The 57,671-nt window shown below is 56.8% G+C and carries 49 protein-coding genes and 1 tRNA gene (2 of these 50 cut by a window edge); 33 read left to right on the top strand and 17 right to left on the bottom strand.

What is annotated here, in order from left to right:
• Positions 1-2,039, bottom strand: the 5' portion of a protein-coding gene (mrcB, locus tag K8I84_RS16750; protein WP_223795916.1) for a penicillin-binding protein 1B. Its footprint begins 283 nt before the window's first position; only the first 2,039 of its 2,322 coding nucleotides appear in the window; the start codon lies at positions 2,037-2,039; the stop codon falls past the left edge of the window.
• Positions 2,040-2,162: 123 nt separating this feature from the next.
• Between mrcB and K8I84_RS16745 the strand changes: the two genes are divergently transcribed.
• Together K8I84_RS16745 and K8I84_RS16740 are read left to right on the top strand one after the other, a co-directional pair.
• Entirely contained in the window at positions 2,163-3,740 is a 1,578-nt protein-coding gene (locus K8I84_RS16745; protein WP_223795915.1) for an AAA family ATPase, read from the top strand.
• A 39-nt stretch (positions 3,741-3,779) separates the two neighbouring features.
• Positions 3,780-4,154 (top strand): Rieske (2Fe-2S) protein, encoded by a 375-nt coding sequence (locus K8I84_RS16740; RefSeq protein ID WP_223795914.1) that lies wholly within the window; start codon positions 3,780-3,782, stop codon positions 4,152-4,154.
• On the opposite strand, the gene sfsA is transcribed toward K8I84_RS16740, so the two are convergent.
• Complete coding sequence (sfsA, locus tag K8I84_RS16735) at positions 4,138-4,869, bottom strand: DNA/RNA nuclease SfsA (protein ID WP_223795913.1); 732 nt, start codon at positions 4,867-4,869, stop codon at positions 4,138-4,140. The genes K8I84_RS16740 and sfsA overlap by 17 nt on opposite strands.
• A gap of 180 nt (positions 4,870-5,049) precedes the next feature.
• Here sfsA and dksA point away from each other — a divergent pair, with 180 nt between their 5' ends.
• The 10 genes from dksA (at position 5,050) to pgi (ending at position 17,050) form a co-directional block, all read left to right on the top strand.
• Positions 5,050-5,490 (top strand): RNA polymerase-binding protein DksA, encoded by a 441-nt coding sequence (dksA, locus tag K8I84_RS16730; protein WP_223795912.1) that lies wholly within the window; start codon positions 5,050-5,052, stop codon positions 5,488-5,490.
• Positions 5,491-5,547: 57 nt separating this feature from the next.
• The gene (gene gluQRS, locus K8I84_RS16725) at positions 5,548-6,420 is read left to right on the top strand and encodes a tRNA glutamyl-Q(34) synthetase GluQRS (RefSeq protein WP_223795911.1); all 873 of its coding nucleotides are present in this window, start codon (positions 5,548-5,550) and stop codon (positions 6,418-6,420) included.
• Positions 6,421-6,468: 48 nt separating this feature from the next.
• The gene (locus K8I84_RS16720; RefSeq protein WP_223795910.1) at positions 6,469-6,645 is read left to right on the top strand and encodes a hypothetical protein; all 177 of its coding nucleotides are present in this window, start codon (positions 6,469-6,471) and stop codon (positions 6,643-6,645) included.
• Complete coding sequence (locus K8I84_RS16715) at positions 6,635-9,589, top strand: ATP-binding protein (protein ID WP_223795909.1); 2,955 nt, start codon at positions 6,635-6,637, stop codon at positions 9,587-9,589. Before K8I84_RS16720 ends, K8I84_RS16715 begins: the two co-directional genes overlap by 11 nt.
• A gap of 17 nt (positions 9,590-9,606) precedes the next feature.
• Positions 9,607-11,004 (top strand): sigma-54-dependent transcriptional regulator, encoded by a 1,398-nt coding sequence (locus tag K8I84_RS16710; RefSeq protein WP_223795908.1) that lies wholly within the window; start codon positions 9,607-9,609, stop codon positions 11,002-11,004.
• Positions 11,005-11,696: 692 nt separating this feature from the next.
• Entirely contained in the window at positions 11,697-13,070 is a 1,374-nt protein-coding gene (pcnB, locus tag K8I84_RS16705) for a polynucleotide adenylyltransferase PcnB (protein ID WP_223795907.1), read from the top strand.
• Positions 13,067-13,579 carry a 2-amino-4-hydroxy-6-hydroxymethyldihydropteridine diphosphokinase gene (gene folK / locus K8I84_RS16700; protein ID WP_223795906.1) on the top strand — a complete coding sequence of 171 codons (513 nt, stop codon included), beginning with the start codon at positions 13,067-13,069 and terminating at the stop codon, positions 13,577-13,579. The genes pcnB and folK (K8I84_RS16700) overlap by 4 nt, the downstream gene beginning before the upstream one ends.
• Before the next feature lie 146 nt (positions 13,580-13,725).
• A complete protein-coding gene (panB, locus tag K8I84_RS16695) occupies positions 13,726-14,520 on the top strand; it encodes a 3-methyl-2-oxobutanoate hydroxymethyltransferase (RefSeq protein ID WP_223795905.1) in 795 nt (264 codons plus the stop codon).
• Entirely contained in the window at positions 14,517-15,389 is an 873-nt protein-coding gene (gene panC, locus K8I84_RS16690; protein WP_223795904.1) for a pantoate--beta-alanine ligase, read from the top strand. The genes panB and panC overlap by 4 nt, the downstream gene beginning before the upstream one ends.
• Positions 15,389-17,050, top strand: coding sequence for a glucose-6-phosphate isomerase (gene pgi, locus K8I84_RS16685; protein ID WP_223795903.1), 1,662 nt, complete (start codon positions 15,389-15,391; stop codon positions 17,048-17,050). Before panC ends, pgi begins: the two co-directional genes overlap by 1 nt.
• Here the strand turns inward: pgi and folK (K8I84_RS16680) are convergent.
• Both folK (K8I84_RS16680) and folB read right to left on the bottom strand, forming a co-directional pair.
• On the bottom strand, positions 17,033-17,557 hold the full coding sequence (gene folK / locus K8I84_RS16680; RefSeq protein WP_223795902.1) for a 2-amino-4-hydroxy-6-hydroxymethyldihydropteridine diphosphokinase: 525 nt from the start codon (positions 17,555-17,557) through the stop codon (positions 17,033-17,035). The genes pgi and folK (K8I84_RS16680) overlap by 18 nt on opposite strands.
• Positions 17,557-17,913 (bottom strand): dihydroneopterin aldolase, encoded by a 357-nt coding sequence (gene folB / locus K8I84_RS16675; protein ID WP_223795901.1) that lies wholly within the window; start codon positions 17,911-17,913, stop codon positions 17,557-17,559. The genes folK (K8I84_RS16680) and folB overlap by 1 nt, the downstream gene beginning before the upstream one ends.
• A gap of 133 nt (positions 17,914-18,046) precedes the next feature.
• On the opposite strand from folB, the gene plsY reads away from it, so the two are divergent.
• Positions 18,047-18,640 (top strand): glycerol-3-phosphate 1-O-acyltransferase PlsY, encoded by a 594-nt coding sequence (plsY, locus tag K8I84_RS16670; RefSeq protein ID WP_223795900.1) that lies wholly within the window; start codon positions 18,047-18,049, stop codon positions 18,638-18,640.
• A 13-nt stretch (positions 18,641-18,653) separates the two neighbouring features.
• On the opposite strand, the gene tsaD is transcribed toward plsY, so the two are convergent.
• Positions 18,654-19,712 carry a tRNA (adenosine(37)-N6)-threonylcarbamoyltransferase complex transferase subunit TsaD gene (tsaD, locus tag K8I84_RS16665; protein ID WP_223795899.1) on the bottom strand — a complete coding sequence of 353 codons (1,059 nt, stop codon included), beginning with the start codon at positions 19,710-19,712 and terminating at the stop codon, positions 18,654-18,656.
• Positions 19,713-19,952: 240 nt separating this feature from the next.
• Here tsaD and rpsU point away from each other — a divergent pair, with 240 nt between their 5' ends.
• The 10 genes from rpsU to K8I84_RS16615 all read left to right on the top strand — a co-directional run bounded on the left by rpsU (position 19,953) and on the right by K8I84_RS16615 (position 30,696).
• Complete coding sequence (gene rpsU / locus K8I84_RS16660) at positions 19,953-20,168, top strand: 30S ribosomal protein S21 (RefSeq protein WP_223795898.1); 216 nt, start codon at positions 19,953-19,955, stop codon at positions 20,166-20,168.
• Positions 20,169-20,319: 151 nt separating this feature from the next.
• On the top strand, positions 20,320-22,044 hold the full coding sequence (gene dnaG, locus K8I84_RS16655) for a DNA primase (RefSeq protein ID WP_223795897.1): 1,725 nt from the start codon (positions 20,320-20,322) through the stop codon (positions 22,042-22,044).
• Between the two features lie 122 nt (positions 22,045-22,166).
• Entirely contained in the window at positions 22,167-24,017 is a 1,851-nt protein-coding gene (gene rpoD / locus K8I84_RS16650) for an RNA polymerase sigma factor RpoD (protein ID WP_223795896.1), read from the top strand.
• A gap of 95 nt (positions 24,018-24,112) precedes the next feature.
• Positions 24,113-24,189, top strand: a tRNA-Ile gene (locus K8I84_RS16645).
• A gap of 199 nt (positions 24,190-24,388) precedes the next feature.
• Positions 24,389-25,603, top strand: coding sequence for a tyrosine-type recombinase/integrase (locus K8I84_RS16640; protein WP_223795895.1), 1,215 nt, complete (start codon positions 24,389-24,391; stop codon positions 25,601-25,603).
• A 132-nt stretch (positions 25,604-25,735) separates the two neighbouring features.
• Positions 25,736-26,632: a DNA-processing protein DprA gene (locus K8I84_RS16635; protein ID WP_223795894.1), complete on the top strand. Its 897-nt coding sequence runs from the start codon at positions 25,736-25,738 to the stop codon at positions 26,630-26,632.
• Positions 26,629-27,273: a hypothetical protein gene (locus K8I84_RS16630; protein ID WP_223795893.1), complete on the top strand. Its 645-nt coding sequence runs from the start codon at positions 26,629-26,631 to the stop codon at positions 27,271-27,273. The genes K8I84_RS16635 and K8I84_RS16630 overlap by 4 nt, the downstream gene beginning before the upstream one ends.
• Positions 27,274-27,470: 197 nt before the next feature.
• On the top strand, positions 27,471-28,433 hold the full coding sequence (locus K8I84_RS16625) for a hypothetical protein (RefSeq protein WP_223795892.1): 963 nt from the start codon (positions 27,471-27,473) through the stop codon (positions 28,431-28,433).
• Between the two features lie 102 nt (positions 28,434-28,535).
• Positions 28,536-28,775, top strand: a complete 240-nt coding sequence (locus K8I84_RS16620; protein ID WP_411722692.1) for a helix-turn-helix transcriptional regulator — start codon at positions 28,536-28,538, stop codon at positions 28,773-28,775.
• A gap of 1,270 nt (positions 28,776-30,045) precedes the next feature.
• Positions 30,046-30,696 carry a proprotein convertase P-domain-containing protein gene (locus K8I84_RS16615; RefSeq protein WP_223795891.1) on the top strand — a complete coding sequence of 217 codons (651 nt, stop codon included), beginning with the start codon at positions 30,046-30,048 and terminating at the stop codon, positions 30,694-30,696.
• Between the two features lie 460 nt (positions 30,697-31,156).
• On the opposite strand, the gene K8I84_RS16610 is transcribed toward K8I84_RS16615, so the two are convergent.
• A complete protein-coding gene (locus tag K8I84_RS16610) occupies positions 31,157-31,735 on the bottom strand; it encodes a PEP-CTERM sorting domain-containing protein (protein ID WP_223795890.1) in 579 nt (192 codons plus the stop codon).
• Positions 31,736-32,966: 1,231 nt separating this feature from the next.
• Here K8I84_RS16610 and K8I84_RS16605 point away from each other — a divergent pair.
• The 5 genes from K8I84_RS16605 (at position 32,967) to K8I84_RS16585 (ending at position 42,112) form a co-directional block, all read left to right on the top strand.
• Positions 32,967-33,632: a PEP-CTERM sorting domain-containing protein gene (locus tag K8I84_RS16605; RefSeq protein WP_223795889.1), complete on the top strand. Its 666-nt coding sequence runs from the start codon at positions 32,967-32,969 to the stop codon at positions 33,630-33,632.
• 857 nt (positions 33,633-34,489) lie between these two features.
• Positions 34,490-35,821 (top strand): outer membrane protein transport protein, encoded by a 1,332-nt coding sequence (locus tag K8I84_RS16600; protein ID WP_223795888.1) that lies wholly within the window; start codon positions 34,490-34,492, stop codon positions 35,819-35,821.
• 14 nt (positions 35,822-35,835) lie between these two features.
• Entirely contained in the window at positions 35,836-39,186 is a 3,351-nt protein-coding gene (locus K8I84_RS16595; protein ID WP_223795887.1) for an Ig-like domain-containing protein, read from the top strand.
• Between the two features lie 146 nt (positions 39,187-39,332).
• A complete protein-coding gene (locus K8I84_RS16590; protein WP_223795886.1) occupies positions 39,333-41,627 on the top strand; it encodes a molybdopterin-dependent oxidoreductase in 2,295 nt (764 codons plus the stop codon).
• Positions 41,628-41,647: 20 nt separating this feature from the next.
• Positions 41,648-42,112: a DUF2489 domain-containing protein gene (locus K8I84_RS16585; RefSeq protein ID WP_223795885.1), complete on the top strand. Its 465-nt coding sequence runs from the start codon at positions 41,648-41,650 to the stop codon at positions 42,110-42,112.
• Positions 42,113-42,434: 322 nt separating this feature from the next.
• Here the strand turns inward: K8I84_RS16585 and K8I84_RS16580 are convergent, their stop codons facing one another.
• The 3 genes from K8I84_RS16580 to K8I84_RS16570 all read right to left on the bottom strand — a co-directional run bounded on the left by K8I84_RS16580 (position 42,435) and on the right by K8I84_RS16570 (position 46,968).
• Positions 42,435-43,790, bottom strand: coding sequence for an aminoacyl-tRNA deacylase and HDOD domain-containing protein (locus K8I84_RS16580; RefSeq protein ID WP_223795884.1), 1,356 nt, complete (start codon positions 43,788-43,790; stop codon positions 42,435-42,437).
• Between the two features lie 134 nt (positions 43,791-43,924).
• On the bottom strand, positions 43,925-46,000 hold the full coding sequence (gene recG / locus K8I84_RS16575; RefSeq protein ID WP_223795883.1) for an ATP-dependent DNA helicase RecG: 2,076 nt from the start codon (positions 45,998-46,000) through the stop codon (positions 43,925-43,927).
• A gap of 8 nt (positions 46,001-46,008) precedes the next feature.
• Positions 46,009-46,968: a hydrogen peroxide-inducible genes activator gene (locus K8I84_RS16570; RefSeq protein ID WP_223795882.1), complete on the bottom strand. Its 960-nt coding sequence runs from the start codon at positions 46,966-46,968 to the stop codon at positions 46,009-46,011.
• Between the two features lie 75 nt (positions 46,969-47,043).
• Here K8I84_RS16570 and K8I84_RS16565 point away from each other — a divergent pair, with 75 nt between their 5' ends.
• A complete protein-coding gene (locus tag K8I84_RS16565) occupies positions 47,044-47,907 on the top strand; it encodes an NAD-dependent epimerase/dehydratase family protein (RefSeq protein WP_223795881.1) in 864 nt (287 codons plus the stop codon).
• 63 nt (positions 47,908-47,970) lie between these two features.
• Here K8I84_RS16565 and K8I84_RS16560 read toward each other — a convergent pair whose 3' ends face one another.
• The 5 genes from K8I84_RS16560 to K8I84_RS16540 form a co-directional block, all read right to left on the bottom strand.
• Positions 47,971-48,357 (bottom strand): RidA family protein, encoded by a 387-nt coding sequence (locus K8I84_RS16560; protein WP_223795880.1) that lies wholly within the window; start codon positions 48,355-48,357, stop codon positions 47,971-47,973.
• A gap of 78 nt (positions 48,358-48,435) precedes the next feature.
• Positions 48,436-50,580 (bottom strand): RelA/SpoT family protein, encoded by a 2,145-nt coding sequence (locus tag K8I84_RS16555; protein WP_223795879.1) that lies wholly within the window; start codon positions 50,578-50,580, stop codon positions 48,436-48,438.
• Positions 50,581-50,745: 165 nt separating this feature from the next.
• On the bottom strand, positions 50,746-50,958 hold the full coding sequence (gene rpoZ / locus K8I84_RS16550) for a DNA-directed RNA polymerase subunit omega (protein WP_206645167.1): 213 nt from the start codon (positions 50,956-50,958) through the stop codon (positions 50,746-50,748).
• A 90-nt stretch (positions 50,959-51,048) separates the two neighbouring features.
• Complete coding sequence (gene gmk, locus K8I84_RS16545; RefSeq protein WP_223795878.1) at positions 51,049-51,675, bottom strand: guanylate kinase; 627 nt, start codon at positions 51,673-51,675, stop codon at positions 51,049-51,051.
• 107 nt (positions 51,676-51,782) lie between these two features.
• The gene (locus K8I84_RS16540) at positions 51,783-52,649 is read right to left on the bottom strand and encodes a YicC/YloC family endoribonuclease (RefSeq protein WP_223795877.1); all 867 of its coding nucleotides are present in this window, start codon (positions 52,647-52,649) and stop codon (positions 51,783-51,785) included.
• 168 nt (positions 52,650-52,817) lie between these two features.
• Here K8I84_RS16540 and rph point away from each other — a divergent pair, with 168 nt between their 5' ends.
• Positions 52,818-53,534: a ribonuclease PH gene (gene rph, locus K8I84_RS16535; protein ID WP_223795876.1), complete on the top strand. Its 717-nt coding sequence runs from the start codon at positions 52,818-52,820 to the stop codon at positions 53,532-53,534.
• 42 nt (positions 53,535-53,576) lie between these two features.
• On the opposite strand, the gene K8I84_RS16530 is transcribed toward rph, so the two are convergent.
• Positions 53,577-54,383, bottom strand: a complete 807-nt coding sequence (locus K8I84_RS16530) for an exodeoxyribonuclease III (protein ID WP_223795875.1) — start codon at positions 54,381-54,383, stop codon at positions 53,577-53,579.
• 81 nt (positions 54,384-54,464) lie between these two features.
• Here K8I84_RS16530 and pyrE point away from each other — a divergent pair, with 81 nt between their 5' ends.
• Both pyrE and K8I84_RS16520 read left to right on the top strand, forming a co-directional pair.
• Positions 54,465-55,103 carry an orotate phosphoribosyltransferase gene (pyrE, locus tag K8I84_RS16525; RefSeq protein ID WP_223795874.1) on the top strand — a complete coding sequence of 213 codons (639 nt, stop codon included), beginning with the start codon at positions 54,465-54,467 and terminating at the stop codon, positions 55,101-55,103.
• A gap of 2 nt (positions 55,104-55,105) precedes the next feature.
• A complete protein-coding gene (locus K8I84_RS16520; RefSeq protein WP_223795873.1) occupies positions 55,106-55,759 on the top strand; it encodes a DUF4124 domain-containing protein in 654 nt (217 codons plus the stop codon).
• Between the two features lie 107 nt (positions 55,760-55,866).
• On the opposite strand, the gene K8I84_RS16515 is transcribed toward K8I84_RS16520, so the two are convergent.
• Together K8I84_RS16515 and K8I84_RS16510 are read right to left on the bottom strand one after the other, a co-directional pair.
• The gene (locus tag K8I84_RS16515) at positions 55,867-56,277 is read right to left on the bottom strand and encodes a hypothetical protein (protein ID WP_223795872.1); all 411 of its coding nucleotides are present in this window, start codon (positions 56,275-56,277) and stop codon (positions 55,867-55,869) included.
• Positions 56,278-56,536: 259 nt separating this feature from the next.
• Positions 56,537-56,878: a DUF2782 domain-containing protein gene (locus tag K8I84_RS16510; protein ID WP_223795871.1), complete on the bottom strand. Its 342-nt coding sequence runs from the start codon at positions 56,876-56,878 to the stop codon at positions 56,537-56,539.
• An 87-nt stretch (positions 56,879-56,965) separates the two neighbouring features.
• On the opposite strand from K8I84_RS16510, the gene polA reads away from it, so the two are divergent.
• On the top strand, positions 56,966-57,671 hold the 5' portion of the coding sequence (polA, locus tag K8I84_RS16505; RefSeq protein WP_223795870.1) for a DNA polymerase I. 2,021 nt of this gene lie beyond the right edge of the window; only the first 706 of its 2,727 coding nucleotides appear in the window; its start codon is at positions 56,966-56,968; its stop codon lies beyond the right edge, outside the window.

The raw sequence follows: 57,671 nt of genomic DNA, 5'->3' as shown, positions 1-57,671 counted from the left end.
CCTACCCAGGCGACCGCCAGCAGATCACCACTGAACCCTGCGAACCAGGAGTCCCGGCCATCGTCTGTGGTTCCGGTCTTGCCTGCCAGAGCCAACTCTTTGGGCACACTATAGTAGGCCGAGCGCCCGGTCCCCTCGCGCATGGTTTCCTGCATGGCATACTGCAACAGGTGCACCGCCGCCGGATCCGCCACCTGATCAACGGCGAGATTGTACCGGCTAAGCGCGTTGCCCTGTGCATCAGTCACTTCCCGTATGGTACGCAGTGGCGTGTTGAATCCCGAGGTGGCGAGCCCTTGATACATCTGAGCCACAGTCACCGGACTCATGGAAACAGCGCCCAGCAACATGGACGGGTACTCGGGTATGTCGGATCCCACCCCAAAGTCCTGCAGGATCTCACGCACCTCACGAACCCCGACATCCAGCCCTACCCTCACCGCCGGCAGGTTATAAGAGCGGGACAGCGCTTCGTGCAGGGGGACCGCGCCACGCTCTTTGCCGTCATAGTTCTTCGGTTCCCAGCGGCGGCCGTCTTCGAATTCCAGCGCAAAGGACTTGTCCTGCACCGGGCTGATCAGGGTGTAGCGCTCCGGGTGTTCCAGCGCAGCCAGATAAATGAACGGCTTGATCAGGGAACCGATCAGCCGGTTGGCATCCAGCGCCCGGTTGAAACCGGCAAACTGCGGATCACGCCCACCCACCAGGGCCAGCACCTCGCCGCTGTCCTTGGCGGTGACCACCAGGGCGGCTTCCAACTCGTTTGCATTCGCGAGCCGGGGCAAGGTATCGGTAACAGCATACTCGGCTGCGTACTGGATGGCCGGATTCAGGGTGGTAAAAATCCGGAGCCCCTCGCTGCGCAGATCCTCTTCCCGATAATCCCGCGCCAAGTGGCGACGCACCAGGTCAATGTAAGCCGGATAACGGTTTTCGGAATACGACGGCCGCTCACTGACGCCAAGCGGCATGCCCCGCGCCCGCGCCGCAGTGACCGCATCGATCAGCTCCGCATCCTCCATTTCCGAAATCACCAGATTCCGGCGACTGGTCGCCCGTTCCGGGTGCCGGCGGGGGTTGTAATAACTGGGTCCTTTGACCATCCCGACCAGCAGGGCGATCTGATGTACCTGCAAGTCCTGCAGCCGTTCGCCAAAGAAGAACTGACTGGCCAGACCAAAACCGTTGATGCTCCGGGTGCCAGCCTGCCCGAGATACACTTCGTTGAGGTAAGTTTCGAGAATGTCGTCCTTCTCATAATGCAGCTCCAGCAGGATCGACATCAGTGCTTCATTGCCCTTGCGCAGCAGGGTCTGCTCCCGGGTCAGGTAAAAGTTTTTCACCAGCTGCTGCGTCAGGGTACTGCCGCCCTGGACCACCCTGCCAGCCCGGATGTTCGCCAGCATGGCCCGGGCGATGGACATGGGCGCGATACCGAAGTGATCGTAGAAATTGCGATCCTCAATGGTCAGCAACGTGGCCGTCAGTAGCTCGGGGACATCCTGCAGTTGCACGAGGACCCGATCTTCCTTGTGGGCCGGGTAGATGCCGCCGATCTGGGCCGGTTCCAGCCGCACAATCGGGGACTGATCCCCCCGCATGACGGAAAATTTCTCGACCCGGTCACCGTAGATACTGAGCGCCAACTGGCGCTTGGGCTCTGCGCCATCCGGAAACTTGAAGCCCCGGGTACTGATCACAAACCGGCCACCATTGCGCTGGTAACTGCCCGATCTGGATCCATCGCCCTTGCGAAAGCCCGACAGCTTCAACTCGCGCTCCAGGGCACCGGCACTGACACTGGCTCCCTCATACAGTTCCAGCGGACGAGCGTATACCCGTGAGGGCACTTCGAAGCGCCGCCCCTCAAAACGGGACGTCACCACGGCATCCAGGTAGACCATCCAGCAGGCGAGCAGCACCGTGCCAAAAATGGCCAGACGCAAAAACGTTCGCCAGAACCAGGGACGACGCTGGTTTTTTGGTGATTTTTTCGGGGATTTGCGTTTTTTTCCGGAGGGTGCGGTCGACTTTTTCATGGCCGGCATTATACCGAATGGGATTGTGACGAAGGCAGGCCAAGTATGTGTTATTTCTGTAATCCGGCAGCTATGATTAGCCCTATAACAACGATATGAGCCAGGGATATTGAGGTAAACACTGTGAGCGACGCATCCCCAGACACACTGATCCAGGCACTGCAAACCCCCGAACTGTTTGACCACCCGGTGAGTGACTTTCGGGTGATCGAAACCCATATCTCACAGGTTCTCCTGACGGGCGACTACGCCTACAAAATCAAGAAGCCCATGGATTTCGGCTTCCTGGACTTTTCCACCCTCGAGCGTCGTAAGCATTTTTGCGAAGACGAACTCAGGCTCAACCGCCGTCTGGCGGAGCCCCTTTATCTGGAAGTCCTGCCCATCACCGGAACACCACAGAACCCTGCGATTGGTGGTGATGGAGAAGCCTTCGAGTACGCCATAAAAATGCGCCAGTTTGACCAGGACCAGCTCCTCGATGGCCTGCAGGAACAGGGCAAGCTGACGCCGGAGTTACTAACCGAACTGGCCATACAGGTGGCCGAATTCCACGAAAGCATTCCCCAGGTACCAGCCGACAAACCACTCGGCACGCCGGAAGCGGTATACGCCGCCATGCAGGAAAACTTTGACCAGATCCGCCCGATGATTGACGACAAGGCCCTGCTGGCGCAGCTGGATAACCTGGAAGATTGGACCCGGATCACCTTTGAGCATCACCGGGAACAACTGGCCGAGCGCCGGGAAAAAGGCCTGATTCGCGAGTGCCACGGCGACCTGCACCTTGCCAATATCACGCTGTTCGACGGCAGGGTCACGGTATTCGACTGCATCGAATTCAACGAGCCCTTCCGCTGGATCGATGTAATTAATGATCTGGCGTTCCTGCTGATGGATCTCGAATCCCGCAACGAATACGCCCTGGCCAACCGGGTGCTCAACACCTACCTCGAATACCGGGACGACTTTGACGCCCTGCCACTGCTACCTCTGTACAAGGCCTACCGGGCCCTGGTGCGCGCCAAGATCGCCCTGTTCACCATGGCCAATCCGTCCCTGAGCGAGGATGACAAAGCAGCCCTGATGCAGCGCTACCGAGCGTATGCCCAACTGGCCGAGGAATACAGCGTCATCCCCACCCCGTACCTGCTGGCGAGCACAGGATTATCCGCCAGTGGCAAGTCGCTGGTTTGCGCGACCATGGCCGGCGAACTTGAACTGATTCGGCTTCGCTCAGACGTCGAGCGCAAACGCATCCACGGAATGGGGCCGCTCGACGACAGCAAATCCAGCCTCGGCGGCAACCTGTACACCCCGGAAGCCACGGAAAAAACCTACCAACGGCTGGTGGATGTCGCCCGGGAGCTTCTGGCGGCGGGCATGCCGGTCGTCATTGATGCGGCGAACCTGAAGGAACGGGAGCGCACCCTATTTGCCGATCTGGCGGAAGAACAGGCGGTACCCTTCGCCCTGCTGCACTGCGAAGCCCCCGAGGAACTGCGCCGGGAGTGGATTCGCAAGCGTTACAACGATGCCTCCGAGGCCACTGAGGATCTGCTGGACGACCAGAAGTCCTGGTATGAACCGCTTACCGCCGAAGAGCGCAGTCACACGATCCATCTGCACACGGAACAGGAGCATGTGGCCGAAGCTGTTGCGGACCGTATCCGCCAGCACTTTGGCTTTGCACCTCATTAACCGGGGCAGAGCTGACCGGAACGCAACGGACCAACCGACATGAGCACACCGTCGACGCCTGACTGGCAAACCGTCTGCGATCTGAACGATCTTCAGCCGGGCCAGTTTCTGGAATTCCGGATTCAACAGCCAATCCGCGACCCGGGAGACATGCCGCTCACCGGCTTTGCCTTCCTGGAGGGTGACGAGCCGCTCGCCTACCTCAATCAGTGCCCGCACCTGGGCGTTGAACTGAACTGGATGCCGGGCCGGTTTATGGACTCAGGCAACCTGTTCATTCAGTGCGCCACCCACGGCGCTCTGTTCAAGCCGGGCACCGGTGAATGCATCACCGGCCCCTGCATGGGCGAATACCTGATCCCCCTGGATGTCCGCATCGAAAGCGGCGAAATCCAGATCAGGGCTCCACGCTAACGGGCACGGCCTCAACCAGGGCCAGGCTGCCGGAAGGCTCGCCCCGTTCATCTGCCAGCGCAGCCCGGTAAGCAAGCACTTCCACACCCGCCTCAATGGCTTCCCGCAGCAGGGCTCCGTACGCTGGATCGATGTGGTCGGCCGGCTGGACCGTTTCGACCCCGGTGTGATTGACCACAAACAGCAGTACCGCCCGATCGCCCTGCTCAACCTGCACCATCAGCTCTCGCAGGTGCTTCTGCCCCCGGGTGGTCACCGCGTCCGGGAAATACCCCTTGCCACCCTCGGCCAGGGTCACGTTCTTAACTTCCACCCAGGCATCCGCCCGATCAGCGTGCCCCGACAACAGCAGGTCGATCCGGCTGTTTTCCGCACCGTACTTCACCTCGGAACGGCAGGACGCGTAACCGGCCAGCTCCGCAACGCCACCGGCCTCCACAGCGGCCCTGGCCTGGGCATTGGCCCGGGCCGTGTTAATGCAGGCCAATTGGCCCGGCGCCACTTCCACCAACTCCCAAGTGTATTGAAGCTTACGCTTGGGGTTATCGCTATGGGTCAGCCAGACCCGGGCATCCTCAGGCTGACACCCCAGCATGGACCCGGTATTCGGGCAATGGGCGGTAATTTCGGTGCCGTCGGGCAGCCGGACATCCGCCAGGAAACGCTTGTATCGACGCAGCAAGTTCCCCTGAATCAAGGGATCCGAAAACTTCATGTGACCTCCGTACAAAAGTCCTCACAACAAGGCTGGCACGCCTGTGACTAATCTGCTATTTTCCGCAAATTCCTGTTTCAGGACGACCAGTTCGCCCAATTTGCAGCTAACACGTGACAGGTTGCTGCAGCCAAGGCAGGCAGGGCGTTCTTGAAGAAGTACAAACAAGAGGCCGGTTCAATGGCAAACACAGCAGAACAACAACGCGAGAGATTCACCAATTTCACCCCCTATGAAATGAAGAAGGGTGAAGAATACATGAGCGACGACATGTTGCAGCACTTCAAGGGCCTGCTGCTTCAGTGGAAACAGGAGCTCATGGAAGAAGTCGATCGCACCATGCACCACATGCAGGAAGACGCGGCAAACTACGCAGATCCCAGCGACCGTGCAACCCAGGAAGAAGAATTCAGCCTGGAGCTACGCACCCGTGATCGCGAGCGCAAGCTGATCAAGAAAATCGACAAGACCATCGATCGTATCGACAAGGACGACTATGGCTTCTGCGACCAGTGCGGCGTTGAGATCGGCACCCGTCGACTCGAAGCCCGCCCGACGGCGACCCTGTGCATTGATTGCAAAACCCTGGCCGAAATCCGGGAAAAGCAGACTGGCATCTAAGCCTTATCGACTGTCAGCAGCCGCGACGGCCTGGTCACAGGCCGGCGGCTGATTACCATGACCACTCCAGTTTATCGCGGCCGTTTTGCGCCATCCCCCACCGGCCCGCTGCATTTCGGCTCCCTGGTCACCGCCCTTGCCAGTTATCTCGAAGCCCGCGTAAAAAAGGGTTGTTGGCTGGTGCGCATCGAAGATCTGGATCCGCTGCGAGAACCACCGGAAGCGACCGGCCAGATCCTGACAAGCCTGAACGCCCACGGCCTGATTCCCGACGAACCCATTCGTTATCAATCCCGGCGGCATGACGCCTACCAGGCCAGTATCGACCGACTCCTCAAATCCGGCCGCGCCTACCGCTGCGCCTGCTCCCGCAAACAGCTCAAAGCAAATGATGGCCGTCATCCGGCGCAGTGCCGGGAGATGAACGCCGTTGAAGAGGGGGAAGCCCATGCCATTCGCTTCGCTCTGGAAAACGAATTCAGCCGATGGGAGGACCACCTGCTCGGCCCACAGGAGCAAACCGTAACCGCTGAACTGGATGATCCGGTGTTGTTGCGCAAGGAGGGGTTCTTCGCCTACCAGCTTGCGGTTGTGGTGGACGATATCGACCAGGGCATTACCGATGTGGTCCGTGGCTCGGACCTGCTGGACATGACCGCCCAGCAACAACAGATCTATCGCGCCCTCAATACGTCGCCCCCTAACTGGCTCCACATCCCGGTGATACTCAATGAACAGGGCCAGAAACTCAGCAAGCAGACCCATGCCCCTTCCCTGGACGATGATCGGGCGGCGCGAAATCTGTTCGAGGCGCTTCAGGCGCTCGGGCAGATGCCGCCCCCGCAACTGGCCCATGCCAGTCCAGCCGACATCCTGGAATGGGGCATTGTGCACTGGCACAGACAGGCAGCCCACCTGACATCCGGCTAAGTGCATGGTATAACCGGGTTTTACCATTCACCCCGGATAACACGTCCGATGTATATCTATCGCCTGGTCTTCCTGCTGGTGCTGGCCATCTACATTTTTTCGCCCAACATCCTGGACTGGTGGACCGAGCCCGGTAACGCCTGGTATACCCCCTACGTCATCTGGGCTGGCCTGATTGCCATCGGATTCTGGCTGGAATGGCGGCGAGACCCCAATGAGTTTTAGCGCGCCGACCCTCCTGTCCGCCAGCCTGCTTTATCTGCTCCTGCTTTTCGGCATTGCCTGGATTACCGAACGGGGCACCTTTCCCCGTTACTGGGTCCGTCACCCGCTCATCTATACCCTCAGCCTCGGTGTCTACGCCGGCATCTGGGCCGTATACGCTGCGGTCGGGGTGGCAGCGGACACCGGCTATGGCTTCCTGGCCTATTATCTTGGCATCAGCGGTGCCTTCCTGCTGGCACCGGTGCTGCTCAATCCGGTCATGCGGATTGGCCGTGCCTATCAGCTGACATCCCTGGCCGACCTGTTCGCCTACCGCTATCGAAGCCAGTGGGCCGGCACCCTGGTGACCCTCTGCTCCGGTGCCGCCATTCTGGCCCTCCTCAGCATGCAGATTCAGGCGGTAAGCAGGTCTGCGGCCCTGCTCGCACCGGACACGTCTACCAACCTGATCAGCGTGATGTTCAGTATCACCGTGGTCCTGTTTGCCATGCTGTTCGGCACCCGCCGGGATCAGACCTCCGAAAATCATCAGGGCCTCGTACTGGCCATTGCCTTCGACTCACTGGTCAAACTGGTGGCACTGCTGGCCCTGGGCGGCGTCGTTTTGTTCAGCGTATTTGGCGGTATGGAGGGCCTGGATACCTGGCTGATCAACCACGATTCACCAGCGACGACCATGACCCTCAGCGTCAATGATGGCAGCTGGCGCGCACTCATGCTGATGGCCTTCGCGGGCGCACTGGTGCTGCCTCACATGTACCACATGACCTTCAGCGAGAACCCATCCCCCCGGGCGCTCGCCAAGGCCAGCTGGGGCCTGCCGCTCTACCTTCTGCTCCTGGGGCTGCCGGTGCCGCTCATCCTCTGGGGTGGCCAGGCCCTGGAAGTCACCACACCCCCCAGCTTTTATGTACTGGGCATTGCCCAGGCCCTGGACAGCCCGGCCCTCACCCTGCTGATGTACATCGCCGGCCTGTCTGCTGCCAGCGGCCTGATGATTGTCAGCACCCTGGCCCTGGCGGGCATGGTGCTCAACCACATCATCCTGCCGCTCAAGACACCAAGGGATCAGGGGGACATCTATCGCTGGCTGAGGTGGGTCAAGCGCTTCCTGATCGCCATCATCATTTTCATGGCCCTGCTATTCCACGAGAGTTTCGGCAAAAATCTCGATCTGTCGATACTCGGCATCCTGTCGTTGTCCGGCATGCTACAGCTCCTGCCCGGGGCCCTGGGCGTGATCTACTGGCCCGAAGGCAATCGCCGTGGCCTGATTGCCGGCCTGGTGCTGGGGCTGACCATCTGGATCATCACGCTGGTCCTGCCCTTCGCCCATAATACCAACCTGCTGGCGTTGCTGGATGCCCCTGTGGTACCCGATGACAACACCTGGTACATCTTCACCTTCATCAGCCTGACGGCCAATGTCGCTCTGTTTGCCGTGGTCTCCATCCTGAGCACCAGCAACAGCGAGGAAACCAGCGCGGCCCAGGCATGCTCGGTCGGCGCCCTTTCCCGCCCCCAGCGCCGGGAACTGCTGGCAACATCATCGGCGGACTTTGCCCGTCAACTTTCGGAGCCACTGGGCTTTGGCGTCGCCAAACGCGAGGTCGAACGAGCCCTGTCCCAGCTGAAGCTTCCGGAGATCGAATACCGCCCGTATCAGCTAAGGCGATTGCGGGACCAGATTGAGATCAACCTGTCAGGCCTGCTCGGCCCCACCGTGGCAAGGGACATGGTGAAGCGCCATCTGGGTTTCAAACCCATGGCCCGGGGCGGAACAGCCCAGGACATCCGGTATGTCGAGCGGGCACTGGGCGAATACCAGAACCGCCTGACCGGCCTGGCCGGGGAACTGGACAACCTGCGCCGCCACTACCGGCAAACCCTGCAAAACCTGCCCATTCCGGCCTGCTCGGTGGGTGAAGACGGTGAAATCCTGATGTGGAACCACGCCATCGAAAGCCTGACCGGGATCACGGCCGACGATGTGGTAGGCGCCAAACTGATGACCCTGCCCGAGCACTGGCACCATCTGCTGGACGACTTCAACCGGGGTGAGGAACTGCACCGCTACAAACACCGACTCGACCTTCGCGGTAAACCTCATTGGCTTAACCTGCACAAGGCCGCTCTGAGTGGCCCCGATCACCCGGAAGGTGGAAGCATCATTCTGGTGGAAGACCAGACCGAGACCCGACTGCTGGAAGACGAACTGATGCACAGCGAACGACTGGCGTCCGTGGGCCGGCTAGCGGCGGGTGTAGCGCACGAAATTGGCAACCCGGTAACCGGAATTTCCTCTCTGGCGCAAAATCTGAAGCTGGAGACCGACAACCCGGAGATTCTGGACACTGCCAATCAGATTCAACAACAAACGCGCCGGATCTCCACCATCCTTCAATCGCTGATGAACTTTGCCCGCACCGGCAACCACGCTCAGGCCAACCGCTACGAGCCAGTCGATATCCACCGGTGCGTGGACGAATCAATCAACCTGCTGTCGCTGAGCGACAAGGACGGCCATATCCGCTTTATCAACGAACTCCCCGAGGAGTTGCGGGTACTGGGGGATGAACAGCGGCTAGTACAGGTATTCGTCAACCTGCTGGCCAACGCCCGGGATGCCTCGCCGGAAGGCAGTACCATAAGGGTCAGTGGAAACGGCGACGGCTACTCCGCTATCATCGAGGTTATCGATGAAGGTAGTGGAATCCCCGAGGATCAGCTGGACCATATCTTTGAGCCCTTCTACACCACCAAGGCTCCGAATAAAGGTACTGGTCTGGGCCTCTCGCTGGTGTACAGCATCGTCGAAGAGCACTATGGCAACATTCAGGTCGAAAGTCCTGTCGATCAGATAACAGGACAGGGAACCTGCGTGCGAGTCAGACTGCCAGCTTACGAAGCGGACTCCAGCCACCACCGCATCAGCCAGAACTAAGGGCCTTGATTCAGACTATGCCTCGCATCCTGATAGTAGAAGACGAAGACATCATCCGCTCAGCGGTTCGCAAGCTCCTGCAGCATGCGGGCTACGAAGTGGCTGATGCCAGCTCTGTGGAAGAGGCAGAGACTCTGGAACCCGATCAATTTGACCTAATCATTTCCGATCTGCGCCTGCCTGGCGCAGCCGGAACCGAGCTGATCAATCGGGCACCCGACACTCCGGTCCTGATCATGACCAGTTACGCCAGCCTGCGCTCGGCGGTGGACTCCATGAAGTTGGGCGCGGTGGAATATATCGCCAAGCCCTTCGATCATGACGAAATGCTGGCCGCCGTTGAAAACATCCTGGCCCAGAACCCGACGGAATCGCGTCAAACATCCAAAACGCCGGATGCCGGACAGAAAGAACAGCGAGACCCTGCCGGCATCATGTTTGGGCATTGCGACCCCATGCAGCGGGTATTCACCCTGATCCGCAAGGTGGCGCCCACAGAAACCACGGTTCTTATTAACGGCGAATCAGGCACCGGAAAGGAGCTGGCCGCAAGGGCGCTGCACCTGTTGAGCCCCAGGGCTTCCAAACCCCTGATTTCGGTCAACTGCGCTGCCATCCCCGAAAGCCTGATTGAGTCGGAACTGTTCGGGCATGAGAAAGGTGCCTTTACCGGAGCGGTATCCGCCCGCACCGGGCTGATTGAAGCGGCGGACGGCGGCAGCCTGTTCCTGGACGAGATCGGCGAACTGCCGGCAGAAGCCCAGGCGCGTCTGCTGCGCGTGCTTCAGGAAAGCGAGATCCGCAAGGTCGGCTCCACCCAGAGCCGGAAGGTAAATGTGCGGATGATCGCGGCCACTCATCGAAACCTCAAGGCCATGACCAGCACCGGCGAGTTCCGGGAGGACCTGTATTATCGACTGAATGTTATGCAGATCCGCATCCCCCCCCTGCGGGAACGCAAGAGCGACATTCTCGGCTTGGCCAAACGTTTCCTGACCCGGCAGGCTGAGAAGATGGGCAAGCCCTACTTGAATCTGAGCCCCCAGGCGATGCAAACGCTGGAGCGCCATCGCTGGCCGGGCAACGTGCGGGAACTGGAGAACGCCATTGAGCGCGCCACCATTCTGTGCGAAGGCGACGTTATCACGCCGGATCTGCTGGACCTTGAACTGGAATTCGGTGATGAACAAATCCCTGAAAGCCTGGTCTCCGGCAATAATGTACAGCCCCGTTCAACGGACAACGACAACAGCAGCGATCTGTCCCTGGAAGATTACTTTCAGCACTTTGTTCTGGAAAACCAGGACCGGATGAGCGAGACCGAATTGGCCCAGAAACTGGGCATCAGTCGAAAATCCCTCTGGGAGCGGCGCCAGCGCCTTGGCATTCCCAGAAAAAAGACATCCGGCAATTGAACAATCACATAACGGAGGCCCGCTCCCTCTCAAACTGTGAACATCAACTCATTTGTTACCTCGATGTTCCCCACGGTAACACCCCCCCAAGCAGAAACGCGAATCCGGTAACACATAGGGCAGGAACTAGGTAACACTACCTACCACAAAAAAAACAAATCATTGTTATATAAGGATTTTAAAAAACTGGCACGCACCCTGCTATCTCAAGAGCGCACAACAACAAAAACAAGATCGGATGTGCAGCAGCCAAACAAAAACAAAAAAGCTGCCAGAAAGCGTTCATCAACAAAAACAAGAAAAGAACGCGAGCGAACTGAGTGTTTTGGGTGCTTGGCTTTTTAGTGGTCCCACAGCATGTGCGAGTTGTAGATGTAGAGAAGAATCGTCCAAGAGGCGACGCTACAGCTACCTCAGACCTGCACAATGTTTCTGACCACTCAGTGTATTCAAAGCTTTCCGTTTGCTGGTATTTATCCTCTGGTTGAGGATAAGCAAAGGGGTAAAAAAAAGAATAATCCCGTTAACAACAAGAACAACGCAGATCGTCAACGCTTTCGAGGCGGATTCGTGAAAACGGATCCGCCTTTTGATTATCTGGCACCCCGTTTTTCCCCGCCCCGGCCAGACATGGGAAAATCCCTCCCAAACCGTTACACTTGCGCCTCGGCAAAACGCAACCACGGATTTCAATGCCTAGAAAACTCGTTGACAAGCTCCGTTCACTGATCCCCAGCAACGGAAAAAAGAGAGCGCGAAAATATCAGCGCAGGGAAGTTCCCCGCGACCAGCACAATGTGTCCCGATCGGTCATCAGCGAACCCGCCAAAAAGGTTCTGCACAGACTGAACAAATCGGGTTACGAGGCCTACCTGGTGGGCGGCGGCGTGCGCGACATTCTGCTCGGCGGCAAGCCGAAAGACTTTGATATCGCCACCAACGCCACTCCCGAAGAGGTCCACGGCCTGTTCCGTAACTCCCGGCTGATCGGCCGGCGATTCCGCATTGTGCATGTGGTCTTTGGCCGGGAAATCATCGAGGTAACCACGTTCCGCGGCAACGCTGATTCAGTCGATCAGGATACCGCGCCCCGGGATGCCCGCCAGACCAGCGAGCACGGCCTGCTGCTGCGGGATAACGTTTATGGTTCCCAAGAGGAAGATGCCCTGCGCCGGGATTTCACGGTGAATGCGCTCTACTACTGCATCCGTGACTTCAGCGTGATTGATTTTGCTGGCGGTATCGAAGACCTGCAGAATCGTCAGCTCCGACTGATCGGAGACCCCGACACCCGCTACCGGGAAGATCCGGTACGGATGCTGCGGGCCATCCGCTTCGCCGCCAAGCTGGGTTTCGACATCGAGCCGGAAACAGAGGCACCGATTCGCGAGCTGGCCCCATTACTGTCCCATATACCGCCTGCACGGCTGTTTGATGAAGTGCTGAAGCTGTTCTCGGCCGGACATGGCGAAGCAACCTACGATTTGCTCAGTCGCTACAACCTGCTCGCACCTTTGTTTCCGGAGACCGTCAGAGCCCTTGACGGTGGCGCTTCTGACGAACTGATTCGAGAGGCCCTGCGCAATACCGATGCGCGCATTGCCCAAGGCAAATCCGTAACCCCTTATTTCCTGTTTGCCGCCATGCTCTGGCCCGCACTGCAAGTGGAATGGGCACGCCGGCAGGATAACGGCGACCCTGTTCAACCTGCCCTGCACGGTGCCATTGGCAAAGTGATTGGCCGCCAGGTTCAGGCTACGTCGATCCCAAAGCGGTTCTCCGGTCCCATGAAAGAAATCTGGGAAATGCAGATGCGCCTGCCTCGCCGGCAGGGTAAGCGAGCCTTCGCCACGATGGCACACCCTCGCTTCCGTGCCGCTTACGATTTCCTGCTGGTGCGCGAAGCCGCCGGTGAGATCGAGCCGGGACTCGGCCAGTGGTGGACAGAGTTCCAGGAAGCCAACGATCGTGACCAGGAGCGCATGCTTTCCCAGTTGAGCAGCGATGCACCCAAGAAGCGTCGGCGCCGGCGCAAACCACCCGCACAAAAAAAGGCTTCCCAGTGAGCACGGATGCCTTTGTCGGGCTGGGCAGCAACCTCGAAGACCCCACTGGCCAGCTGGCACGTGCTGTGACGGAGCTGGCCAGCCTGCCAGATACCCTTCTGGTGGCCCAATCGCCATTTTACGCCAGCCGACCAGTCGGGCCTCAGGATCAGCCGGATTTCGTCAATGGCGCAGCCTGGCTGAAAACCTCTCTGTCTGCTCACATTTTGCTGGACCACTTGCAGAACATTGAGCGCCATCACGGCCGCCAGAGAATCCGCCACTGGGGTCCGCGCACCCTGGATCTCGATCTGCTGCTGTTCGGGCAGGACCTGATCGATGATGCGAGGCTCACCGTGCCCCACAAGGAACTCCCCAACCGGGATTTCGCGCTCCAGCCGCTACTCGACCTGAATCCCGATCTCATCCTGCCGGACGGCCGTCCTCTGGCAGAGCTTCGCCGGCAATGTCCGGATAATTCCCTGCGCAAACTGCCACCGATCGACCGATCGCCCTTCGACAGTCGCTAGACGCCAGTCTGCGGGCATCACGGCACTGCACCACGTTGGGTTCGTGTTACTATTGCCTCAGTTATACCCCGGAATTACCCTAGGCACTTCAAAGCCGGTGACCCCGGCGAAACTTCGGGCTCATCCACCCACAAGGCAAGGATTCTATGGCTGTTACCATCAACACCCTGCGTGAGTACAAACAAAAGGGCGAAGCCTTTTCCGTTCTGACCGCTTACGATGCCACTTTTGCCCAAGTGGTCAGCGAAGCCGGTGTCGATGTCATCCTGATCGGGGATTCACTTGGCATGGTTCTGCAGGGCAACGACAGCACGCTACCAGTGACCATGGAGCAGATGGAGTACCACACTCGCTGCGTCGCGCAAGGCAACCGTGGCGCCCTGATCATGGCGGATATGCCATTCATGACCTACGGCACCGTGGAATCCGCCCTGGAAAACGCCGCACAACTGATGCGGGCCGGTGCCCATCTGGTCAAGCTGGAGGGCACGGACTGGATGAAGGACACCATCCGCGCTTTGAGTCAACGCGGCGTTCCGGTATGCGCCCACCTGGGTCTGACCCCGCAGTTCGTCAACAAATTTGGCGGTTACAAGGTTCAGGGCCGTGACGAAAAAGCCGCAGAAATGATGATAGAGCATGCCTGCGAACTGGTCGCCGCCGGCGCCGACATTATTCTCCTTGAATGTGTGCCTGCACCTCTGGCAGCGCGTATCACTCAGGCGGTCAAGGCGCCGGTCATCGGCATCGGCGCGGGATCGGAAACCGACGGGCAGGTGCTGGTACTGCATGACATGCTCGGTATCACCCCCGGACGCAAGCCTCGCTTCGTAAAGAACTTCCTGGCCGAAGCAGGCTCTGTACACGAAGCCATTAGCACCTACGTTTCCGCCGTTCGCGATCGCACATTTCCTGCCGAGGAGCACACGTTCAAGGCATGAGAACTGTACAGTCCTTAAAAGAACTCCGGACCATCCTCCGCGGTTACCGCCTGCAAGATAAAACCATCGGCCTGGTACCGACGATGGGCAACCTGCACGAGGGGCATCTTTCTCTGGTTCGCAAAGCCTGCGAAGCCGCTGACGTGGTGGTTACCAGCATCTTCGTAAACCCGATGCAGTTCGGTGCCAGCGAAGATCTCGACAAATACCCGCGAACCCTCGCCGATGACCAGGAGAAACTGGAAGCGGCCGGTAATACGCTGGTGTTTGCTCCGTCGATCGACGAGGTCTACCCGGAAGGCCTGGCCAAACAGACCCAGGTCGTTGTGCCTGACGTCAGTGACGGCCACTGCGGTGGCAGTCGCCCCGGGCATTTCGAGGGGGTAGCGACGGTAGTAACCATCCTGTTCAACATGGTCCAGCCCGACATCGCCGTCTTTGGAGAAAAGGATTTTCAGCAACTGGCCGTCATCCGGAAGCTGGTTCAGGACCTCTGCATCCCGGTTGAGGTCATAGGCGCGCCTACGGTCCGTGACGACGACGGCCTGGCAAAGAGCTCCCGAAACAGCTATCTGTCCGAAGAAGAAAGACACATAGCGCCGGTCGTGTACCGCACGCTTGAAGATACGGCGCGCAAACTGGGGAATGGCCGGTCCGATTTCCCGGCACTGGAGAACGAGGCCAAAAATGCGTTGATTCAGGCCGGATTACGCCCCGATTACGTCAACATTGTGAACAGTGACACGCTGAAGCCCGCCACCAGTGAGGATACTAACCTTACCGTGTTGGCGGCTGCCTTCCTCGGCACCACCCGCCTGATTGACAACGTGACGATGACTCGAGGCGACCTGGCGAAAAGGAATTCATGATGCCCTCCACGTCCGCAGACCCGACCCAGACTCCCGAGTGGCGTACGCTTGAGCAGCACAGGGACCAGCTGCTCTCCCTGCCCATGAAGCAACTCTTCGAAAACGATCCAACCCGTGCTGACCGATATTTCATCGAGGCCGCGGGCCTGTCTCTGGATTTCTCCAAGAACCGGCTCAATGGCGACATCCTCGAAGGCCTGATGGCTCTTGCCCGCGCTTGCGGACTGGACGAAAAGCGCTCCGCATTATTAAGCGGCGAGCGGGTTAACAGGACCGAAGATCGCCCGGCCTTACACACAGCTCTGCGTAAACCCGCCGATCATTCGGTACTCGTTAATGGTCGGGACGTGGTGGCCGAGGTACATGCAACCCTGAACCGGATGGAGCGTTTTGTTTCCGGCATCGCCGAACACGCCATCGTCGGGTACAGCGGAAAAGCGTTCACCGACATTGTCAGCATTGGCATTGGCGGTTCTTACCTTGGCCCGAGGCTCGTGTGCGAAGCACTCAAACCGTTCCAGCAGACCGGGATCCGCTGCCACTTTGTTGCCAACATCGATGGCACCGATATTTGCGAGACCCTGCAACAGGTCGATCCCGAAACCACCCTGTTCCTGATTCAGTCAAAATCTTTCCGAACCCGGGAAACACTGGAAAACAGCAAGGTCGCCCGCCAATGGTTCGTGGAGCAATGCGGCGACCATGACGCCGTTGCCCGGCATTTTATGGCGGTGACCGCCAACGTTGCCGCCGCCGAAGAGTTTGGGATCGACGAGAAACAGGTTTTTCCGATGTGGGATTGGGTAGGTGGCCGCTACTCGCTGTGGTCCGCCATCGGCCTGCCCATTGCGCTGACGATTGGCATGGCCAACTTCCGGGCCCTGCTTGCCGGTGCCCATGCGATGGACGAACATTTCGCTGAAGCCCCGCTGGATCAGAATCTCCCAGTGGTTATGGCCATGCTGAGCATCTGGTACAACGACTTCTGGCAGGCTGGCACCCACGCCGTTATCCCCTATGACGAATACCTGCAGAGCTTGCCGGACTACCTCCAGCAGCTCGACATGGAGAGCAATGGCAAGGGCGTGACCGCGCAGGGTCAGCCAGTGAGCACCGACACCGGACCGGTGATCTGGGGCGGGACTGGCTCCAACGGCCAGCACGCGTACCATCAGCTGATCCATCAGGGCACCCGGCTGATTCCTGTCGATTTCATCATCCCGCTCAAGACCCACAACCCGGTGGCCGGGCACCACGCCGACCTGTTTGCCAACTGCCTGAGCCAGTCCCAGGCCATGATGGCGGGCAAATCGCTGACCGAGGCCCGCTCAGAATTAGCCGATGAGGGCCTGAGCACGAGTGAGATAGACAGACTGGCACCCCATAAGGTGATTCCGGGTAACAAGCCCAGCAACACGCTGATTATGGAGAAAGTGACCCCAGAGACTCTGGGTGCGTTAATTGCGCTCTACGAACACAGGACCTTTGTGCAAGGGGCAATCTGGGGCATCAACTCGTTCGACCAGTGGGGCGTTGAACTGGGCAAGCAACTGGGCAAAAAGATTCTGCCGCAGCTGACGGGCGAACAGGACGTTCAGGCTGACAGTGACAGCTCAACCCACCACCTGATCCGGATGTTCCGTTCAGCGAACGACCTCTGACAACTGGCGTTCACGCCATGCAAAGCTGACTGGCCGAAGCTGCTGGCATGCATTGTAAGCCCGCCAGAGTTCGAGGTAGGTCTGGCCGCACGTCGGATGCAGCCGGTCCGGCGCAAGGTCGGCCAGAGGCTTTAACACAAAGGCATTTTTCAGGATCTCGGCACGGGGTAACTCCACACCATCTACGATCCCGACCTGTTCACCGTAAGTAAGGATATCCACATCCAGCGTCCTTTCTCCGGCACCTTCCTCACCGCGACGCCGGCCATGGGCATCTTCAAGTGCCTTTAAACGATCCGAAAGCTCCCCGACCGTCCAGTCCGCCTGAAAGGCCGCCACCATGTTCAGATAGGGCGCACCGACGCCCCCAACGGCGTCACTCTCATATACAGGCGAAAGGTCCAGGGCACCGAACCAGTCAGACAATGCGTCCAGGGCAACACCAAGATGGTGCTCGCGGTCGACATTACTGCCTATACCGACGAATACCCGGACGCCATCGCTCATCAGCGCTGTCCCCGTTCGATGCGCACGCCAACTGACTGTGCCGCAGGCACGGCACCGGGCTTTCTCAGAGTGAGCCGTAACCAGGAAATTCCGAACACCTCCTGAAGATCTCCAGCCAACACCTCAGCGCCACGCTCAAGCAACTGAGGTTTCAGCTCTCTCAGGCAGGCAACGACCCGCTCACTGACGGCCGCGTAATCAAGGGCATCGCTGACGTCGTCGGTCCGCCCGGGGAGTTGATTGTCCCAGGCCATCTCCAGATCCACGAGCAATCGCTGATCCACCCTCCGTTCCCAGTCATAGACCCCAACAACCGTCTCAACTTCCAGACCTTCGATCAGAACACTATCTGCCAAGAGAACTCCCGTGCTATTCCACTCTTTGCCAATTGAACCCCACATAACCAACGTTTACTGTTGAAACACTGATCAGGAATCAACCACTAGTTTCTCACACCCGAACAAGGACGTCTGTGTCCGAGAGTTTCCGATGATTGCACTCGAACCGCCCATTGTTACCGTTTTGCTGTGCGCAGCTGCCTACATCATGGGCTCGGTACTGTTTGCCCTGCCAGTGAGTCAGTGCTGGGGCCTGCCGGATCCGCGCGCCCAGGGTTCGGGCAACCCCGGTGCAACGAACATCTACCGGATTGGCGGTTGGCAGCCGGCAGTGGCAACGCTTGCTCTGGATGCTGCAAAAGGCTGGTTTCCGGTATGGCTGGCACACAACAGTGGGCTGTCAATCACGGCACAGGCCATGGTTGCCCTGTGCGCCGTGACCGGGCACATGATTCCGGTCTTCTATCGATTCAAGGGCGGAAAAGGTGTCGCCACCGCCCTTGGTGCCGGGTTGGCGCTGGCACCGGCCACCACACTGACAATGACGGCCATCTGGACAGTGGTGATGTGGCGGTGGCGCATTTCAGCACTGGCATCGCTTATCGCTGTTGTCAGCGGCCCGGCAATCAGCGCATTGGTAGAACCGGACACCCTGCCGCTGTTCGGCCTGCTGACGCTCCTGATCGTGGTGCGTCATCGCAACAACCTGATTCGGCTGGCACAGAATCGGGAGTCCGGACTCTAAAACGGACCAGCAGTCAGTCCACCAGACCGCTGGATCTCGGTTCGTCGATGGCAGGCAGAGCATTCATAGGCCAGCGGGGTACGGCAACAATCCGTTCTCCGTCCCGCTGTCCAGCGGCCAATCGCTGGGCACCGGCGTAGGCAATCATCGCCCCGTTATCTGTACAGAACTCCGGCCGGGCATAGAACACATGGGCATCATGCTTGCCGGCCATTTTTTCGAGCGAAGCTCTCAAGCGACGATTGGCACTGACGCCACCGGCGATAACCAGGCGATCGCATCCGGTCTGCTCGAGTGCCCGCCGGCATTTGATCATCAGCGTATCAACTACCGCAGACTCGAACGCCAGGGCAATATCGGCACGAGTCTGGTCCGACAACGTCCCTTCTTCTTTCTGGGCAGCATGTACCGTATTCAGGGTAAAGGTTTTGAGACCGCTGAAGCTGAAATCCAGCCCGGGGCGATCGGTCATCGGCCGGGGAAATTTGTAGCGTCCCGGCGTTCCCTGCTCGGCCAGTGCCGCAACCCGGGGCCCGCCGGGATAATCGAGCCCCAGCATCTTGGCGGCTTTGTCGAAGGCTTCTCCGGCTGCGTCATCAACTGACTCTCCGAGCATTTCGTAAGCCCCGATACCATCGACTCGCACAAGCTGGGTGTGGCCACCGGACACCAACAGCGCGACAAACGGAAACGCCGGCGGATTTTCTTCCAGCATGGGGGCCAGTAAATGCCCCTCCATATGGTGAACACCCAGAACAGGTATTCCCAAAGCAAACCCAAGAGCATGTGCAACGGAGCCGCCCACCATCAGAGCACCAATCAGGCCAGGCCCGGCGGTGTAGGCAATGCCTTCGATATCCCCCCGCGTCCGACCCGCGCGCTCAAGCACCTGGTCACACATGGGCAGGAGTTTGCGAACATGGTCCCGGGACGCCAGTTCCGGCACAACGCCGCCGTAGTCCGCGTGCATATCAATCTGACTGAATAAGGCATGTGCGAGCAGACCATGTTCTGTGTCGTATAACGCCACACCTGTTTCGTCACAGGACGTCTCAATACCAAGGATCAGCATAAATATCCGGTGCCACCATCATCGACGGAGTTATCTGAGGGCGGTAAGTCTACCAGAAACCCGAAACGTACCGTCAGTTTCATAGAACAAACATTGACCTGAGCATGAGCCAAGCGCTATGATGGCCGCCCTAAAATACGCACTGGTCGAGTTTTAACCAATCTGACCAGGGATCGAGCCGACCAGGCAATGCCAGTCGGAGCAAACAAAACCGAATCTAATCAGGTAGGTGATTTTCGAATGCCAGCTGTCAAAGTGAAAGAGAATGAACCGTTTGACGTAGCACTGCGTCGCTTCAAGCGTTCTTGCGAAAAGGCGGGTGTCCTGTCCGAAGTACGTCGTCGTGAGCACTATGAAAAGCCGACTACTGTTCGCAAGCGCAAAGCAGCTGCTGCCGTTAAGCGTCATCTCAAGAAGCTTCAGCGGGAACAGCGCAAGTTCGAGCGTCTGTATTAATTTTTGACAGACCTCGCTTGACTGCAACTTGATCGATTGCCTGTTTGGCCTCAGGCTAAACAGAGCAATTTAAAAATGCCGCCGAGGCCTGGCTTCGGCGGCATTTTTAGCTATGGCCACTTTCCCAACCCGCGGTTTTCCTGGAGTCTTCATGAGCGGACTGATCCCTCAGCGTTTTATTGAAGACCTGCTTGATCGTATTGATCTGGCAGAGCTGATCGGTTCCCGCATTCAACTGAAAAAAGCCGGCGCAAACTATAAGGCCTGCTGCCCGTTCCACGACGAAAAAACACCGTCGTTCAACGTTCGGCCAGACAAAGGCTTTTACCACTGCTTCGGTTGTGGCGCCCACGGCGACGCCATCAGTTTCATCCGGGAACTGGAAGGCCTCAGCTTCAACGAGGCGGTGGAAGACCTGGCCAGGCGAGCGGGAATGGAAGTGCCCTATGACCAGGCGGCGCGACAAGAGATGCAGCAATCACGGTCACTGACCGATGCGCTGGAATTCGCCAACCGGTTCTACCAGGCCTCCCTCGCCGGCCCCCAGGGTGGCTTCGCCCGGGACTATCTCACCCAGCGGGGGCTGGATGACAACATTATTCAGCAATACCAGCTGGGTTTTGCCCCTGGCACTGGCACTGCATTGTTTGACGCCACACCCGCGGACCTCAAAACCGGCCTGACCGAAACAGGCACGGTTTCGGACAAGTATGGCCGCCCACGGGACCTGTTCCGCAACCGGGTCATGTTTCCGATTCGCAATACCCGGGGCAAAACAGTGGCCTTTGGAGGCCGCACTCTGGGGGATGACAAGGCCAAGTACATCAACTCTCCGGAGTCTGATGTGTTCCACAAAAGCCGGGAAGTCTACGGACTTTATGAGGCTCGGCAAACGCTCAGGCAACTGGACAAACTGCTGGTCGTGGAAGGCTACATGGATGTCATCGCACTCGCGCAGCATGGCATTCACTACGCGGTGGCAACGCTTGGAACGGCGACCAACCAGGACAACCTGAGCGCGCTTTTAAAGCACGTGCGTCACATTGTGTTCTGCTTCGATGGCGACCAGGCAGGCTTCCGCGCCGCGGACCGGGCCATGGAAAACGCGCTCGAACTGATGGCTGACGGCCTGCACCTGCAGTTCCTGATGCTGCCGGAGGGCGAAGACCCCGACACACTGGTACGGAAAGAAGGTCGCGAAGCCTTTGAAGAGCGGGTGCAAGGGGCCACACCCTTCTCCCGCTTCCTGTTTGAGCGGCAGAGCGAGGGACTCGATCTTGATTTGCCGGAGAACCGGGGCGAACTGAGATCCCGTGCGGAGCCGCTGCTGAACAAAATGCCCAAAAGCACCCTCCGGGATGCCATGTGGCACGAAATGCTTCGTCTGTGCAGCAACCGAAAGCGATGGCAGGACCGCAAAGGCGACTACAAGGGCAACTGGTCGAAAGACCGGAAGAATCGGGTCACCGAGGAACGCATTGACGTTCGGCTCAGCAAGGACAGCGTGTTGTGCCTTGCCCTGCTGGAATCGCCGGACCTGGCAGCAGACGTCTCGGAGCTGGCCAGAAGCTCCAGGCAGTTCCGTCGGGCACTGGACTTCGCAGACTGGATCACCGGCCAACAGATCAGCGACAAGAAAACGCTGGTACGGAAACTGGCATTTGATCGACAGGCCAGAGAACGGTTCTACCACATGTTCGACGACATCGAACATATTCCCCCGAGGGAAAGCACACTGGATGCCGCACGGGAACTTCTGAGCCCCAATGAGGAAGCATCCAGACAACAGCGACTGGCAGCACTGTTACGCAATTTCGCCAACCTCTCCAGTGAGGAGCGAAAGGAACTGAGAGACCTGAGCAATCGCGCTCAGTAACAGCAACACTTGAAACTAGCTGAACCGATCACCATCTAAGCAGTCGGTGGCAGCGTATTTGAGCGACAGCTATAATGGCTGTTTAAGTTTTTTTCCTTCAAGAGCGAGTTCACAGGGTGTCTATGGCGGGCAATTCGCAAAAATCACGTTTGAAAGACCTCATTGCACGGGGCAAGGAACAAGGTTACCTGACCTATGCTGAGGTAAACGATCACCTCCCGGAAGACATCGCTGACCCGGATCAGGTCGAAGACATCATTCGCATGATCAACGACATGGGCATCCAGGTAACTGAAGAAACACCGGATGCCGACACCCTGCTGATGACAGAGGGTGATTCCACCGCTGACGAAGCGGCCGCGGCTGAAGCAGCAGCGGCACTGGCGGCCGTGGAAACCGACGCTGGCCGCACGACCGACCCCGTTCGTATGTACATGCGGGAAATGGGTACCGTCGAACTCCTGACCCGCGAAGGCGAGATTGTCATCGCCAAGCGTATTGAAGAAGGCATTCGAGATGTCATGGCCGCTGTCGCCCACTTCCCGGGCACAGCCAGCACCGTCATCCAGGCTTACGAGCGCATTCTTGAGAACGAAGGGCGCATCAGTGACATAGTCACAGGCTTCCTCGATCCGGACGATGCCGAGCCGTTCATGGGTGAAGAGAGCACGGCTGACTCATCCAACGACTCTGCCGATTCCAACGACGACGATGACGATTCCGACAGCGACGAAGAAACGGACAACGGCCCGGATCCGGAAGAAACCCGACTGCGTTTTGAGCTGCTGAGGGAAAAGCTGGACGCTGCCGAAAAAGCCCTGAACAAACACGGTCGCGGTCACAAGAAAACCCAGGAAGCCCTGAACGAACTGGGCCAGGTATTCGCGCCGTTCAAACTGGCCAATAAAGCGTTTGACGAACTGGTGAACGTTGTCCGCTCAACCAACGAGATGGTTCGTGAAAACGAGCGCGCCATCATGCAGATCTGTGTGCGCGACTGCAAAATGCCTCGCAAGGACTTCATCAAGACCTTCCCGGGCAACGAAGTGAATCTTGACTGGGCAGCGGACATTTCTGGCAGCAAGAAGCCCTACGCCGGCGCCATCGCCGACCGTGCCGACGAAATCACTCGCCTGCAGAAGCGTATCCAGCACCTGCAGACCGATGTCGACCTGGACGTTGCAGATATCAAGGAAATCAACCGCCGGGTTTCCATTGGTGAAGCCAAGGCTCGCCGGGCGAAAAAAGAAATGGTCGAGGCCAACCTGCGTCTGGTGATCTCCATTGCCAAGAAGTACACCAACCGCGGCCTGCAGTTCCTTGACCTGATCCAGGAAGGCAACATCGGCCTGATGAAGGCGGTAGACAAGTTCGAATACCGTCGCGGCTACAAGTTCTCCACCTATGCGACCTGGTGGATCCGTCAGGCCATCACCCGCTCCATCGCGGACCAGGCCAGGACCATTCGTATCCCGGTTCATATGATCGAGACGATTAACAAGCTGAACCGCATTTCACGGCAGATGCTGCAGGAAATGGGTCGTGAGCCCACCCCGGAAGAACTGGGTGAGCGCATGGACATGCCAGAGGACAAGATCCGCAAGGTATTGAAGATCGCCAAAGAGCCGATCTCCATGGAAACTCCGATCGGCGACGATGAAGACAGCCATCTGGGGGATTTCATCGAGGACATCCAGGCCCTGTCGCCGGTGGATTCCGCCACGGCCGAAGGCCTGCGCGAAGCCACCCGCTCTGTGCTGGCCGGCCTGACCGCCCGGGAGTCCAAGGTATTGCGGATGCGTTTCGGTATCGAAATGAACACCGACCATACCCTGGAAGAAGTCGGTAAGCAGTTCGACGTAACCCGGGAGCGTATTCGTCAGATCGAAGCCAAGGCCCTGCGCAAGCTGCGCCACCCGTCCCGCTCCGATCACCTGCGCGGCTTTATTGACGATCAGGGTAACCCGTCATAACTGCTTGAACAGTAGCGGGCGCCCAACCTCCCCGGTATAATGGCGCCCGCCTGTTTCCTCTCCGGAAACATCCCTTCAAAAGCAGACGCTTGCATGGGCCTATAGCTCAGTTGGTTAGAGCAGGGGACTCATAATCCCTTGGTCGCTGGTTCGAGTCCAGCTGGGCCCACCATTTCTTACCCCCAAAGAATTCCCCGGAACTCAATCCTCCAATAACCCTTTATAAATTAGGGCATTATCAACCCAACACATTCCTGATAAATCCAATGCGAGCCGATAGAAACCAAGGTATTTAGGGGGTATTGTTAGGGGTATGCTTTCCGAGCTGTGATTTTTCAGCCAAAAAATACCCCCAACTTGGAGCCCTTCCTATGGCCAGAGCAGCCAATAAGCTGACAGAAACAGCCATAAGACACGCAACGTTCAGCAAGTATGGCAAGCGGAAAAAGCTGGCTGATGGCGCAGGCCTCTTTCTGGACGTTCAAAAGGCTGGGCGTTATTGGCGAATGAAATACCGCTACAGCGGGAAAGAAAAGCTATTAGCTTTGGGGGTATATCCTGAAATTTCCCTCAAGGAGGCCCGAATAAAGCGCGACGAAGCGAAACGCCTTCTAGCTAACCATATTGATCCAGTAGCCCACCGCCAGCGAGAGAAAATAGTCCGAATAAAAGCCTCTGCCACAACCTTCAAAGCTGTAGCGCAAGAATGGCTGGAACAAGTGCATAAGAAAAGCGTGGGAGCCACCACCTATCCCAAGAATGAACGCCGCCTTGAAATGTACGCCTACCCCAAGCTAGGCCGATTTCCGATTTCAGAAATAGAGCCTCCCGATGTACTGGCGGTATTACGGGAGATCGAGGGCAAAGGCCACGTAGACAACGCCCACCGACTAAAAACGCTCATTGGCCAGGTGTTCAGGTACGCCGTAAGCACAGGCCGTGCACAACGGGACGTTACAGCTGACCTCAGAGGGATACTCCCCGCCCCAAACGTCAAACACCACCCTGCTGTCACCACACCCGATGAAATAGCGGCCATGCTAAGAACAATAGATACGTATTGGGGAAGCCCCACCGTGTGCTTAGCGCTCAAGGTTTCCCCTTATGTTTTCCTGCGCCCCGGAAACCTTCGACAAATGCGCTGGGATGAGATTGATTGGATGGCGAAAACATGGACTACCGATACCACCAAAAACGGCGAGCCGCTAATCGTCCCGCTGGCAGCCCAGGTAATTGAGCTACTCCATGAGTTAGAGGGAATTAACGGCAATAGAGAATGGGTTTTTCCCAGCGGTCATGGTAGAGGACGCCCGATGAGCGAGAACGCCATTACAGGGGCCCTGAACCGCCTTGAGCTACAAGGGGTCATGACAGCTCATGGCTTCAGAGCGATGGCAAAGACAGTGCTGACAGAGCGCCTTGGCTTCAGAACCGCAATCATTGAAATGCAGATGGCCCACAGAGTTAGGGACGTTCACGGCAGAGCCTATAACCGAACCACCTGGCTACCAGAGCGCAGGGAAATGATGCAGCAGTGGGCCGACTACTTGGACAGCTTAAAGACCCGTCATGGTTCGACCACCTAACCAAACCGATGCAAACGACGCTTACTTTCATGGAGCAACCTAAGCAAGCGAAGCATTGGTTGTTTTGCTGACACTCAGGGTGCTATAAAATATTGAATCTAATTCGAGCTATCCTTCATTATGGTGTTTGCAGTGTCGCCAGAACTGGACTTCTCAGAGCGGGACTTTACCATTCCCGCCATCTCTCCTTATCAGGAGATGTGTGCCTATGAGGCCCTCTGGGTCCGGAAAGGATCGACGTTCAAAAGGGTCGCGGACCTTTTTCGGGATGTGCCCTCTTGTCTGCCTTCAGAACTGGTATCAGAGTCCGAAATCTTAGAGGCGAGTACCCGCCTTAACCAACTCTTTACGAAATACCAACTTGAGGACTTGGGTGTTCGAGTCGAGGGAAGTATCGAATACCCCTCCAAGCTAAAAGACGCAAGGAATCCCCTCCGTGTTTTCTACTACCAAGGTTGGTGGGATCTAATAAGCACACCGAGCGTCGCGGTAGTGGGTGCCAGAAAAGTTTCGGAAAACGGTATCCGCAGGACACGAAAGCTTGTAAACCATCTGGTAAATGATGGTTTTACTATCGCATCGGGATTAGCCGAAGGGGTAGACACGACAGCCCATGAAACTGCCCTAGCCGCTGGCGGTAAGACTTTTGCGGTGATTGGAACGCCTCTAACCCATATCTATCCTAAAAAGAATCAGGCATTGCAGGAGAGATTAAGAAAAGAGTTCTTAATCATTAGCCAAGTACCTTTTCTGCGATATGAAACGCAAGACTATCGATCTAACAGGGCATTCTTCCCTGAAAGAAACATCACGATGTCTGCGTTGACTGACGCGACTATTATTGTCGAGGCGAGCGACACTTCGGGAACCTTGTATCAAGCGAGAGCGGCGATAGATCAAGGCAGAAAGCTATTCATACTCGATAGCTGTTTTAGGAACACCTCAATCACGTGGCCGGAAAAATATCTCAAGAAGGGCGCCATTCGGGTGAGAGACTACGAAGACATAAGGAAAAACCTGCTCAAATGACATACAGGTTTACCAAAGTTGACTCTCAAGTACTCGACCAACACTACTATTTGTCGAGCGAGGACGAATGTTTTTGTCTGGGCGAATACACCGCGAGAGGCGGTTTCGCTGCAAGCGAGATGAATCAACTTATTCTGAATCTCAAGAAAGGAGTCGATAGACGAGGAAGGCCCGAGTACCGCTATAAGACAGAAGCAATCGACACTATCGCCGGTTTTTTTTCTAAAGGAATCAAACTGGAACAACTCAGCTTCATTCCTGTACCTCCATCCAAGAGCAAACAAGACCCTCTCTATGATGACAGGATGTGTCAGATCCTTCAGAAAATGCAGGAACTCAACCCTAATTGTCACTGGGAAGAACTCATAGTCCAAACTCAGTCAACTGACGCTAACCACACCTCCGCGAACCGTAAGCGCCCCGAGGAAATAGAGGCCCTCTACGAAATCAAAGATTTTGACCCGCAAGATTTCCGTCCCACTGTAGCCATACTTGACGACATGCTCACGACAGGAGCTCACTTCAAGGCAATGCAGCGAAAGCTCCAGGCAGCACTTCCCAAACACCGCATAGTTGGATTTTTCGTGGCTCGTCGTGCTGTCGAAGAAGACGATTTCGCCGCTTTGTTCGAACAGTCCTAATTGAGCTACGCTCCAATGATCTACTCCCATTTAGCTTAACCGCTTCTCGATTTCTATGACTTATTCGTGCGGAGACATGGGCAGAAAAAACGGATAATAAGCAGCCAAGAAGAAGCAAAAGCAAACGCTCGCCCCATTGTTGATATAACCTCGAAAGCCTAAACACATGGGCTCCATTAGAAGATTTAAGGGGACTCGTGACAGAAACGACTATTCCTACATCGGATCGATTCAGAGGGTACGCCAACACTATCCGGGCATTTCTTCAGGAAATGCACGATACTTACTCAGATTACCGCAGCCTTGAATTCGATTCCCCAGAACAACAACAACGTACGAGGGAATGGCTTACTTGGATAGGATCCGACTATAAACAAAGCCATTCTACAACCCTAGAGCGCCTTAATTCTGAATATGCGGATGTAAGCAGCTACTGGGCATCAGATCCCGCCTACGCCCTAGCCAAACGCAAAGTTTTAGCAAGAAGCGAAGAACAACATCCTTTCGATGCTGTTACTGAACGAGTACTCGGGATAGCTAAAGCACGCTGCTGGCAAAGCATTCCATTCACCTTGATTCGAAAGTACACGGAAGCAAATCTAAAGTGGCAACAAGCCCTATCCCTAACAGCTGCTAATTTCCTCGACGGTACGAGCTATCGAATAGCGGTAGAAGCACGAGAATCTGTGATTAGAGCCTCCGAGCTTCTCGATAGTCTTGATAAGGAGCTAGAAAAACCAGAACTGGCTTATTTCTCTGACCTCCCCGAATGGCCAGCTGGAAATGAATTGGCCAAGCGTTACCTGAAAGGCTTAAAGCGTTATCTGCAATCCGAGCCATTTCAAAAGTCCCTAAAACGTCGAAAAGATAAAGACCTTTTAGCCAGGATAACGGCAAACGAGCTATTCGAGGCTAACTATTGGGCCTTTGGAAAAGAATACAAAAGCGTGGTCTTTATACTGCTAGGATTATCCGTTTTCGATGAAGCGCTAGGACTGGAGCCAAAAACTCTTGAGAGAATATCCTCTAAGAGAGATGACTTGCGGCTAGCAATGCAGAATGCCTGGTCCGACTCTAGGCGCCAGGCGTCAGACAGAAAAACCTCAAGATTAAACGTTTATTCTGACCCCAGAATACCAAACCTAAATCGGACGATTTAGGAGACTAAACGACGGCACGAGAAACCTCTTTTTGTCGGTTACCAGCAGAACTTAGGCTGCAAAAATTCTTCCGTATTCCATACAAGTACGGGAGAACCCAATATGAACCACGCACTACCTCGAGTACCACAACCACGAACCTCAGGCACCCCCCAGCAGATTGACCGCATGTTGCGCCGTAAGGAAGTAGAAGCTGTTACTGGGCGCAGCCGCAGCGCTATCTACGAAGGCATGGCCGCCGGAACATTCCCTAAAGCCGTTAAAATCGGAGCGCGAGCTGTAGCGTGGCCCGAATCAGCCATACGTCAATGGATCGCAGAGCGCATGGGAGATGCAGCATGAAAAAAGAAGCGCCCGCCACCACAGCAAAGCGCCTGCGCCATCTTATCACCGCGCGGCTTTACCGGTTAATAGTCGCATTGCTCGCAGGGCCACTCCCCCGTGAAACCGCAGACCGAGTAGCAGGAGCCAGCAACAGTCCTCACTACATCCAAGAACTGAGGAGAAGCTTCCTTTTAAAAATCGATACTGAGCGAGTAGAAAAAATAGACCGCGATGGTTTACTTACTCGCCCTGGCGTTTACCACCTCTTGCCAGAGTCACGTGTACTGGCGAGACACCTAATCCAGCCAGACTCACCAGCCTCATCAGAAGCTGATAAGGTGGCTTAGCGATGGCTAAGGACCGACGCGCAAGGATGACTGGGAAGGCGGGGCGATCCCCCTTCTTGGGCATCCCTCACCCCGTTATAGACAGCCAGGCATACAAAAGCCTAAATGGCTGGGCGGTAAAACTACTTGTCGATATTGCAGCTCAGTTTAAAGGCAACAACAACGGTGATCTCTGTGCCGCATGGTCAGTGATGCGAGATAGGGGCTGGAAATCGCCAGGGACGCTAGACAAGGCCCTCAAGGCGCTACTCAGTAGGGGCTTAATTGAGATAACTAGGCAGGGAGGCCGCAACCGTTGTTCGCTTTACGCCATAACCTGGCGACCGATAGATGAATGCAAAGGCAAACTTGACGTAAGACCTACCCAAGGGCCAAGTGCTCTTTATCTAAATCCACCTAAAATAGATGAACTGAAAAAGGCAGCCTAAAACGCAATCGTTGCACGCTATCAGTATCGACTTGCTCTCTATTTGTATCAGTGCCCATGAATCTGCCCCCGAGATTGGGGGCATTACCCGCCATGTGTATCGGTCAGGCCTCCAACCCGACCCTCAGTAGTCGCAATTCGTATACCTTTATAATTTACCAAGGGGCGAAGCCTTACCTTCTAATACCGTTCAATCCTGAACAGATGGGTGGGGGGGTGCAAAAGTTCCGCCCCCTTATCAGCAAGACCGCCTGCATACAGCAAATTAATTACTAACTCACTTCAGAAGAGATTTTCCAACAAGCCCCCTGCGCCCAAGTCATCCGAACTAGAGCGACACTCCAAATTTTCTGCCGCCGCACGCCTAGAGAACCCGGAAGGATTTACACAAAAACCGTCACCCCAATTTACACAATCTAAAACGGCCCAATTTATTAGCTGTGATTTCAATAACTAGCAATTGGCACCAATAGTGCTATACAGGAATAACGGACAACAAACGGAGAAAACAGACATGGATCGTTTTCCGGCCCACATTATCGCCCTACTTGCCGCTCTTCTTTTCGCCTCTACAGCTCAAGCACGATTGATTACAGCCACGAATTCAGATTCAACAACAGTGGACCCTGTCGTTAAATGGGGAACCTTATCCAACTGGTTCGATAACGGGATGTATCCACATGTGGTTGAGCGATCTGTATACATTGCGGATCACGGCAAGGTCTTTGACGTGAACATCACTGTCAATTGGTCCAAATTCGATACGCTATACGAAACAGACATTTGGCTTACCAGCCCATCGGGAGCTAGCGTCTATTTGTTCGGAGACATCCTTAAGCACTACATGCCTCAGAACGGGGCTCACAATGTATCGATGACTTTTGACGACCAAGCCCCTAATGCTCTTCCATACGGGGAGGCGCACTCGGGCACCTTTAACCTCGGCGGCGCTCTCTCTGCATTCAATGGATCTTTTGTGACTGGCGATTGGACGTTGACGATTGCTGATTACGAAATTTGGTCTGCAACATATTTTGATTCTTTCACGCTAGACATCTGGACTGACGCCAGAGCTGTCGCGGAGCCAAGCACTATAACGCTCCTTGGGATAGCTCTCATAGGGTTGGGCTTTGCACGTCGCCGAAAGTCCATCCAAAGTAATTAGCCTCAAGAACTTGAGCTAATATTTGAGGGTGAAATTAAAAAATGGTCGAGAGGATATGCCCCTAGGCACGCCAAACCTTAAAACCATTTCTCTACAGACGAATAGAGTAACCAGACCACTCCGAAGCTCGTCAGTATTGGGGGTATTTTTGGGGGTACACAAAAACAAAAAAACCAATTTAAATTTATTTTTCAGACCCTTAGAAATCCAAACCAGTGGAAGCTGGGCCCACCATTTCACACTCCCCATACCCATTTTTGGCAACATCCAGAGACGGTCCACAGTCTCAACGGCTCAGCCACCGACAGGGCAAAGCCCTTTAGAGCAGCTTTGGCTGGAACCTCGCCCCAAACCCAAAAGACTTATCTTTATCCTGACGCGAACATTAGTGAGAAATCACCGGGCAACAAAAAAGCCCCGGCGGAACCGGGGCTTTCCAGCAGCCTTTGTGCAAGTGGGATCAGCTGACTTTGCGGCGTGCAACGCCCAAACCAACCAGCCCCAACCCCAGGAGAACCAACGAGCCGGGCTCAGGCACCGACACATCTGTTCCCAGCGGGACAATGTGACTGATAACCCACTGGCTATCACCAGGGTCCGGCAGGTTCAGACCCGCAGGTAAGAGTGACGTATCAAATACCGCCCAGCCCTGATTAAATTCGTTTTCCAACAGAGCCCAGACACCAGATTTTTTCAACAGGATATATTGTGACTCGTAAGAGAGTTCAAACGCATAAATCGAGGACTCACCATCCACCAGTAATGCTTCTTGATCTGGAACCTTATTGGCCTCTACATAGGTTGTTGGGCCCACACCATCCTCGGCGAGCAGATTGTTTACCCAACACAACTCGGATGCGTGCCCACTCCCTGAAGGGCCACTGGTACAAGCGCCATCCGGGTTTTCATTCAGGTTGTCGGTATACCCGATCAGCCCGTCCAACTCACCTACATCCACGCCATCAAGCATATACGCCGAAGCTCCGCTGGCCATTATCATTGATACAGCCACTGCTGCGGACTGAATAAGCATCTTCATCACTTTTTCTCCCCCATCCTAGGGATTCTTATGTTCCTTGCCTTTTTCAAACGGGCGACGAAATCTCTCCGTACACACCACTTTCACCGCATCGATAAAGAAAAAAGCATCTAAACTCGCACTCGCCTTTCCGATTACAAATTTGATGCCAACAAAAATAAACCCTATTTAAAGCAGAACTCTATATATCTAGACACCGGACCTCATCGAATAACATGTATTATTTTGCAACACCCAGTAAAGCCGCCCGAAAGCGGGTAGCGGCATATAATAGTCCGAACGACCTTAAACACACCGGCTGCTAAATTTCCCACCCCGAAGCCATTCTTTTGTGACGCTCTCGAGCGATCCGTACGTCATAAGACTACGACAAGGAACAACGCAGCCACGAGAAGTGGCGGCCAAACTCGAGCCTGGGAGACACCCGGCCATGTAAAAAATGCTGACGTTTTATCCACAACATCCCAAGAATCCTCAACTTTTTTAGGGGGAACATCTTTAAACCTGTGATAAGCCTGGACCGCTCAGGCAGGGGCCGAAGGAAAGCAATGGCTGTCTCGCAATGGCCCGGTCTTGATAAGGTCGGGGCAAGGCAAGGTACTCATTTCAGTAGAGCAAAGAATAGGCACAGGCCGGGCCTGTGATGCAAGTTGCCAAAGATTCAGCGGTTTTTCATTGATACCTATATTTTTGGTCCGATGGGTTCGAGTCTTCTTCGACTCCCTCCCTAGACCTTCGCGAAGAACCGGAAAGTTCCGGCGCTCCGCGCTGAATTCGCTCGGCCATTACCGCTTCCAGTCACTGTCGATCATTTTTACATCCCAGAAAGTGACGGAATATTTCACAGCAATTTTAAGAAGCATTTAACAAATCGGTTATCGACATGTATTGACATAATATCCTGTTTTTTCTCGGGGTAATTTTCTCTGTGCAGGAAGAAAAATTACATCTTTGGAACCAACATGTACTGGCACGATCTCTGCTCAAGTTCATTGGTAGTACCTGCTTCTAGGACGGCACGCCATCAAGGCACCAGCCTCCAGGAGCGAAACCAGGGGCTCAGGGAAGGTCATTGTGTTGTTAGAGAGGATGCCGTTACGCCCCGATTAATTGAACGCAGGTGGTGAATGTGGAAAGGGAATTGAAAGGAGTTGGTGTCAGTGCGGTGACCACTCTGCTTTTGATCCCATACGCAGACCTGAATTCACACTTCCACAGAAGAGTGCAAACGATGTTCAAGAAAATCCTACCCATGTTGGCCTTCCTTGCTTTTGCAGGAACGGCGTACGCAGTTCCCACGACCTTCAACTTCTCGTGCGACGGCACCGTAGACCCTGCTAATTGCGCCGGGGATGAAGGCGGTTCGATTACTATCGATTACTTCGCTAATGGAGGAGGTGGCTATACATATGAAATTGAAATTGACAATGTCTCGATAGATGCACTCGTTACCGGTTTTGGCTTTGATTTCACGCCGGATTTCGTGTTTTCAAACATGTCAAATTTCTATATCGAGCGTTTAGAGGCTGACGGAACTTACACAGATGTTACCAATAACTGGAATGTCTCGGAGGGTACTCAGAGCGTCAGCAATGGCGAGTCTTTCAACGGTGTTTTTCTCGACTTCATTGACTTCGATGCTGCACAGACAGGCAACGTTAACAACTACGCTGTCGACAACTTTGGAGTTTTGGACGGTTTTGCCAGTTTCGACTATACGGAGATGCTGACAGTTGATGGAGCCCTCATGCGACTGCAGCGGACTGGACTCAATGGTGAAGGCAGTCTTAAACTCGTTGACTTGGATACAACACCGAGAGAAGTACCTGAGCCGGGCACTCTTGGACTGTTAGGATTGGCTCTCGCTGCACTTGGTTTCAGACGGCGTCTTTTTTAACCGAGCCTATGGGACACAAGGTGAATTTTGGCCCCGCAAAGCGGGGCCTTTTACTTTAAGCCTGAACTCAGGTCTCAGACCAATCAGCCCCTAACACGACCTTCAGAGCCGAAAGCCTTATCGTGTCAGTTTTATTTACAGCCTGGCACGAGGCTCTATCGTCTAATACTTTCGCCAATGCCGAGCCGAAGCCGCGTTCTGCCAACCCGAATGTCAACGTCGATATCCGGCCAACTTACCGAGCCAACAGGCTCATATTGGCATGAAAATCAATATGAGCTCACTGACGCGCTTCAAGCATCCGATCTATCTGCGCTTCATTGCGGGACTTCTTTGTTGCTGACGCCAAAGCGCTTTCATCACTACCACATTGCATTCCCCTCCAAGCCGCCGCCGCACACTGACACCCCGGGGAAAGCTGGTCGTTCCGGTAGCCTCCCATCCGGCTCACAAATCTTGTGCGATAGCCACAATAAAAAACTCCTTGCTCTTGATATCAAGCATCCCTGAGTACGACTGACCGTGCGGTAAGTTTTACTGGCACCGTGCCCGACCACGGTTCTCCTATGGGAAGTAAATCCAAGGAACATTGAAGCCATTCACATTTTCAGCATTCAACGAACCTTGAAGCCATACCACGCAAACAGAATAAACATGCCGTTACCTTCTGTTTTATCAATATTTTTTCCTGACTTCGTGCGACTCATGATCGACCGAAGCCAAATGCCCGTCAAATAGGTCAACGTCCGAAACTACAGATCCCCATAAAATCAAACCTGAACAAACGTACCAGTCAGTTTTCTCTGCACGTCGGAGAAGGACCGGACAGAAAAATAAAGAGACGATGGAGTGTATGTATGGCTTTCGCTTCCCGGTTATCAGTACGGGCGGTTTCCCTCACGCTGATGTCCCTCACTACCCCCCCTTTTGCCAACGCCAGCATGGGCAACCTCGGCACCAGTTACGGCGTCATGCCTGTCGATGTGGCCACGGCCCAGTCAATGTCCATGTTCAACAGCCAGGTCTCGGCCACCTATTACAACCCGGCTTACCTCACCAGCGATCCTCGTGGAGAGCTGACTACCGGCATCCTTCATGCGGAACAGGAACTCCGGTCCGCGAACCCCAATGCCAACGGCGACATTCTGTCCAACACGCCGAGCCAGCATGTGCTGATCGGCATGAAAACCAATCTGGGTTCGCTGACCCGCTACGACCATCCGATCTATCTCGGCTTTATTGCGGGCGTGGAAAAGTACGGCAAGGAAATGCTGGCCTTCAGTTCCGAGACCAGCGAGTCCGGGCAATACCTGCAGTACGGCAAGGAACCCCTGTTCCTGAACATTGGTGCTGCTACCCCAATCTGGCGAGGTGTTGCAGCAGGTGTGTCAGCACGAATCACGCTGGACGCCACGGCAAAACTCGATGCGGTATCAACCCTCGGCGGCGAAACCAGCCGCGAGCGCCTGTCGGTCAATGCAGAGCCCTCGCTGAAGACCATTCTGGGGGTCAGCGCGGACCTGCGCAGCACCTTCTGCCCGGACCGGGACTGTTACCTGCAGGGCTGGGAAGTCGCCACGGCCTATCGGACCAAGTCGTCGGCGTCCACCACCGTCGATTCCAACATCATCGTTACCCAGACCATTCCGGATCCGGGCCTGAGTCTGGCGGTATCCACCATCGATTCCTTCCAGCCGGAAACCCTCGTTCTGGGTGCCCAGTACGAGACAGAGAACTGGCGCATCGGTGGCTCCCTTGAACAGCAGAACTGGTCTGATCTGGAGAAGGAATTCACTTCAGACACCATCAAGGATCAGCAATCGGTTTCATCGGCCGATCGCATCCGCTTTGATGACATTGTGATTCCCCGGCTGGGCGCCGAAACCCGCCTGAACCCGAATTTTGCGCTGCGTGGCGGCATCGCCTTCGAGCCCTCCCCGCTCAAGACAACCCGCAATCCCGAAATCAACTACCTGGATACGGACAAGATTGTTCTGGGCCTGGGTTTCAGCGCCACCTACGACCGAACCCGCCTGCTGGCCTACCCGGTACGGTTTGACCTGGGCTACCAGTACCAGCAGCTGCAGGAACGGGATTTCACGCTGGTGGATACCTCAGGCGCGGAAACCGAGGTCACCGCCGACGGCGATATTCATGTGTTCAGCGGTTCAGTCACGTTGAAGTTCTGAAGGGAGGTGGAACCATGAAACTAAAACAACCGGCAGTCCTCATCCCTACCCTGCTACTGGCGGCCTGCGGCGGTGAAGAGCAAACCATGAAGGAACCCACGCCGCCCGCATCGGTGGTGTACTCCTATCCGGCAGACGGGCAGACCGGCGTCAGCCCCTCCAGCGACATTATCCTGCGCTTCTCCCATGCGCTGGCCGACAGCGAGGAAGAGCTGAAAGACAAGATTTTGATCAGCCAGGGGGAGAACCCTGTGGACTTCACCGCGACCCGCCTGGATCAGGGCCGCAGCCTGAAACTCACGCCAACCAGTGGACTGCTGACCCGCTCCCACTATTCGGTCGAGTTTACCGACTCCCTGGCTGCCTTGGGCGCCAGTGCTATTTCCACGCCCAATGCCGTGGGTGCCGAGGGCGTCCAGTTCTCCACCCGCGGTGAGTACACGGGCATCCCCTCGCTCGATCACATGGGCGAGCGCTTCGCGGTGGAGCAGATGATCCCCTCACCGGGGCATCACTTCCAGCCGATGGACTTTTCCACCTTCCGGCTGATGCTGAGCCAACCCGTCCATCCGGACTGGCGTAATCAGGGCGGCAAGATCCGGCTACAGGACGCCAATGGCGAGCCTGTCCCGACCAATGTTCTGGTGGACAACAACCGGATCGTCATCGATCCCTGTATGACGGACACCATCAGTCACTGCGGGACCAAGAACGATGAGCTGGCATCGGACCAGTCCTACACCCTGACGATCCAGAACCTGCCCAACCTGGCGGGCACGGACACCCTGAACTTCAACGAAACCTTCACGCCCAGGGAATCCGGCCCAACGGTGGTGCTGTTGCAGCACCTTGTGGACTCCGGCTTGCTGGAAGGCGCCAGCCACGCAGACGCCAGGAAATCGGTGTTGAACGGGCAGGTGATCAATGGAGTAACGCTCAATTCTGTGCTGCTGGGTAACGCTGGTCCGGCTCAACAAGCCGGCGGACTGTTTGCCGAACTGGCCTACGCACCGTCGTTTGCCGCTGACGAGGCCCTGCCACTTCGAATTCCCCGGGGTAGCCTGCTAACCGGTACCAGCCTGGATGTGCGTATCAACGGCCAGGTTCAGGTGGTGAACGCCGAGACGGGCGTGGATCAGAACACGGGTGAGCTTAGCGTCACCATGCTGACGGACGCATCCGGCTACCTGAGCCCCAATCCCTATACCAACGATCTGAACGCGCCACGCCATGTCACCCTGTTTATGGATGTGGCCATGCACAGTGCCGCAGCCCAACCCAACGCCTCGCTGTCACAGAATCTGCTCGGTGTCGAGTTGCACGGGATCGCAATTGTGCAGGACGGCGTGTTGACCATTGACGCCATCGGTACCGTCGAGCCCGAGCTGCTTGGCCAGGAATACGCCAACGCCACGATTGCGTTTCGCATCGAGGCCGCCACCGACGTCGATTCTGCTCTGGATGCGGAAGAACTGTGGAGTCCGGACAGCACCAGCCCGACACTGGTCAGCTGGATGCCAGGGGCTGAAGACTCCCTGCCGGCCGGCCGCCAATCCATGCAGCGCCCGGGCGATCCAGTCATTCTGAACTTCGACGAACCTCTGGATCCAGCGTCTCTGGACAGCGGCATCACCCTGTTCGAGAACGGGGCTCCGCTATCGGATCTGTCGATCAAACTCGATGGTACCGTGGTGGTGATCAATCCGGAGGGTGGCCTGAAGCACGGCGCGGCCTATGAACTGTCGACGGACGGGCTGACGGACATCGCCGGCAACCCGGTCACAGAAGCCCCGCTGTCCTTTACCCTGGACGATATTGGCACCGGTAACAGCGGTGTCATCCAGCGCTCGCCCCTGGCCCTGACAACCTACCCGGGCTACCCCTGCGTAACGCACAACCTGGACCTGGCCAACGGTTCCCATGGTTTCTGTAACGATGCGGTATCCCAGTCCGGCGGTTCCCTGAACTACCCGGACGGACAAAGCCCGGATGAACTGCCGGTCACCGAGCTACCGGCTGACCGCCCCATCACGGTGGTGTTCTCGCAGTCCATGGATCTGGCCTCAATTCACGCCGGAACCTTTGTTGTCGAGCAAGTGTCTGGCGACCTCATCAGCAGTTCCCCGGTGGCTGGTCGTCTGGAAAAGAGCAATCAGCGTATCCGGTTCTTCCCTGACAAACCCTGGCAGGAAGGCCACCTTTACCGTTATACGCTGATGTCCCGACAGGGGGGACAGTGCAGTTCCAATGGCGCTGAGCCGTCGTTTATCTGCGGGGAAAATGGCCTGGCGCTGCAAACCGACCTGCTGGTCAACCCGGTGGATGTGGGCGGCCCGGACCTGAGCATTTACTTCCGGGGCACTGCAGCGACCGACACCGTATTTACGGCACTTCGAAACCTGCCGGTTCGGGATACCAACTCAAACTACGAGATCGATTGCGGTGCCCTTGGCGGCAAAAACTGCCTGGAACCGTTCAGCCACACAGGGGATGGTCAGGGTGGCTACCTGCCGTCCGCCAATGCCACCAAACTGATCGTGAACCCGGATCGGGAGCCGAGCGTTTTGGGCTCCTCCAAGAGCGAGGCCCGTGTAGGCTGCAAAACCAGTGGAGCGGATTGCCCAACCAACAAATTCATCTACCAGACCTATGGCCTGAATACTGAGATTATTGGACCTGCAGTCGATCCGGAAACCGGCAAGCCGGGCGTTCGCGTGTACCTCTACCCCACGCTTCTGGCCACTACCTCGGTGGATGTATTCCTGGAAGACGGCAATGGTTTGACGGATGTATTGCTGGACCCAGACGATCCGCAGGTCACCGGCCCACAAATCCTGCGTATGCGTTATGCCAAGGATGACCCGTCGTGCACCGAAGAACCCTGCCGTCGCAGTGGTCTGATTCCCGGCATGATTATCGAAAACGATGAAGGCAAGCCGACCTTCAAGGCGTCAGCCGCTTTGACGCTGGATGCGCCTGAACTGCACCTGCCTCTGGGGGGTATCCTGCGGCATAACCTGTTCAGCTATCCGTTCACCCTGAATATCGAAGGTCCCATCACCTTCTTTGACGACGGCCGGATGCAGATTGAGCAACGCAACATTGTCGACCCTGGCCGTGGTTTTGATGCCCCCCAGATCAACGTGCTGGTGACCACAGAAAGCGACGCGCTTAATGCAACGCTGGACTTTGGTTCCTGCCTGCTCGGATTGCTCAGCTTCGACCTGGGCGGCTGTCAGGACCTGCTGGACCCGCCGGCAAGCGACGAAGATGGTGCTGTTTTCATTCCTCTGATGATTCCGGACGGGGGGCTTTACCTGAACTTTATTTCCAACCCGGTTCACGAATTACCGGCAACACCATAGGGCAGGCCGTGCTCCTTTCGGGCCAGCTTTTTGAGCTGGCCTTTTTTCTTTGCCCCTGCCCACTTTTCGCACAACGATGAATCCTGTTAATCTGGTTGCAGAATGAAACCACGATACCGATAACAACAATCCAGGAGAGCTGCCCGATGGAAAACGGCACCCATTACCGTACATGCCACCTTTGCGAAGCCATGTGTGGCGTCGTCATCGAAACCAGCGATGGGCGCATCACATCCATCAAAGGGGATGACAACGACCCCCTGAGTCGCGGTCATATTTGCCCGAAAGCTGTCGCCCTGCAGGATCTCCATGAGGATCCGGAGCGCCTTCGTCGCCCGGTACGCAAAACCGAATCCGGCTGGCAGGAAATGGACTGGGATGAGGCTCTGGACCTGGTCGCCGAAAAGCTCCACCAGACCCGCCAGGAGTTTGGCCGCAACAGTGTCGGCGTCTATCTGGGCAATCCGAACGTCCACAATCATGGCGCGCTGGTCGCCGTTACCCCGCTGATGCGAGCCATTGGCAGCCAGAACCGGTTCTCCGCCACATCCAACGACCAGCTGCCTCACATGCTGACCAGCCTGGAGATGTTCGGGCACCAGATTCTGTTCCCGATTCCCGATATCGACCATACCGACCTGTTCATCTGCATTGGCGGCAATCCAATGGCCTCCAACGGCAGTTTGATGACGGTCCCGGATTTCCGTGGGCGGATCAAGGAACTGAAAGGCCGGGGCGGCAAAATGATCGTTATTGACCCCCGCCGAACCGAAACGGCCAAGCTGGCGGACGAGTTCCACTTTATCCGCCCCGGCAGCGACGCTTTCCTGCTCATGGCCATGGTGCACACGCTATTTGCCGAAGACCTGGTCGACCTGGGTGCCGCGGAGCACCTGGCCAAGGACGTGGATCTGCTGAGACTGGCCGCCATGCCGTTCACGCCAGAGGCCGCCAGCTCGCATACCGGCATTTCGGCCGAGGACATCCGACACCTGACCCGGGAATTCGCCAACACACCGAAAGCCGCGCTCTATACCCGCATGGGCACCAGCACCCAGGTGTTCGGTGGCCTCGCCACCTGGCTGGCATCCTGCCTGAACATACTGGCGGGCAAGCTGGACCGACCAGGAGGTATGCTGTTCACCCAGCCGGCGATTGATCTGGTCGTGCTTGGCGCACTGGCGGGACAGAATGGCCACTTCGGCAATCGGTACAGCCGGGTCAAGGGCCTGCCAGAATTCGGCGGCGAATACCCCGCCAGCACCATGGCCGATGAAATCCTCACGCCCGGTGAGGGCCAGATTCGGGCATTTGTCACCGCTGCCGGCAATCCGGTGTTGTCGAGCCCCAATGGGCGGCGGCTGGAGGAGGCCTTCGAGCAGCTGGACTTCATGGTGTCGGTGGATTACTACATCAACGAAACCACCCGCCATGCGGACGTCATCCTGCCTCCAACCGCGGCCCTGGAACGCAGTCACTACGACCTGATCTTCAGCATCTTCGCGGTCCGAAACAGCGCCAAATACAGTGAACCCCTGTTCGATCCCGGCCCGGACGCCAGGCACGACTGGCAAATCATGCTGGGACTTGCCCACCGTCTGGAACGGCTGAAAAAGGGCGGCAGCCTGCCCCTGCGCGCCGAACTGGGCTGGCGGGCCTTCCAGCAGATTGGTCCGGACCCCATTCTGGACATGCTCCTTCGTTCCGGTCCCTATGGCATGAATGCAGGCCCACTGAGGGGGGTCGCGGAGCCTGCTATTGACCTGGTTCTGGATCTATTGCCCGGCCGCCACCCCTTGCGCGGTCTTGCCAAACTTAGCCCGCTCAACCGGCACTGGAACGATCTGCCCAAGGGTCTTTCGTTGTCGGTGCTCAAGGACAACCCCAACGGCGTGGACCTTGGTCCGCTGAAGCCTTCGCTTCCGGATCGCCTGTTCACCCGGGATGGCAAGATCCACATGGCGCCCAGAAGATTCCTGCAAGATGTGGAGCGGCTGTTCGAACAACTCGGGCAAGGGGCGTCCGACGAACTCCTGCTGATTGGCCGGCGCCATGTGCGGAGCAATAACTCGTGGATGCACAACAGCCAGCGCCTGGTGAAGGGCAAGGACCGGTGTACCCTGATGATTAGCCCCAAGGATGCCAGCCGGCTGGGTCTGCAGGCCGGAGATTCCGCTGAAATCAGTTCCGAGGGCCGGACCATTGTGCTGCCCGCAGAAATTACCGAAGACCTGATGCCCGGCGTGGTGTCCATCCCCCATGGCTGGGGCCATAACCGGGACGGCATCCAGCAATCCGTTGCATCGGCCCACGCCGGTGAAAGCATCAACGATGTCCTGAGTGACGACCAGATTGATCCGCTGGTAGGCACTTCCGTATTGAATGGACAGGCAGTTTCAGTCAAAGTCTGGCGCCCTGACCGAAAGCGCAAACGCGCCTGACCATTGAATAGGGGGTAATCATGCCGCAGTGGCTACAGTGGGCTCTGATTGTTGGGGGCCTGATCGTGATCGTGATACTGCTGGCCGTGATTCGTCGACAGCTGTCCGGTGTTGCGGAACAGCGCATCCGCAAGCAAAAGGCCGAGGCCTTTCAGAAGCAGCGCCGGACGGACATGATCGAGAGCATTCGCGTGATTGCCATGGCGGTGGAAGCGGACCAGATCGAGTATTCGGAAGCGTGTCTGCGCTTGAAAGGGCTGCTGGACCATGTGCAGCCCGAGTTGCTCGATCAATCCCCGTACCAGGTATTTCAACAGGTCCACGACAAACTTCAGCACATGCCCACCCACCGGGCCAGAAAGGCGACGGACAAGAAGCTGGTGGCCAAGATGGACAAAGAACGTTTCGCAGTAGAGAAAGAATACGGTGAAGCCATTCAGCAGGCGGCGTCGGCCATCCGACAACATACCTTTCGAGACGCATGAGACCTGGAGCAGGGCTTTTTGTAAACTTTTGTATCTATCAAGTTAATCATTCTCTGTCGCCAACAAGAGAAATCAACACCTTCCACCACCGCTGAAATGTGACACAGTGCTCATTATTTGGCGTCGGTAATCCCTGACTTTCCTTTTCCCGCCCTTTGTCTAAATTAACTAATAGGGTACTGCGAAGTTAACGCGGTTTACGGACCCTTGGCGATTTTCTCCTGATTGGTTTGGATACCTCTTGTGAATACCTCTGCAACAAGCGGGTGAGCTTGCCGGCCCATGGGCCGGCTTTTTTATGCTTGACAGCAAATCACACGACTTACTGCGCCATCATTCCAGCCATAGCTAACGCGGTATCTTTTTTCGCCACCAGCTCGTCGAACCGGGCATGTACCTTTGCCTCGTCCAGGCCCAGAGACTCGAACACGGCCGCCGGAACCGGCTCACTGGCACCCGGCGACAAACCGCGCTCGACCAACAACTGACGACCGAGCCAGAGCAGTTTCGCGTACACGCTGTGCCGGCCATCGTAACCGCTGTGTTTCTGATAACGGAGCGCGCTCGCCACCTCCTCCGGCATCCCCCAGTTTTCCATCAACAGGGCGCCAATCTGTTCGCGGGTAATGCCCAGCAGATACTGTTCGATGACCGAGGAATCGATGTTGGGATTCGCCTCGAGGGAACGACACACCAGCTTGAGATGCGGGGGAAACACGTGGCCCAACACCAGGAAACCAAAGTTGTGCAGCAGGCCGGACAGATAGGCAAGACCAAACAAGGGTCGTTTGCCCGAAGGCATCAGCGTACACAAAAGACCGGCTGCCTGAGCCTGCCAGATAGCCTGCTGCCAGCTTTCCATATACCCTTCCGGGTGGTGTCCCTGAGACGGTTTGAGAACGAGCCCCAGCGCCATGTTCATCACCAGTTCGAAACCAAGTACTCTGGAGACCGCATCATGAACCGAGCGCACCTGTCCGACAGGAGCGCCTGGAGAGGATGACGCCCAGCTGAATACCTGGGCCGCAAGAGCGGGATCGCTTTCCACGACATCCACCAGATCATCCATCACAGTGTTGGGGTCCATCCGGAGATGAACAATACGCTGGGCGGTTTCCGGCAGCGGTGGAAACTCTAAAATATCCTTGATCCGTTGCTGGATGCGCAGACCGGTAAACTTGGTTATGGCCCGGCGAAACTCTTTCTGATCGCGCTCTGAATCGTTCAGGCTCCATAAACTCGGGCCCACAGAAACTGCAAATGCTATTCGTCTCGCCTCTTCTGTCAGCGATTGGAAGTCTTCCCCGGACAGATGAAGCGTTCGGCCTTGCTCCCCCAGTTCGAGCCTCACTGACGACAGCTGGTCCACCTGGGGATCAACCACTGTTTCGCTGTGGGTAAAGTTTGCCAGTGTGGGCAGCTCCACCACGCCCGTACTCCTGCCGAAACGGGGTGATTCGGGCCGACCAACCACCTGTAGCTGCCGCCCAAGGTGTGCATTGATTTGTTCGATATCTACCAGATCGTTCTTGCGGCATACCAGTTGTATCGCGCCCTGGTCGTCGCCAAGCAGCACCATTCGCAGACAGTTGAACTCACCGGCCCGACCGTCGTTAACCACAGACGAGCCTGGGGACAACTCCTCAAGGGTTCGTTCAAATGCTCCGGTTTTTTTCATAATTATGTCCCGAATCATACTGCATGACCCGCATCGGATCTGCTTGCGCCTTCTCCCGGAGGCGAAAAGTTTTTCTTTAGGGCCTGCCCCACGTCACGGCTTGGCCGATACGTCGTACAAGACCACTCAAGTAATCAGACATCTCCGTAACGAATCCGCTCACCCAGCCAGCGCCGGATGAGCGCATCAACCACGGCCGGCGTCTGCAACAAGGGTGGTGCCATCTCCCGAACAGGTTCAATCCACCCCTTGTCCCGTTCGAAATCCGCCAGCCGGAACTGCATCATGCCTGTCTGGCGAGTACCCAACACTTCCCCCGGGCCACGAATCTCCAGATCCTTTTCGGCAATCACAAAGCCGTCCTGGCTGTCACGCAGGGCCTGCAAACGGGCCTTGCCGTTGTTGGACAGAGGCGGGTGGTACATCAGCACACAGAAACTGGCCTGTTCACCACGCCCTACCCGACCACGCAGCTGGTGCAATTGAGCCAGGCCAAGACGCTCGGGGTTTTCAATAATAATCAGGGAGGCGTTCGGCACATCCACCCCCACCTCGATGACTGTGGTGGCCACCAGCAAGTCCAGCTCCCCCACTTTGAACCGGTCCATGACCTCGGCTTTTTCAGTGGCCTTGAGCCGGCCATGCACCAGGCCCACTTTGAGTTCCGGCAACCTGCGGGCCAGTTCTTCCGCCGTGGCTTCAGCGGCCTGACACTGCAGGGCTTCGGACTCTTCAATCAGGGTACAGACCCAATACGCCTGACGTCCCTGGGTACAGGCCTTACGCACCCGCTCGATGATCTCCTCCCGGCGACTGTCCGGAAGCACGATGGTCTCGATGGGTTTGCGTCCGGGGGGCAACTCGTCAATCAGAGAGGTATCCAGATCCGCATAGGCACTCATGGCCAGGGTTCGGGGAATGGGGGTGGCCGTCATGATCAGCTGGTGGGGTGCCAGTTGCGAGCCTACTCCTTTCTCTCTCAGCGCCAGTCGCTGGTGGACACCGAAGCGATGCTGTTCATCCACAATCACCAGTGCCAGTCGCTGAAATTCAACGTCGTCCTGAAACAGAGCGTGTGTGCCGATCACAACCTGGGCAGCCCCGGAACGGACTGCCTCCAGCGCGTCCAGGCGGGCCTTGCCCTTTACTTTCCCGGACAACCAGGCCAACTGAATACCCAGTGGCTCCAGCCAGGCCCGAAAATTATTCAGGTGCTGCTCCGCCAGAATTTCAGTTGGCGCCATCAACGCCACTTGGGCCCCGGCGCTCAAAACCTGCAGTGCCGCCAGGGCCGCGACCACCGTTTTACCGGAACCCACGTCCCCCTGCACCAGACGCAGCATGGGCAGAGGCTGGCTCAAGTCCTGCCGGATATCAGCAACGACGTGTCGCTGTGCCTGAGTCAGCTGGAAAGGCAGGTATTCCAGAAACCGTTCCACCAGGTCACCCGATGGCAGCAACGGCAGAGCCTCGCGCTGCTGAATCTGTTGCCGCACCTTGAGCAGACTCAACTGGTGCGCCAGCAATTCTTCCATGACCAGTCGCTGCTGGGCCGGATGCTTGCCTTCGACCAGGAGATGGACCGGCGCATGGGCCGGCGGTGAGTGAACAGTCTGAATGGCGTCGTTGATGTCGGGCAACTGATAATCCGCCAATAATGGGGCAGGCAACCAGTCCCGAACGGGAAAACGCTTCAGATAACCCAGTGCCTGTTGGCACAGGGCACGAATTCTGGGCTGCTGTATGCCTTCGGTGAGCGGATAGACCGGCGTCAGTGTGGCCTGCCCTTCAGCGGGCATGGGAGGGGGATTCACCTGGTACTCGGGATGGTAAAACTCGAAACCGGCACGGCCGGGCCTCACCTCACCGAAGCAGCGGACCCGGGAACCCTCACTCAGCTGCTTTTTCTGGGCGGCATTGAAATGAAAAAACCGCAGCGCGAGGAAACCACTGTCATCTTTGAGGGTCACCTGCAGGCTTCGACGCCGACCCATGACCAGGTCGGCCTTCATGACTTCCCCTTCCACCAGTGCCACATCCCCGATTCGCAAGCTACCGATGGGCATCAGGCGGGTTCGGTCTTCATAGCGGTGCGGCAGGTGGAACAGCAGGTCCTGCAGAGACGAGATGCCGAGCCTGGCCAGCTTGTCTGCGAGAGCGCCGCCGACCCCCTTCAACTCGGTGACCGGGATGTCTTCCAGCGACACCATGAGGCGGGTCAGGCCTGCTCAGCCACGGCGGGGGTTTCCGACTTTGCCTTCTCGATGACCCGGCACTGGCTGGCCGCCAGCGAAAGCATATCGATGGCCTTGGGCCGCGGGAAGGTCACCCGCCAGGCCAGTGCCACGGTGCGGAAAGGAACGGGCGAGGAAAACCGGCGAACGGCGATGATGTCGTCCGGATAATGCATGGCCGTCGCCGCCGACAGGGGCAGGACGGTAATCCCCAGACCCGAGGCTACCATGTGGCGGATGGTTTCCAGGGAGCTGCCCTCGGTGACCAATGCCGGTTCGGTCGCATCGGCCTTGCGGGTGACGGCTTCGACCAGAGGCGGGCAGGACTCCAGCACCTGGTCCCGGAAACAGTGACCGGGGCCTAACAGCAGCAGTTGTTCCTTGGCCAGCTCTTCGGGTGTCAGCTGTTCTTTCTTCGCCAGCGGATGGGCGGCGGGCAACAACACCACAAACGGCTCATCGTACAACGGCAGGGTCACCACTTCCGGCTCTTCGAACGGGAGGGCGATGATGATCGCGTCCAGTTCGGACCGACGCAGTTTCTGACGCAGATCGGCCGTATAATTTTCCTCGATGTAGAGGGGCATCTCCGGCGCCGCACGCCGGAGCTCCGGCAACAGGTGCGGGAACAGGTAGGGCCCGATGGTGTAGATGGCACCCACTTTGAGCGGGGAGTTAAGCTGATTCTTGCCATCCTGAGCCATATCCTTGATGACGCCGACCTGGTCCAGAACCCGCTGTGCCTGTTCGATGATTCGCTGGCCGGTTTCGGTGACCCGGATGCTGCTCTTGCTTCGCTCAAAGAGGGGCACACCCAGCTCCTCTTCAAGCTTTTTAACCGCAACGCTCAGGGTGGGCTGGCTAACATGACAGCGCTCAGCAGCGCGGCCAAAATGCTTTTCCCGGGCGAGGGTAACAACGTATCGTAGCTCTGTGAGTGTCATGACGAACTCCGGTCACAGTCTGGCAAACCAGCTTTTACTTATTTATGAGCCACAGCATAAGGATTGATAAAGCCTATGGCAACGTATGAACCCACTCAGCCTCCCCGGATCCTGGTTGCCGGCTGCGGTAAGCTTGGCGGGGCCATTGCGCAGCGCCTGTCCACGTCCGCCAAAGTCTTTGGCTTGCGGCGAAATCCGGACCGGGTTCCCGAAGGCGTCCAGGGTGTCCGGGCCGATCTGAGCAAACCGGACACCCTGGCCGGCATCCTGCCGGATAACCTCAACGTCGTTATCTATTGCCTTACGCCGGCCAGCTACGACCAACAGGGCTACCGGGACGCCTACGTGACCGGTCTGACCAACTTGCTGGCAGAAATCCCGCCACATTCGCTGACCCGACTGATTTTCATCAGCAGTACCAGCGTTTACTCACAGGACGACGACAGCTGGGTGGACGAGAGCAGCCCCACACGGCCCGCACGACCCAGTGGCGAGCAGATACTGCACGGAGAGCAGGCTGCCCTGAACAGTGGGCACCCCGCCACCGTGGTGCGCTTCAGCGGCATCTACGGGCCATCGAGACGGCGCTTTCTGGAGGAAGTGATCGAGGGGGGGATGAACCCGAGCTCTCCTGCTCCGTTCAGTAACCGGATACACGAGGCGGACGCCGCCAGGGTGGTCGAACACCTGGTGACGTTGAGCCTGGCGGGAACGCCTCTGGAGGACATTTACCTTGCAAGCGATTGCGAGCCGGCAAGGCTGGATGCCGTCGTCGGCTGGGTCAGGGAACAGGTGCCCTGCGCTGACCCTGTGGAGGGTGCCCGGAAAGGCGGGCGGGCAGGCAGCAAGCGCTGCCGAAACCAGAGGTTACTCGACACCGGCTTCCGGTTTGACTACCCGGATTTCAGGGCCGGTTACCGGGAAATGATGGGTCACTGATGTTCTTTGGGCAATTAAAAGGGCGGCACAGAGGCCGCCCTTTTAATGGCTGTCCGTCAGATGTTAGCTCAGCACCATGACGGCTTCCATTTCAATGGGCACACCCTTGGGCAGGGCGGCCACACCGACGGCCGCTCGAGCCGGGTACGGTTCCTGGAAGTAAGTCGCCATGATTTCATTGACCGTGGCAAAGTTAGCCAGGTCGGTCATGAAGATATTCAGCTTAACGATGTCTTTCAGGCCACCACCAGCTGCCTCACACACGGCTTTCAGATTTTCGAAAACCTGGCGGGTGTTGGCGGCAAAGTCGCCCTCAACCAGTTCCATAGTTTCTGGCACCAGCGGAATCTGGCCTGACAGGTATACGGTATCGCCCGCCTTCACTGCCTGAGAATAAGGACCGATCGCCTGAGGTGCCTGATCTGTCTGGATAATGGACTTATTGGTCATGATTTGAAACTTCCTCTCTTCAAAACGACCATCCTCCCCTCTGAAGCCGACCAGTGTCAACCAGACCCAAGTAGCAGATCAGTGGCGGACCCGGCTGATGTGAGTCACCGCACGAATGTTGCGTACCCGTCTCATCACGCGGGCCAGGTGCCTCCGGCCCTGAACGTGCAACACCAGGCTGACAACACTGAACTTGGCGTTCTGCTCCTCGACGTTGATGCGCTCGATGTTGCCATCGGCAATGGCGACAGCATTAGCCACTTCTGCAATAACGCCTCGCTTGCGCACAAGCTCCACTTTCAGGTCGACCGAGAACTCATCGGTAATATCTTTCGCCCAGTTCAGATGGGTCAACCGGGCTCGGCCTTCGTCATCGGCTGGCAGGCGCACGCAGGTATCGGAGTGAATCACCATTCCCCTGCCCGAATCCATGATACCGACCACCGGGTCGCCCGGGATAGGTTTGCAGCAGCTGGCACACCGCACCAGCAACCCTTCCACACCGCGAATGGTCACCGGACTCTGCTCGCCATTACTGCCACGTTCCTTGGTGACGTTGACTTCCGCAGTTTCTTCGGAGCCGGACAGAAGCTGCCGGGCAACCAGATAGGCCATACGGTTGCCCAATCCGATTTCACTCACCAGGTCGTCAAAGCTGTTCACCTGGTTGTGGCTGACCACCGCCTGAACCTGGGCATCACTGATATCCGACAGATTGGCACCAAAGCCCTTGAGCGATTTTTTCAGCAGGGTCTTGCCCAGCTCCAGGGACTCGGCACGCTTCTGACTCTTGAGCGTGTGACGAATACTGCTTCTGGCTTTGCCGGTAACCACAAAGCCCAGCCAGGCCGGATTGGGTCGGGCACCGGGCGCCGTGATGACCTCAACGGTCTGACCACTCTCCAGTGGCTGACTAAGAGAGCCAAGGTTCCGGTTAACCCGGCACGCCACGGCCGCATTGCCTATATCGGTATGAATGGCGTAGGCAAAGTCCACCGGCGTTGAGCCGCTCGGCAGTTCCATGATTTTGCCCTTGGGGGTGAACACGTAGATTTCATCGGGGAACAGATCCACCTTCACGTGCTCGATGAATTCCTGGGAGTCCTCCGCGCGCTCGCGCATTTCCATCAGACCTTTTACCCAGCGGTCCACACGGGCCTGGTTCACACTGGTAACACCGCTACCCTGATCCTTGTACATCCAGTGCGCCGCAATACCGTTGTTGGCAATGTGCTCCATTTCCTCGGTACGGATCTGGATTTCAATGTGCACATGCATGCCAAAAAGCGTTGTGTGCAAGGACTGGTAGCCATTGGCCTTGGGCATGGCAATGTAATCTTTGAAGCGGCCCGGCAACGGCTTGTAGAGGTTGTGGACGGCACCAAGTATGCGATAGCAGTCGTCTTCGGTGTCAGTGATAATCCGGAAGGCGTACACATCCATGATTTCGTGGAACGACTTCTGCTTGAACTTCATCTTGTTGTAGATGCTGTTCAGGTGTTTCTCACGCCCGATAATTCGTCCCGGCAGGCCTCGTTCATCCAGCTTTTCTTCCAATTTTCCGCGAATCTCTTCGATAATTTCCCGGTGACTGCCCCGCAGCTTCTGTACTGCCTTGGAGATGTACTTCGACCGCATGGGGTACAGGGAAGAAAACCCGAGATCTTCCAGTTCGGTACAAATGGAATGCATACCCAGACGATTGGCAATGGGCGCATAGATATCCAGGGTTTCAGTCGCGATGCGCTGGCGTTTCTCGTAGGGCATGGGCCCGAGGGTGCGCATGTTATGCAGGCGGTCCGCCAGCTTGACAAGGATGACCCGGATATCCCTGGCCATGGCGAGCGTCATTTTCTGGAAATTCTCGGCCTGGGCCTCGGCCCGGGAACGGAACTCAATCTGGGTAAGCTTGCTGACGCCATCCACCAGTTCAGCCACATCATCACCGAACTGCTCGGACAGGGCGTCCTTGGGGATGCCGGTATCTTCGATCACATCGTGTAGCATGGCAGCCATGAGCGTCTGGTGATCCAGACGAAGACCGGCCAGAATGCCGGCGACTGCCAGGGGGTGGGTAATGTAGCGATCGCCGCTTTTTCGCATCTGCCCTTCGTGGGCTTGCTCGGCGTAATAGTAGGCTCGCCGCACCTGATTGATGCGGCTGGTATCAAGATAGGTACTGAGCTCTTTCGCCAGCCCTTCTACCGTTGCTTCCGTCGACACCGCGCCTCCCCACTCTTCGATGATCAGGGACAAAAAAACCCGAATGCACGCATCCGGGTTCTTCCTGATCCTGCCTACAACGTCTTCGTTATAGATACACTATAAAAACGTGCAGCAGAAGATCAACGCCGTTTCAGCCAGGTACGTAATTCTACCTGCCCGATCTTATTCGTCGTCGGTCTCGTCGAGAATGGTCCGGCTGACCTTGCCTTCAGCAATTTCACGCAGGGCGAGCACGGTCGGCTTGTCGTTTTCTTCCTGCACCATCGGCTCAGCACCTTTGGTAGCAATCTGACGAGAACGCTTGGTAGCCAGCATCACCAACTCGAAGCGGTTATCAACGTGTTCCAGGCAATCTTCAACAGTAACTCGTGCCATATTATCCCCGAAAATTAACAGACCAAATCAGAAGACCGCGTAGTGTACTTTCCCCGGTTCACTTTGTATACAGCAAGAGGGGCACCAGATTCAATCAGACAGCCCGGCCAGCAGGGCCTGATGGCGATATTGCTGGACACCCATACGGGTCCGCTGGGACCTTGCGATAGCCAGCAGATCGGCCAGCGCCTCCTCAAACTGGTCGTTCACCACCAGATAATCAAATTCCAGGGCATGACGGCACTCTTCTGACGCTTCCGCCAGACGGCGCTCCACCACATCGGGCGCATCCGTTCCACGCCCGGTCAGGCGCTCCCGAAGTGCTTCGGGTGACGGCGGCACAATGAAAATGCTCACGCATTCCGGCATCAGGCGGCGAACCTGCTCGGCCCCCTGCCAGTCGATTTCCAGAATGACATCGCGGCCACTGGCCAGAGTTTCACGCACCCAGACCTGGGAGGTGCCGTAGTAATTACCGAACACATCCGCGTGTTCCAGAAAATCACCCCTGGCAATCATGGCCTCGAACTCATCTCGCGCCACGAAATGGTAATTCACGCCATCCTGTTCACCGGTACGCAAGGGCCGGGTGGTGTGAGATACAGAGACGCCCAGTTTGCTGTCCGCCTCCAGCATGGCGGCCACCAGGCTGGTCTTGCCCGCACCCGAGGGCGCCGAGATCACGTACAACGTGCCCTGTTCACCTGCCTCACTCATGTTTGTCTCACTCCCACTTGAATAATGTCGACCGGGCCTCACCCAAGGTGGCCGGCCCGCCGCGAATAAAAGCGCGAGATTATACGGATAACGACGCTGCCTCGCAGCTACTCCAGATTCTGCACCTGCTCACGCATCTGCTCGATCAGCACCTTGAGGTCGACCGCCGTGCGCGTTACCCGGGCGTCAATGCTTTTACTGCTGAGGGTGTTGGCTTCGCGATTGAGTTCCTGCATCAGGAAATCGAGGCGGCGCCCAATAGCGGCGTCACTGGCCAGGGTGTCGGTCACTTCACTGACGTGAGCATCCAGCCGATCCAGCTCTTCGGCCACATCGCACTTCTGGGCCAGCATTACCATTTCCTGGGCAACCCGTTCTGGCTCCAGCTCCACCCTGGCCTTTTCAAACCGATCCCGGAGCACCCGCTCCTGGGCCTTGAGCAACTCTGGCATCAGGGACCGGACTTCAGCCACCTGCCGGGTAATGGTCTCGAGTCGCTCACTGAACAGCGGCCGCAGGCGCTCCCCCTCCCGCTCGCGCACGTTGACCAGCTCCGCCAGCACCTGATCAAACAGACCAGACGCAGCTTCCCGGGCCTCACTGAAATCTTGCTCCGCTACTGACAGCACACCGGGCCACCGGAGGACATCGAGCGTGTCGATCGGGGCCGGGTTATCCAGAAGACCACTCACCCTGGCGGCCGCCTGACCGACAGCCCGAACCAGATCCTCATTTACGTCCAGACTGTCAGAGACCTGCTCCGCCGACTGCAGCCGCATGGTCACATCCACCTTGCCCCGCTTAAGGTGCTTTCGAAGCGCTTCCCGAAAGCTGTTCTCAAGCTCCCGTAATACGTCCGGCAACCGAAAGGAAGGCTCCAGGTACCGGTGGTTCACCGTCCGGATCTCGCAGGTGAGGGTTCCCCACTCACCCTGGGTATCACTTCGGGCGAAGGCGGTCATGCTTCTGATCATGGACACTCCAATTCTGATCGAGGAAATGCAAAGAGTGTAGCAGGCCCGTACTGGTGCGGGCGACCGCCCGGCCTGCGAGAGATTCGCAGCGTGTTATACTCCCGCTCCTGTTCCATTCACCTCGCCGGCCTATCAACGCCGGCCCCGACCAAACCTTCAGGAATGACTATGCGACCAAGTGGCAGAACACCCGAACAGCCCAGAGACGTTCGTATCACCCGGAATTACACCCGCCATGCCGAGGGTTCCGTTCTGGTTGAGTTCGGCGACACCAAAGTGATCTGCACTGCCTCTGTTGAAAACAAAGTCCCGCCCTTCCTGCGCGGCGAAGGCAAAGGCTGGATCACCGCCGAATACGGCATGCTTCCCCGCTCCACTGGCAGCCGCATGGGCCGGGAAGCGGCACGAGGCAAGCAGGGCGGACGCACCGTTGAGATCCAGCGTCTTATTGGCCGCTCCCTCCGCGCGGCCGTCGACCTGAGTGCCTTGGGCGAGCACACCATCACGGTTGACTGCGATGTCATTCAGGCCGATGGCGGCACGCGCACGGCAGCCATCACCGGCGGATGCGTCGCGCTGGTGGACGCCCTGAACTATCTGGTCGCGGCAAAGCGCCTCGCCAAATCCCCTCTCAAGCAGATGATCGCGGCACTGTCAGTTGGCGTTTACAAGGGAGAGCCAGTGGTGGACCTCGACTACCCGGAAGACTCCGAAGCCGAAACCGACATGAACGTGATCATGACGGACCAGGGCGGCTTTATCGAAATCCAGGGGACCGCTGAGGGTGCACCGTTTGCTCAGGAGGAGCTGGACCAGATGCTGATTCTGGCCAAACAGGGTATTGATAGGATCTTCGAAATTCAGAAAGCCGCGTTAGCCGGCTAATAAAAGACAGGACTCGGGCTGTCGCAGCGACAGCCCGGCTTCTCAGAATCCGATGTCGATATCGTAGTCCATGATCACCGGGGCGTGATCGGAAAAACGGGTCGAGTCGTCAATCCAGCCATCGAGAATGGTCTTGCGAATACCCGGCGTCAGGAGCTGGTAGTCCACCCGGATACCGGCACTGCGTCGAGAACCTTCGGTTTGCTCTGGCCACCAGGAATATTGCCCGCTCTGCTTGTTGATTTCGCGAAACGCATCCACACAGCCCAGCTCGTCAATCAAACGATCCAACCATGCACGCTCGTGGGGCAGGAATCCGGAGAAATCACGTTTGTGGTACAGCGGACTGGCGTCGGTGACGTGGTGAGCGGTCTGGAGGTTGGCACAGAAAATAAACTGGCGTCGCTTGCGCAGGGTTTTCTGCAGATGCAGCCCGAAGCCATCCAGGAACTCATCTTTGTGATCCAGCTCGGTGAGATCGTCCTCACCGACCAGCTCGTCTTCGCGGCCAAGGGCACAGGGCGCCAGGACACAGGCCACCGACACCTTGTCGAAGTCCGCCTGGATAAAGCGCCCTTCACGGTCTGCCAGTTCGTTGCCATAGCCGTACATGATGGCCTTGGGGAAATGACGGGTGTAGATACCCACACCACCGTGCTCGTTTTTCTCGCCATCGATGAAGTAGGCCTCGTACCCTTCCGGGATCAGCCCCATGTTCTCGATTTCATAGGCCCGCATGCGGTGATCCTGGACGCAGACAACATCCGCATCCTGACCGGCCAACCACTCAAAAAAACCCTGATCAACGGCCCGGGCGAGCCCGTTCACACTGATTGATACTACCCGCATACGTGTTCCCTGATTAGGTTTGTGTGTATGATACCGTTTTTACGTCTTAATTAAAGATACAACCCCGCCAGAAGCCTTGCCATGCACGACTATCAGAAGACTTTCATTGAATTCGCCATCCGTCGAAATGTTCTCCGTTTTGGAGAGTTCACACTCAAGTCCGGACGCACCAGCCCCTATTTTTTCAATGCAGGGCTGTTCAATACGGGCGACGATCTTCTTCAACTAAGCAAGGCCTATGCCGCTGCAATCGAACGCAGCCAGTTGAATTATGACATCATTTTCGGACCGGCCTATAAGGGCATCCCGTTGGCGACCGTCACCGCCATGGCCCTCGCAACAGACGGTAACAACAAACCTTTTGCCTTTAACCGCAAGGAAAAGAAAGATCATGGTGAGGGCGGAAACATCGTCGGCGCCCCATTAAACGGCAAGGTTCTCATTGTGGATGATGTCATCACCGCAGGTACTGCCATCAGAGAGTCCATTGATCTTATTCAGCAAGCCGGTGCCGAACCGGCAGGCGTGCTGATTGCCCTGGATCGGCAGGAAAAGGGCAACGGCGAATTGTCTGCGATCCAGGAAGTGGAGCAGCAGTTCGGCATCCCGGTTGTCAGCATCATCCGGCTGGAACAGATTCTGGATTACCTGAAAGCCAACCCGGAATTCGCCGGACACGCCGACAACGTCGCCAAGTATCGGGATCGTTACGGAGTCTGAGCATGCCCCACATCTCTCGTCCAGCCGGCAAATCAGCCATCGTTGCGCTGGCGTTCAGCATGGGCCTGGCCACCACCGCTGAAGCCAGAATGTACCGTTATACGGACGATAACGGCCAGGTGGTCATCAGCAATACCATTCCCCAGGCCGCCACCAAACGTGGATACGACATTCTTGGCAGCAGTGGGCGCGTCATTGATACGGTCGCACCCGCACCGACGGCTGAAGAAATTGCCGCCCGGGAAGCGGAAAAGCAGCGGCAGGAAGCGCTGAAGATTCAACAGGAACAAGACCGCCAACTCCTGCGCCGGTACAGCCATCCGGATCAGGCAGTCGAAGCCATGCACCGGAAGGTTCGACAGCTCGAAGGCCTGATCCAGATTAAACGCGGCAATATTTCCGTCCTTGCCAGCCAACTAGAAAGCGAGCAGGGTCGCGCTGCGGATCTGGAAAGAGCCGGCCGGGATATCCCGGATGCCATGCTCGAAAAAATTCGCCGCCTCGAAAGCCAGATTGATGAACTTGAGGGCGAAATCAGCAACCAGAACGCAGACATTGATCGGGTCCGCGAAGATTTCGAGGCCGATATCAGTCGGCTGGAAGAAGTAACCGGCGAACCTCGCACTCTGCCGCTCGAAATCTCATCGACGCAGTAACAACGAAACTCCGGAAATCCGGGATTAAAAAAGGGCAGCGCATCACACGCTGCCCTTTTCACTTCAATGTCATCCAAACTTTTTAGCTCGGACGACCGCAACCGGGCTTAGGCAGAAGCTGTAGACTTCTTGGCAGCAGAAGCCTTGGTCTTGCGAGCCGCCGGCTTCTTGGCTGAAACCGTCTTCTTGACGTCTTCAGCGGCCTCAGCGACGTCTTCAGCAGTTTCGGCTACAGCGTCAGCGCCTTCTGCGGCTTCTTTTTCCAGCTTGGCAACCAGCTCAGCAGCAAAGCCACCGAAGCGGGTGTTCAGGTTGCGCAGCTGCTCGAACAGAGTTTCGCTGTAGCCATCGTAGCGCTCACGCAGGCTCTTGATGGTGTATTCGCGAACTTCAGCTTCCAGCTTTTCGGCGTAGTCGAACGGCATGGCAGACAGCTCTTTCTGCTTTTCTTCAGCAGTGTTGATGCCTTTCTCGACGATTTCCTGAATCTGTTCCTGGTAAGTCTTGAGTTTACCCATGTCATTTCTCCTTGGTTTTCTGAAAGTGCTTAGAGTCAGGCGACCAAGCTAAAACTGCCGACCTTCTCTGATATCCGACCTTCATGTTACGGAGAAAAATTAGAATGTTCATACTAAAAGCAAAGCCATGGGCGATACGTAGTTTTACCCGGCTGCCATGGTCCTGATATCCGCGCCCTGGAGAGTGTTTTGTTCGAACCGTGAAAGGCAGAAATCCTCTGCGCCGAACTAAAACAAGGGGGAGGTGGGACCAGGGTCCTTACCAGCGGAACAGCACCCAGCTGGGCACCAGCATGTCGGACTCAGTTTCCCGAATCCAACCACCGCCGTCGCTCGGCACGAGGTAGTATTCAGGTCCGACTTCCGGCACCACCTTGATTTCGACAATCTGGCCGTTGACCCGGTATTCATAGAACACCGCATCATCGCCCGGCCGGATGACAATCTGGGGCGCATCACCGTCGGGCGCGTAGTCGGTAATCACCACCGGTTCGTCCGGAGTCTGAACCAGATTCTCATCCAGCACCCCGCTGTCCTGGGCCGAAACCGCCATCGAAAGCACAATCATCAGGCCGCCGAGGGAGAAAGCGATTGGCTTCATTTTCGTGGTACCCTTCTGCCATTCGAATTCCGTACAGAGTTGCACAAGCCAACCCACGCTTCAATTGAAATCCGGACCCGTTTTGACATGACTCAGCAAAAGACTCCACCGGTCGTTCTCGTGGACGGTTCGTCCTATCTTTTCCGCGCCTACCACGCATTGCCACCGCTTACCACGAGCAAGGATCAGCCCACCGGCGCAATCAAGGGCGTTATCAGCATGCTTCGACGTCTGGAGCAGGATTTCCCCGAGTCGAAAATCGTGGTGGTCTTTGACGCCAAAGGAAAAACCTTCCGCCATGACATGTACGAGGAGTACAAGGCCAATCGCCCGCCCATGCCGGAAGACCTGGCTAGCCAGATCGAACCGATCCACAACATCATCCGGGCCATGGGCCTGCCGTTGCTCATCATTTCCGGCGTCGAAGCCGACGATGTGATTGGCACCCTGGCCAACGAGGCCACGGACAAAGGCATTGATGTCGTGGTCTCAACCGGCGACAAAGACATGGCCCAGCTGGTGAGTGATCACGTCACCCTGATCAACACCATGACCGAAACCCGCATGGATCGTGACGGCGTGGTGGAGAAATTTGGTGTCCGACCGGACCAGATCATCGACTACCTGGCCCTGGTGGGCGACAAGGTGGATAACATCCCAGGCGTGAATAAATGCGGCCCTAAAACCGCCGTAAAATGGTTACAGCAGTACGACGATCTCGACAACGTCATGTCCCATGCCGACGAGGTCAAGGGCAAGATTGGCGAATACCTTCGTGACGCACTGGAATCCC

Origin of the sequence: Marinobacter sp. F4216, assembly GCF_019931195.1 — a bacterium.
GTDB lineage: Bacteria > Pseudomonadota > Gammaproteobacteria > Pseudomonadales > Oleiphilaceae > Marinobacter > Marinobacter suaedae.
This window is presented reverse-complemented; position numbering and strand designations above follow the sequence as displayed.

What these genes read in the sequence shown, in the direction of transcription:
- K8I84_RS16740 (WP_223795914.1), top strand. Translation starts at nt 3,780, where the DNA reads ATGAGCACACCGTCGACGCCTGACTGGCAAACCGTCTGCGATCTGAAC.
- sfsA (WP_223795913.1), bottom strand. Translation starts at nt 4,869, where the DNA reads ATGAAGTTTTCGGATCCCTTGATTCAGGGGAACTTGCTGCGTCGATAC.
- dksA (WP_223795912.1), top strand. Translation starts at nt 5,050, where the DNA reads ATGGCAAACACAGCAGAACAACAACGCGAGAGATTCACCAATTTCACC.
- gluQRS (WP_223795911.1), top strand. Translation starts at nt 5,548, where the DNA reads ATGACCACTCCAGTTTATCGCGGCCGTTTTGCGCCATCCCCCACCGGC.
- K8I84_RS16720 (WP_223795910.1), top strand. Translation starts at nt 6,469, where the DNA reads ATGTATATCTATCGCCTGGTCTTCCTGCTGGTGCTGGCCATCTACATT.
- K8I84_RS16715 (WP_223795909.1), top strand. Translation starts at nt 6,635, where the DNA reads ATGAGTTTTAGCGCGCCGACCCTCCTGTCCGCCAGCCTGCTTTATCTG.
- K8I84_RS16710 (WP_223795908.1), top strand. Translation starts at nt 9,607, where the DNA reads ATGCCTCGCATCCTGATAGTAGAAGACGAAGACATCATCCGCTCAGCG.
- pcnB (WP_223795907.1), top strand. Translation starts at nt 11,697, where the DNA reads ATGCCTAGAAAACTCGTTGACAAGCTCCGTTCACTGATCCCCAGCAAC.
- panB (WP_223795905.1), top strand. Translation starts at nt 13,726, where the DNA reads ATGGCTGTTACCATCAACACCCTGCGTGAGTACAAACAAAAGGGCGAA.
- panC (WP_223795904.1), top strand. Translation starts at nt 14,517, where the DNA reads ATGAGAACTGTACAGTCCTTAAAAGAACTCCGGACCATCCTCCGCGGT.
- pgi (WP_223795903.1), top strand. Translation starts at nt 15,389, where the DNA reads ATGCCCTCCACGTCCGCAGACCCGACCCAGACTCCCGAGTGGCGTACG.
- folK (WP_223795902.1), bottom strand. Translation starts at nt 17,557, where the DNA reads ATGAGCGATGGCGTCCGGGTATTCGTCGGTATAGGCAGTAATGTCGAC.
- plsY (WP_223795900.1), top strand. Translation starts at nt 18,047, where the DNA reads ATGATTGCACTCGAACCGCCCATTGTTACCGTTTTGCTGTGCGCAGCT.
- tsaD (WP_223795899.1), bottom strand. Translation starts at nt 19,712, where the DNA reads ATGCTGATCCTTGGTATTGAGACGTCCTGTGACGAAACAGGTGTGGCG.
- rpsU (WP_223795898.1), top strand. Translation starts at nt 19,953, where the DNA reads ATGCCAGCTGTCAAAGTGAAAGAGAATGAACCGTTTGACGTAGCACTG.
- dnaG (WP_223795897.1), top strand. Translation starts at nt 20,320, where the DNA reads ATGAGCGGACTGATCCCTCAGCGTTTTATTGAAGACCTGCTTGATCGT.
- rpoD (WP_223795896.1), top strand. Translation starts at nt 22,167, where the DNA reads ATGGCGGGCAATTCGCAAAAATCACGTTTGAAAGACCTCATTGCACGG.
- K8I84_RS16640 (WP_223795895.1), top strand. Translation starts at nt 24,389, where the DNA reads ATGGCCAGAGCAGCCAATAAGCTGACAGAAACAGCCATAAGACACGCA.
- K8I84_RS16630 (WP_223795893.1), top strand. Translation starts at nt 26,629, where the DNA reads ATGACATACAGGTTTACCAAAGTTGACTCTCAAGTACTCGACCAACAC.
- K8I84_RS16620 (WP_411722692.1), top strand. Translation starts at nt 28,536, where the DNA reads ATGAACCACGCACTACCTCGAGTACCACAACCACGAACCTCAGGCACC.
- K8I84_RS16615 (WP_223795891.1), top strand. Translation starts at nt 30,046, where the DNA reads ATGGATCGTTTTCCGGCCCACATTATCGCCCTACTTGCCGCTCTTCTT.
- K8I84_RS16610 (WP_223795890.1), bottom strand. Translation starts at nt 31,735, where the DNA reads ATGAAGATGCTTATTCAGTCCGCAGCAGTGGCTGTATCAATGATAATG.
- K8I84_RS16605 (WP_223795889.1), top strand. Translation starts at nt 32,967, where the DNA reads ATGTTCAAGAAAATCCTACCCATGTTGGCCTTCCTTGCTTTTGCAGGA.
- K8I84_RS16600 (WP_223795888.1), top strand. Translation starts at nt 34,490, where the DNA reads ATGGCTTTCGCTTCCCGGTTATCAGTACGGGCGGTTTCCCTCACGCTG.
- K8I84_RS16595 (WP_223795887.1), top strand. Translation starts at nt 35,836, where the DNA reads ATGAAACTAAAACAACCGGCAGTCCTCATCCCTACCCTGCTACTGGCG.
- K8I84_RS16590 (WP_223795886.1), top strand. Translation starts at nt 39,333, where the DNA reads ATGGAAAACGGCACCCATTACCGTACATGCCACCTTTGCGAAGCCATG.
- K8I84_RS16585 (WP_223795885.1), top strand. Translation starts at nt 41,648, where the DNA reads ATGCCGCAGTGGCTACAGTGGGCTCTGATTGTTGGGGGCCTGATCGTG.
- K8I84_RS16580 (WP_223795884.1), bottom strand. Translation starts at nt 43,790, where the DNA reads ATGAAAAAAACCGGAGCATTTGAACGAACCCTTGAGGAGTTGTCCCCA.
- recG (WP_223795883.1), bottom strand. Translation starts at nt 46,000, where the DNA reads ATGGTGTCGCTGGAAGACATCCCGGTCACCGAGTTGAAGGGGGTCGGC.
- K8I84_RS16570 (WP_223795882.1), bottom strand. Translation starts at nt 46,968, where the DNA reads ATGACACTCACAGAGCTACGATACGTTGTTACCCTCGCCCGGGAAAAG.
- K8I84_RS16565 (WP_223795881.1), top strand. Translation starts at nt 47,044, where the DNA reads ATGGCAACGTATGAACCCACTCAGCCTCCCCGGATCCTGGTTGCCGGC.
- K8I84_RS16560 (WP_223795880.1), bottom strand. Translation starts at nt 48,357, where the DNA reads ATGACCAATAAGTCCATTATCCAGACAGATCAGGCACCTCAGGCGATC.
- rpoZ (WP_206645167.1), bottom strand. Translation starts at nt 50,958, where the DNA reads ATGGCACGAGTTACTGTTGAAGATTGCCTGGAACACGTTGATAACCGC.
- gmk (WP_223795878.1), bottom strand. Translation starts at nt 51,675, where the DNA reads ATGAGTGAGGCAGGTGAACAGGGCACGTTGTACGTGATCTCGGCGCCC.
- K8I84_RS16540 (WP_223795877.1), bottom strand. Translation starts at nt 52,649, where the DNA reads ATGATCAGAAGCATGACCGCCTTCGCCCGAAGTGATACCCAGGGTGAG.
- rph (WP_223795876.1), top strand. Translation starts at nt 52,818, where the DNA reads ATGCGACCAAGTGGCAGAACACCCGAACAGCCCAGAGACGTTCGTATC.
- K8I84_RS16530 (WP_223795875.1), bottom strand. Translation starts at nt 54,383, where the DNA reads ATGCGGGTAGTATCAATCAGTGTGAACGGGCTCGCCCGGGCCGTTGAT.
- pyrE (WP_223795874.1), top strand. Translation starts at nt 54,465, where the DNA reads ATGCACGACTATCAGAAGACTTTCATTGAATTCGCCATCCGTCGAAAT.
- K8I84_RS16520 (WP_223795873.1), top strand. Translation starts at nt 55,106, where the DNA reads ATGCCCCACATCTCTCGTCCAGCCGGCAAATCAGCCATCGTTGCGCTG.
- K8I84_RS16515 (WP_223795872.1), bottom strand. Translation starts at nt 56,277, where the DNA reads ATGGGTAAACTCAAGACTTACCAGGAACAGATTCAGGAAATCGTCGAG.
- K8I84_RS16510 (WP_223795871.1), bottom strand. Translation starts at nt 56,878, where the DNA reads ATGAAGCCAATCGCTTTCTCCCTCGGCGGCCTGATGATTGTGCTTTCG.